The 56332-nt window shown below is 63.6% G+C and carries 61 protein-coding genes and 1 pseudogene (1 of these 62 running past the window's edge); 40 read left to right on the top strand and 22 right to left on the bottom strand.

What is annotated here, in order from left to right; translation table 11 throughout:
* Positions 1-424, bottom strand: partial view of an SDR family NAD(P)-dependent oxidoreductase gene (locus G6N68_RS06570; RefSeq protein WP_069420268.1) — the 5' portion only. Its footprint begins 365 nt before the window's first position; 424 of the gene's 789 nt are visible here — the first part of the coding sequence; the start codon lies at positions 422-424; its stop codon lies beyond the left edge, outside the window.
* A 183-nt stretch (positions 425-607) separates the two neighbouring features.
* Here G6N68_RS06570 and G6N68_RS06565 point away from each other — a divergent pair, with 183 nt between their 5' ends.
* The 17 genes from G6N68_RS06565 (at position 608) to G6N68_RS06490 (ending at position 13588) form a co-directional block, all read left to right on the top strand.
* Positions 608-1210, top strand: a complete 603-nt coding sequence (locus G6N68_RS06565) for a TetR family transcriptional regulator (RefSeq protein ID WP_163709392.1) — start codon at positions 608-610, stop codon at positions 1208-1210.
* A 97-nt stretch (positions 1211-1307) separates the two neighbouring features.
* Entirely contained in the window at positions 1308-2045 is a 738-nt protein-coding gene (locus G6N68_RS06560) for a hypothetical protein (protein WP_371871541.1), read from the top strand.
* Positions 2046-2202: 157 nt separating this feature from the next.
* Positions 2203-2808 carry a TetR family transcriptional regulator gene (locus G6N68_RS06555; RefSeq protein ID WP_163709389.1) on the top strand — a complete coding sequence of 202 codons (606 nt, stop codon included), beginning with the start codon at positions 2203-2205 and terminating at the stop codon, positions 2806-2808.
* Positions 2809-2975: 167 nt separating this feature from the next.
* Positions 2976-4487: a nitric oxide reductase activation protein NorD gene (locus G6N68_RS06550; protein WP_205351457.1), complete on the top strand. Its 1512-nt coding sequence runs from the start codon at positions 2976-2978 to the stop codon at positions 4485-4487.
* Entirely contained in the window at positions 4484-5272 is a 789-nt protein-coding gene (locus tag G6N68_RS06545) for a CbbQ/NirQ/NorQ/GpvN family protein (protein WP_163709383.1), read from the top strand. The genes G6N68_RS06550 and G6N68_RS06545 overlap by 4 nt, the downstream gene beginning before the upstream one ends.
* A 16-nt stretch (positions 5273-5288) precedes the next feature.
* A complete protein-coding gene (locus G6N68_RS31390) occupies positions 5289-5420 on the top strand; it encodes a hypothetical protein (RefSeq protein WP_263992000.1) in 132 nt (43 codons plus the stop codon).
* Between the two features lie 86 nt (positions 5421-5506).
* On the top strand, positions 5507-6112 hold the full coding sequence (locus tag G6N68_RS06540; RefSeq protein ID WP_232007331.1) for a hypothetical protein: 606 nt from the start codon (positions 5507-5509) through the stop codon (positions 6110-6112).
* 13 nt (positions 6113-6125) lie between these two features.
* On the top strand, positions 6126-6551 hold the full coding sequence (locus G6N68_RS06535; protein WP_163709381.1) for a hypothetical protein: 426 nt from the start codon (positions 6126-6128) through the stop codon (positions 6549-6551).
* Positions 6551-7606, top strand: a complete 1056-nt coding sequence (locus G6N68_RS06530) for an NAD(P)H-dependent amine dehydrogenase family protein (RefSeq protein ID WP_163709378.1) — start codon at positions 6551-6553, stop codon at positions 7604-7606. The genes G6N68_RS06535 and G6N68_RS06530 overlap by 1 nt, the downstream gene beginning before the upstream one ends.
* 15 nt (positions 7607-7621) lie before the next feature.
* Positions 7622-8857 (top strand): cytochrome P450, encoded by a 1236-nt coding sequence (locus tag G6N68_RS06525; protein WP_163709375.1) that lies wholly within the window; start codon positions 7622-7624, stop codon positions 8855-8857.
* On the top strand, positions 8854-9273 hold the full coding sequence (locus tag G6N68_RS06520) for a hypothetical protein (RefSeq protein WP_163709374.1): 420 nt from the start codon (positions 8854-8856) through the stop codon (positions 9271-9273). Before G6N68_RS06525 ends, G6N68_RS06520 begins: the two co-directional genes overlap by 4 nt.
* Positions 9274-9361: 88 nt before the next feature.
* Positions 9362-10123, top strand: a complete 762-nt coding sequence (locus tag G6N68_RS06515; protein ID WP_079220156.1) for an LLM class F420-dependent oxidoreductase — start codon at positions 9362-9364, stop codon at positions 10121-10123.
* 92 nt (positions 10124-10215) lie between these two features.
* On the top strand, positions 10216-10782 hold the full coding sequence (locus G6N68_RS06510; RefSeq protein WP_163709370.1) for a hemerythrin domain-containing protein: 567 nt from the start codon (positions 10216-10218) through the stop codon (positions 10780-10782).
* A 12-nt stretch (positions 10783-10794) separates the two neighbouring features.
* A complete protein-coding gene (locus G6N68_RS06505; RefSeq protein WP_156789314.1) occupies positions 10795-10950 on the top strand; it encodes a hypothetical protein in 156 nt (51 codons plus the stop codon).
* 8 nt (positions 10951-10958) lie between these two features.
* Positions 10959-12410 (top strand): protein adenylyltransferase SelO, encoded by a 1452-nt coding sequence (locus tag G6N68_RS06500; protein ID WP_163709367.1) that lies wholly within the window; start codon positions 10959-10961, stop codon positions 12408-12410.
* 91 nt (positions 12411-12501) lie between these two features.
* Positions 12502-13137, top strand: a complete 636-nt coding sequence (locus G6N68_RS06495) for a maleylpyruvate isomerase family mycothiol-dependent enzyme (protein ID WP_163709364.1) — start codon at positions 12502-12504, stop codon at positions 13135-13137.
* A 7-nt stretch (positions 13138-13144) separates the two neighbouring features.
* Positions 13145-13588 (top strand): GAF domain-containing protein, encoded by a 444-nt coding sequence (locus tag G6N68_RS06490; RefSeq protein WP_163709361.1) that lies wholly within the window; start codon positions 13145-13147, stop codon positions 13586-13588.
* Here G6N68_RS06490 and G6N68_RS06485 read toward each other — a convergent pair.
* The 8 genes from G6N68_RS06485 to G6N68_RS06450 form a co-directional block, all read right to left on the bottom strand.
* Positions 13585-13950, bottom strand: coding sequence for a carboxymuconolactone decarboxylase family protein (locus G6N68_RS06485; RefSeq protein WP_163709358.1), 366 nt, complete (start codon positions 13948-13950; stop codon positions 13585-13587). The two genes, G6N68_RS06490 and G6N68_RS06485, sit on opposite strands and share 4 nt — an antisense overlap.
* 33 nt (positions 13951-13983) lie before the next feature.
* Positions 13984-14781: an SDR family oxidoreductase gene (locus tag G6N68_RS06480; protein WP_163709354.1), complete on the bottom strand. Its 798-nt coding sequence runs from the start codon at positions 14779-14781 to the stop codon at positions 13984-13986.
* 176 nt (positions 14782-14957) lie between these two features.
* Positions 14958-15878 carry a DUF808 domain-containing protein gene (locus G6N68_RS06475; RefSeq protein WP_163709351.1) on the bottom strand — a complete coding sequence of 307 codons (921 nt, stop codon included), beginning with the start codon at positions 15876-15878 and terminating at the stop codon, positions 14958-14960.
* 123 nt (positions 15879-16001) lie between these two features.
* Complete coding sequence (locus tag G6N68_RS06470) at positions 16002-16967, bottom strand: coiled-coil domain-containing protein (protein WP_069422430.1); 966 nt, start codon at positions 16965-16967, stop codon at positions 16002-16004.
* A 215-nt stretch (positions 16968-17182) separates the two neighbouring features.
* On the bottom strand, positions 17183-18091 hold the full coding sequence (locus G6N68_RS06465; protein WP_232007464.1) for a tocopherol cyclase family protein: 909 nt from the start codon (positions 18089-18091) through the stop codon (positions 17183-17185).
* Positions 18092-18258: 167 nt separating this feature from the next.
* Entirely contained in the window at positions 18259-19272 is a 1014-nt protein-coding gene (locus G6N68_RS06460) for an NADP-dependent oxidoreductase (RefSeq protein WP_163718264.1), read from the bottom strand.
* Positions 19273-19277: 5 nt separating this feature from the next.
* A complete protein-coding gene (locus tag G6N68_RS06455) occupies positions 19278-20252 on the bottom strand; it encodes an LLM class F420-dependent oxidoreductase (RefSeq protein WP_069422431.1) in 975 nt (324 codons plus the stop codon).
* Positions 20249-21379, bottom strand: coding sequence for an acyl-CoA dehydrogenase family protein (locus G6N68_RS06450; RefSeq protein WP_069422439.1), 1131 nt, complete (start codon positions 21377-21379; stop codon positions 20249-20251). Before G6N68_RS06450 ends, G6N68_RS06455 begins: the two co-directional genes overlap by 4 nt.
* 96 nt (positions 21380-21475) lie before the next feature.
* On the opposite strand from G6N68_RS06450, the gene G6N68_RS06445 reads away from it, so the two are divergent.
* Both G6N68_RS06445 and G6N68_RS06440 read left to right on the top strand, forming a co-directional pair.
* Positions 21476-21937 (top strand): winged helix-turn-helix transcriptional regulator, encoded by a 462-nt coding sequence (locus G6N68_RS06445; RefSeq protein ID WP_163709348.1) that lies wholly within the window; start codon positions 21476-21478, stop codon positions 21935-21937.
* Positions 21938-22039: 102 nt separating this feature from the next.
* On the top strand, positions 22040-23170 hold the full coding sequence (locus G6N68_RS06440; protein WP_163709345.1) for a glycoside hydrolase 5 family protein: 1131 nt from the start codon (positions 22040-22042) through the stop codon (positions 23168-23170).
* A gap of 29 nt (positions 23171-23199) precedes the next feature.
* Here the strand turns inward: G6N68_RS06440 and G6N68_RS06435 are convergent, their stop codons facing one another.
* Positions 23200-23652 (bottom strand): universal stress protein, encoded by a 453-nt coding sequence (locus tag G6N68_RS06435; protein WP_163709344.1) that lies wholly within the window; start codon positions 23650-23652, stop codon positions 23200-23202.
* Between the two features lie 138 nt (positions 23653-23790).
* Here G6N68_RS06435 and G6N68_RS06430 point away from each other — a divergent pair, with 138 nt between their 5' ends.
* Genes G6N68_RS06430 through G6N68_RS06420 form a run of 3 tightly spaced genes read left to right on the top strand, consistent with a single transcriptional unit; the run spans position 23791 to position 25138 of the window.
* The gene (locus G6N68_RS06430) at positions 23791-24015 is read left to right on the top strand and encodes a hypothetical protein (protein ID WP_163709340.1); all 225 of its coding nucleotides are present in this window, start codon (positions 23791-23793) and stop codon (positions 24013-24015) included.
* A 5-nt stretch (positions 24016-24020) separates the two neighbouring features.
* Entirely contained in the window at positions 24021-24893 is an 873-nt protein-coding gene (locus tag G6N68_RS06425) for an oxygenase MpaB family protein (protein WP_163709337.1), read from the top strand.
* Positions 24890-25138 carry a hypothetical protein gene (locus G6N68_RS06420; protein ID WP_163709335.1) on the top strand — a complete coding sequence of 83 codons (249 nt, stop codon included), beginning with the start codon at positions 24890-24892 and terminating at the stop codon, positions 25136-25138. Before G6N68_RS06425 ends, G6N68_RS06420 begins: the two co-directional genes overlap by 4 nt.
* Positions 25139-25217: 79 nt before the next feature.
* Here G6N68_RS06420 and G6N68_RS06415 read toward each other — a convergent pair whose 3' ends face one another.
* From G6N68_RS06415 to G6N68_RS31385, 3 genes are read right to left on the bottom strand one after another with little or no spacing between them, the layout of a single operon-like run.
* On the bottom strand, positions 25218-26408 hold the full coding sequence (locus tag G6N68_RS06415; protein WP_163709332.1) for a cytochrome P450: 1191 nt from the start codon (positions 26406-26408) through the stop codon (positions 25218-25220).
* 9 nt (positions 26409-26417) lie between these two features.
* Positions 26418-27212, bottom strand: a complete 795-nt coding sequence (locus G6N68_RS06410) for a spirocyclase AveC family protein (protein WP_163709328.1) — start codon at positions 27210-27212, stop codon at positions 26418-26420.
* Positions 27209-27343 carry a hypothetical protein gene (locus G6N68_RS31385; protein ID WP_263992001.1) on the bottom strand — a complete coding sequence of 45 codons (135 nt, stop codon included), beginning with the start codon at positions 27341-27343 and terminating at the stop codon, positions 27209-27211. Before G6N68_RS31385 ends, G6N68_RS06410 begins: the two co-directional genes overlap by 4 nt.
* Positions 27344-27417: 74 nt before the next feature.
* Between G6N68_RS31385 and G6N68_RS06405 the strand changes: the two genes are divergently transcribed.
* The gene (locus G6N68_RS06405; RefSeq protein WP_240355407.1) at positions 27418-28047 is read left to right on the top strand and encodes a TetR/AcrR family transcriptional regulator; all 630 of its coding nucleotides are present in this window, start codon (positions 27418-27420) and stop codon (positions 28045-28047) included.
* A 5-nt stretch (positions 28048-28052) separates the two neighbouring features.
* Here G6N68_RS06405 and G6N68_RS06400 read toward each other — a convergent pair whose 3' ends face one another.
* Complete coding sequence (locus tag G6N68_RS06400) at positions 28053-30239, bottom strand: AIR synthase family protein (RefSeq protein WP_163709323.1); 2187 nt, start codon at positions 30237-30239, stop codon at positions 28053-28055.
* 39 nt (positions 30240-30278) lie between these two features.
* The gene (locus G6N68_RS06395; RefSeq protein ID WP_163709320.1) at positions 30279-30881 is read right to left on the bottom strand and encodes a TetR/AcrR family transcriptional regulator; all 603 of its coding nucleotides are present in this window, start codon (positions 30879-30881) and stop codon (positions 30279-30281) included.
* 106 nt (positions 30882-30987) lie between these two features.
* Here G6N68_RS06395 and G6N68_RS06390 point away from each other — a divergent pair, with 106 nt between their 5' ends.
* Genes G6N68_RS06390 through G6N68_RS06375 form a run of 4 tightly spaced genes read left to right on the top strand, consistent with a single transcriptional unit; the run spans position 30988 to position 35563 of the window.
* Entirely contained in the window at positions 30988-32127 is a 1140-nt protein-coding gene (locus G6N68_RS06390; RefSeq protein WP_240355681.1) for a spirocyclase AveC family protein, read from the top strand.
* A complete protein-coding gene (locus G6N68_RS06385) occupies positions 32111-32920 on the top strand; it encodes a CbbQ/NirQ/NorQ/GpvN family protein (protein ID WP_163718261.1) in 810 nt (269 codons plus the stop codon). The genes G6N68_RS06390 and G6N68_RS06385 overlap by 17 nt, the downstream gene beginning before the upstream one ends.
* The gene (locus G6N68_RS06380; protein WP_163709313.1) at positions 32917-34584 is read left to right on the top strand and encodes a nitric oxide reductase activation protein NorD; all 1668 of its coding nucleotides are present in this window, start codon (positions 32917-32919) and stop codon (positions 34582-34584) included. The genes G6N68_RS06385 and G6N68_RS06380 overlap by 4 nt, the downstream gene beginning before the upstream one ends.
* A gap of 4 nt (positions 34585-34588) precedes the next feature.
* On the top strand, positions 34589-35563 hold the full coding sequence (locus G6N68_RS06375; protein ID WP_163709309.1) for an NAD-dependent epimerase/dehydratase family protein: 975 nt from the start codon (positions 34589-34591) through the stop codon (positions 35561-35563).
* Between the two features lie 3 nt (positions 35564-35566).
* On the opposite strand, the gene G6N68_RS06370 is transcribed toward G6N68_RS06375, so the two are convergent.
* The gene (locus G6N68_RS06370; protein WP_163709308.1) at positions 35567-36772 is read right to left on the bottom strand and encodes a cytochrome P450; all 1206 of its coding nucleotides are present in this window, start codon (positions 36770-36772) and stop codon (positions 35567-35569) included.
* Between the two features lie 49 nt (positions 36773-36821).
* Complete coding sequence (locus tag G6N68_RS06365; RefSeq protein WP_240355405.1) at positions 36822-38051, bottom strand: cytochrome P450; 1230 nt, start codon at positions 38049-38051, stop codon at positions 36822-36824.
* A 210-nt stretch (positions 38052-38261) separates the two neighbouring features.
* Between G6N68_RS06365 and G6N68_RS06360 the strand changes: the two genes are divergently transcribed.
* Entirely contained in the window at positions 38262-38858 is a 597-nt protein-coding gene (locus G6N68_RS06360; RefSeq protein ID WP_163709304.1) for a TetR/AcrR family transcriptional regulator, read from the top strand.
* Between the two features lie 52 nt (positions 38859-38910).
* Here the strand turns inward: G6N68_RS06360 and G6N68_RS06355 are convergent, their stop codons facing one another.
* The 4 genes from G6N68_RS06355 to G6N68_RS06340 all read right to left on the bottom strand — a co-directional run bounded on the left by G6N68_RS06355 (position 38911) and on the right by G6N68_RS06340 (position 42738).
* Positions 38911-39531 carry an EcsC family protein gene (locus G6N68_RS06355; protein WP_163709301.1) on the bottom strand — a complete coding sequence of 207 codons (621 nt, stop codon included), beginning with the start codon at positions 39529-39531 and terminating at the stop codon, positions 38911-38913.
* Entirely contained in the window at positions 39528-40463 is a 936-nt protein-coding gene (locus G6N68_RS06350) for a lytic transglycosylase domain-containing protein (RefSeq protein ID WP_163709298.1), read from the bottom strand. The genes G6N68_RS06355 and G6N68_RS06350 overlap by 4 nt, the downstream gene beginning before the upstream one ends.
* A gap of 177 nt (positions 40464-40640) precedes the next feature.
* Entirely contained in the window at positions 40641-42098 is a 1458-nt protein-coding gene (locus G6N68_RS06345) for a phospholipase D-like domain-containing protein (RefSeq protein WP_163709295.1), read from the bottom strand.
* A gap of 61 nt (positions 42099-42159) precedes the next feature.
* Positions 42160-42738, bottom strand: coding sequence for a TetR family transcriptional regulator (locus G6N68_RS06340; RefSeq protein ID WP_163709291.1), 579 nt, complete (start codon positions 42736-42738; stop codon positions 42160-42162).
* A gap of 235 nt (positions 42739-42973) precedes the next feature.
* On the opposite strand from G6N68_RS06340, the gene G6N68_RS06335 reads away from it, so the two are divergent.
* The 10 genes and pseudogenes from G6N68_RS06335 to G6N68_RS06295 all read left to right on the top strand — a co-directional run bounded on the left by G6N68_RS06335 (position 42974) and on the right by G6N68_RS06295 (position 54168).
* Positions 42974-43840 (top strand): amidohydrolase family protein, encoded by an 867-nt coding sequence (locus tag G6N68_RS06335; RefSeq protein ID WP_163709289.1) that lies wholly within the window; start codon positions 42974-42976, stop codon positions 43838-43840.
* Between the two features lie 6 nt (positions 43841-43846).
* The gene (locus G6N68_RS06330) at positions 43847-46075 is read left to right on the top strand and encodes an acyl-CoA dehydrogenase family protein (protein ID WP_163709286.1); all 2229 of its coding nucleotides are present in this window, start codon (positions 43847-43849) and stop codon (positions 46073-46075) included.
* A gap of 121 nt (positions 46076-46196) precedes the next feature.
* Positions 46197-47390, top strand: a complete 1194-nt coding sequence (locus G6N68_RS06325) for an amidohydrolase family protein (RefSeq protein WP_163709283.1) — start codon at positions 46197-46199, stop codon at positions 47388-47390.
* Positions 47391-47399: 9 nt separating this feature from the next.
* The gene (locus G6N68_RS06320; protein ID WP_163709281.1) at positions 47400-47684 is read left to right on the top strand and encodes a hypothetical protein; all 285 of its coding nucleotides are present in this window, start codon (positions 47400-47402) and stop codon (positions 47682-47684) included.
* A 118-nt stretch (positions 47685-47802) separates the two neighbouring features.
* Positions 47803-48269, top strand: a pseudogene (locus G6N68_RS06315) (transposase); the annotation flags it as partial.
* A gap of 655 nt (positions 48270-48924) precedes the next feature.
* Complete coding sequence (locus G6N68_RS32450) at positions 48925-50142, top strand: PE family protein (protein ID WP_503826927.1); 1218 nt, start codon at positions 48925-48927, stop codon at positions 50140-50142.
* Between the two features lie 170 nt (positions 50143-50312).
* Positions 50313-51617, top strand: a complete 1305-nt coding sequence (locus G6N68_RS32445; protein WP_503826936.1) for a hypothetical protein — start codon at positions 50313-50315, stop codon at positions 51615-51617.
* 230 nt (positions 51618-51847) lie between these two features.
* Complete coding sequence (locus G6N68_RS06305) at positions 51848-52075, top strand: hypothetical protein (protein WP_163709274.1); 228 nt, start codon at positions 51848-51850, stop codon at positions 52073-52075.
* 540 nt (positions 52076-52615) lie between these two features.
* The gene (locus G6N68_RS06300; protein ID WP_163709271.1) at positions 52616-53464 is read left to right on the top strand and encodes an N-acetylmuramoyl-L-alanine amidase; all 849 of its coding nucleotides are present in this window, start codon (positions 52616-52618) and stop codon (positions 53462-53464) included.
* Between the two features lie 53 nt (positions 53465-53517).
* Complete coding sequence (locus G6N68_RS06295) at positions 53518-54168, top strand: TetR/AcrR family transcriptional regulator (protein WP_163709267.1); 651 nt, start codon at positions 53518-53520, stop codon at positions 54166-54168.
* A gap of 131 nt (positions 54169-54299) precedes the next feature.
* On the opposite strand, the gene G6N68_RS06290 is transcribed toward G6N68_RS06295, so the two are convergent.
* Positions 54300-54530 carry a hypothetical protein gene (locus tag G6N68_RS06290; RefSeq protein WP_163709264.1) on the bottom strand — a complete coding sequence of 77 codons (231 nt, stop codon included), beginning with the start codon at positions 54528-54530 and terminating at the stop codon, positions 54300-54302.
* A 277-nt stretch (positions 54531-54807) separates the two neighbouring features.
* Between G6N68_RS06290 and G6N68_RS06285 the strand changes: the two genes are divergently transcribed.
* Together G6N68_RS06285 and G6N68_RS06280 are read left to right on the top strand one after the other, a co-directional pair.
* A complete protein-coding gene (locus G6N68_RS06285) occupies positions 54808-55572 on the top strand; it encodes an alpha/beta fold hydrolase (RefSeq protein ID WP_163709261.1) in 765 nt (254 codons plus the stop codon).
* Positions 55569-56330, top strand: coding sequence for an enoyl-CoA hydratase/isomerase family protein (locus G6N68_RS06280; RefSeq protein WP_163709258.1), 762 nt, complete (start codon positions 55569-55571; stop codon positions 56328-56330). The genes G6N68_RS06285 and G6N68_RS06280 overlap by 4 nt, the downstream gene beginning before the upstream one ends.
* Positions 56331-56332 lie beyond the last annotated feature (2 nt).

Genomic DNA, 56332 nt, shown 5'->3' with positions numbered 1-56332 from the left:
CGATGTTGCCGCGGCCGGCTTCGATCATGTGCGGGGCAACGAGTTGGCTCATGATGAACGTAGATGAGACGCACCAGTCGAACGCGAGCTTGAAGTCTTCGTCGGTGATATCGAGAAACCTTGCGTACTTGGCCCCGCCGACGTTGTTGATCAAGATGTCGATGCGGCCGAATCGCTCGATGGCTGTCGAAACCACCCGCTCGCCGTCAGGGCGACTCATCGCGTCGGCAACCAACGCCAGCCCCTTGCCGCCGGCGGCTTCAATACCGGAGATCGTGGCCACGATGTCGGACTCCGTTCGGGCGGTGCCGACCACCGTCGCGCCGGCCTCGGCGAGCACCCGGGCGATGCCCTGGCCCACCCCCTTGCCGGCACCCGTGACGATGGCCACTTGGCCTTCGAGGTTGAACTGCTCCAAAGCCATGCCAGCTCCTTCTGGGTGCAGCCGCGTGAGGCGAGTGTCGTGATCATCTAACGACTGAAATTGACTTAAGTCAACGATTTGTTGCGCTCGCGGGCCGGCGCCTGGTCTGGCCCGAACGGTGCCGTCGCGATACTGTGTCCTGTCACATGGCAACTACAGGCAGCACGGACAGCAGATCGGATAATGACGGCGAGCAACAAGCTTTCGGCGCGCGAAACCAAACGATTGCAGACGCGAGAGCGACTGTTGGGCGCGGCCGTTGCGGAGTTCAAGCGGTCAGGGATGGCCGAGGCCGACGTCAGCGCGATCGTGGCGGCGGCCGGGGTCGCCCACGGCACCTTTTTCTTTCACTTCCCGACCAAAGAGCACGTATTGCTCGAGCTGGAACACCGCGAAGAAGCCCGGATCGCGAACCAGTTCGCCAAGCTTCTCGAGACCGACCGCGAGTTGGCGGACGCTCTCCAAGAAGCGGTCCGGCTGATATCCGGCCTGGAACGCCGGTTGGGCGATGTCCTATTCAAAGACTTTTTGGCACTGCATTTTTCGCAGACCCGCCCGCCCGTCGAAGATGGCAGAGACCACCCGATAATTGTCGGCGTAGCCCGCGAGATCGAGCGGGCTCAAGAACGTGGCGAGGTGGATCCCGAGGTAATCCCGATGAACAGCGCGGTGTTCTTTCTGCTCGGCTTGTACGCGCTACTGACCACCACCAACACGTGGCCGACCCGGGACGCCATGCTCGCCGACTACGTGAAGAGAACCCTTCGGAGCCTGGGGGCGCGCTAGCATCCCGCGCGCCCTGCGCTGACTCGCCCAACTGACGCACCTGTTGACCGGAGTCAGTTTCTGGACTAGAAACAGGCGAGGTCGAGGGAGGCAAAACGTGAATCTGCCCACGCTGAACTTGCGCCGCTCCACCGGGGCCGGCCCGAAGAATGACCCCGCTCGCGAAGGACTCACCTTCGACGAGCACATGGAGGAGTCCCAACTCGCGCAGCGGCAGGCCGACAGGTGGTTGATCTCGGGTTCCCTGCTGATCGGCACGGCTGCCCTGGGCATCTTCGGCCTACCCCTGTTCCTTCGCGGCGTCTGGTTGCTTCGCCGCGCGCAGCGGACAGGCCTGTCTGTGCGCCCCATGCTGGTCACACTTTTGGGTTATCTGGTCATCATCGATGCCGCCATCAACACCGTCGGCTGGGCGCTGGACATGGTCGGAAACCACACCCTGCTTGGCCGAGTGTTGTTGGTGGGCTGGGGAAATATGTTCGACGCCGGCTATTTCTGGCACTTCAACGAACTGTGGATCGGCGGCGCGGCCGGCCCCGGGGAGAAGGGCTGGGAGATCGGGTTGATCTTCACCGTCTTCACCATGCGGATCGCCGCCGGGATCGGCTTCCTGCAGATGAAGCGCTGGGGACACCAGTGGATGATCATCACCTGCTGGATGGGCGTGGTGATCTGGATCGGTTACGTGTTCAACATGACGATGTACGCCGACGTGCGCTTTGCCGGCGTCATACTCCCGGTCGTCGGCTGGTGGCTCTACGACATCTTCTACATCACCCCCTTCCTGGCCATCCCCTACCTGCACACCGTCAACCGTGAGATTTTCTCCGACTGAGCCCCTCGTTGACCCGTGTCAAGGAGATGAAGAATTGGCGCACCGGTTCTCATGCCCGGACTCCCGTCTGCAGGCTGGCTTTCAAAATCCATCCCAGTCATCGGACGCGTCGGAACACATTGACTTAGGTCAGTGACAGGACTACAAAGAGTTGACAATGACGTCTCAGGTCAGGACCTCCGTGCGCGAAGCGCAGCGGTTGCAGACGCGCCAGCGAGTGCTTGGCGCCGCCCTGGCCGAGTTCCAGCGGTCCGGTATGGCCGCCGCGGAGGTGAGCGCGATCATCAGCGCCGCCGGGGTCGCGCACGGCACGTTCTTCTTCCACTTCCCCACCAAAGAGCACGTCCTGCTCGAGCTCGAGGCTCGTGAAGAAGCTCGTCTGGCGGCCGAACTCGCGCGCTTTCTCGGCAAACCTCACGGTCTGGCCGATGCGCTGACCGAGGCGGCCCGACTGGTCGTCGACCTCGAACAGCGTCTCGGCGGCCCACTTTTCCGTGACTTTCTGGGGATTCATTTCTCGCCGACACGCCCAAAGCGCGACGAGGAATGGACCGATCACCCGGTGATCGTGCTGCTGGTCAAGGAGATTCAGCGAGCCCGTGACCTCGGCGAGGTGCACGCTGAGGTCGACCCGTTCTACAGCGCGGTGTTCTTTCTCCTGGGCATCTACGGTGCCCTGAGCACGACACCGTCCGGGGCCGCACGCGACACGATGGTGGCCGAGCTCATCGCTACGGCCATACGCAGCCTGGAGCCACGATGACTTCGGCCAAACGATAAGGAGATCGCCGCACATGGACATGGTTTGGGAACTATTGCGGTACGTCGCTGCCTGGGGTGGAACGGTTTTGATCATCTGGTTCTGGTACTGGATGTTCTCCAACATCGGAACCTTCTGAGCACGTGATTGAAACAGCCGACACGTCGGCGATGTCCATCGAGCGCAGCTGCGCGTTGACGGCGGTGGCGCTCAGTAAACACCGCCGCAGCGGTGCCCGCCTGATTACGGGCGCGCAACGCAGCTTTGGCTTGAACGCCGCCTTGGACATCGTGCATGTCCCCTATCCGGCCTTCGGCCGTGATTGGACCCGACGAACGCTGACATGCGGTGTCGCGCTGCAATGCTCGCCGTCCAAGGAGCGCCTAGCCCATTACCGACTGACCGACCTTTCTCCCCGTGAACACCGCGCCCTGGTGATCGTCGAGGCGGGCGTGGCGATGGGCTGGATCGCCTCGAGGTGGCCGGGACTGATGCCCGAGATCGAAAGAGTGCTACCCGACCTCGAGATTGGTGACCCGAATATGGACGCCCCGGCAATGTTTGACCGCGCGATCGATATGGCGCGTGCCGGACAGCCGATAGCAGAGTTTCCGCTGCTGGGCACGTTGCCCCACACATACTCGAGTGCCCGCGGACTGGCCAGTGCGATCAAGCGGTTCGGCCGAATGCCGTGGACCACCACACAGAAGCGCCATCCACGCGCCCACTCGGTGCCGGTGGGTGGCGACGGTGGCGTGCGCAATCCGAACTTGCCGCCACCGAGTCGCCCGGAGGACAACGATCTGGAAATCAGTCCCGCACGCCGGCAAGGCATTCCCTATCCCGAGTGGAACGCGTGGACCAAGAGCTTCCTCGTGGATCACGTTGCCGTCCTCGAACTCCCGCCGGCCTCCCGTGCCGGTCATCCGCCTCCGCTCTCGGCGAACCTGCGTAAGTGGTTCGAGGAACACACGCATCGCGCGATGACCAATCGGCTCGAGGACGGATCCGAGCTGGATGTCGACCAATACGTCAGCCATTACATCGACATGATGACCGCAGAGTCGAGCGAATCCCGCGAGCCCAGGATCTTCCGGGAGCTGCGGCCCCACAGCCGTGACGTCACCACCGCGCTGCTGCTCGACGGCAGCTCGTCGCTGGGAGTGCATGGCGGCCGAATCTTCCGGCTGGAACTGGAATGCGCCGACGCCCTGTCTCGCGCGATGACCCTCGCCCGCGAACGGCACGGCATCTTCGTGTTCACCGGCAATACCCGGCACCGGGTGGAAGTGCGCTGCCTGAAAGACTTCCGAGACAGCCGATACGTGGCACCGGGCAGCCTCGGACTCATGACCGGCGGCTACACCCGGCTCGGCGCGCCGATCCGCCACTTGACTTCGCGGCTGCTGGCGCAGCCGTCGGAGCGTCGCCTGCTCATCGTGATCGGCGACGGACTGATGTCCGACGAAGGCTATGAGGGCCGCTACGCGTGGGCCGATGTGGCGCACGCAGTCGAGGAAGCCAACGACGCGGGCGTCTCCGTGTACTACGTGGGCGTCGGGCCGACATGGGTCGACCCGCTGCCCGAGGTATTCGGGCCGCGTCGGTCCAGACGAATCAAACGAATCGAGGAGCTGCCGCGCGTGCTCGCCCATGTGCATCGAGAGTTGGTTGCCGCATGACCGCCGACACCTACATTGCCAGCGGCAATGAAGTGGAATTGTTCGAACAGGCTTTCCGCGAACATATTCCGGTGATGCTCACCGGGCCCACCGGCTGCGGGAAGACACGGTTCGTCGAGCACATGGGCGTCCTGCTGCGACAACCCGTCGTCACCATCAGCTGTCACGACGATCTCACCAGTTCAGACCTGGTCGGTCGGTTCATGGTCACCGGCGGCGACGTGGTGTGGACCGACGGTCCGTTGACCCGGGCGGTCAAAGCCGGTGCCATCTGCTATCTCGACGAGGTCGTTGAGGCTCGGCACGACTCACTGGCCATTCTGCACTCGCTGACCGATCACCGTCGCGCTCTCTACCTCGATCGTGCGGACGAGGTTGTCCAGGCACCGGATTCGTTCATGCTGGTCTGCTCCTACAACCCGGCATACCGCAGTTCCCTGAAAGAGTTGAAGCCTTCGTTCCGTCAGCGCTTCGCCACCATCCCGATGAAATATCTGGCCCCGGATCAGGAGGCGGAGGTGATCGTCGCCGAGTCGGGTGTCGAGCCCGCCACCGCCCAGCGGCTCGTCCACTGCGCCAACGCGATCCGCCACGCCGATGAGGTCTTCCACTTCGAGCCGCCGTCGACCAGGGTGCTGGTCACCGCGGCGAAGCTGATCGCGGCCGGAGCCTCCGAAATGAGCGCGGCCGAAGCCTGCATCCTCGCGCCGCTCAGCACCGACGGTGCGATCAACGACGGTCTGCGTGAAGTCGCGGCGGCAACCCTGCTCTCGAGAAACGGCTGAAGAACGGAGAAGTGAAATGGTGGATCAACAAGAGCGAAACCGCAAGAAGGCTCTCATCGCCTTCCAGATCTTCATTTACGGCTACCTGCTGGTGATGTTCAGCATCCAGCTGTACATGTCCTTTGCCCGGGGCTGGTGGGATCTGTGAGTCTCACTGCCACTCCCCGCGACTCCGTCGGCCTCGCCGAACACGACGAGCAATCGCGGCAAGCACAACGCCGGGCCGACAAGTGGATGATCGTCGGCGCCGGATTGATGGGATGCTGGGCGCCCGGTATCTTCGGGTTCCCTATCTTCATGCGCGGAGTCTGGTTGCAGCGCCAGGCATTACGCGCGGGCCTGTCGGTTCGGCCGATGATCATCACCTTGATCGGTTACCTGGTCATGATCGACGGAATGCTCAACACCCTTGGCTGGTCCTTGGATCTCGTCGCCAACCACACCTTGATCAATCGGGTGCTGATGGTCGGTTGGGGCAACATGTTCGATGCCGGCTACTTCTGGCACTACAACGAATTGTGGGTCGGTGGCGCGGCGGGCCCGGGCGAAAAGGCCTATGTGGTCGGGCTGATTATCACCGTGTTTTCGATGCGGGTCGCCGCGGCGATCGGATTCCTGCAGATGAAGCGCTGGGGACACCAGTGGATGATCATTACCTGCTGGATGGGCGTGGTGATCTGGACCGCATACGTGTTCAACATGACGATGTACGCCGACGTGCGCTTCGCCGGTGTCGTTTTCCCGGTGATCGGCTGGTGGCTGTTCGACATCTTCTACATCACCCCGTTCCTGGCCATCCCGTACCTGCACACCGTCAACCGCGAAATCTTCTCTGACTGAGAGGGATAACATCATGACCACTGAAGCAACGAAAGAAGCGACGGCAGAAGACCTGCCCCCGGGCACCACGCCGTACTGGGCACGCATGCACAAGTGGATCAAGCGTGCCGTGCTGGTATGCCTGATCGCGCTGGTCATCGAGGGCGCGTTCACGCTGCCGTTCATGGCCGTCTACTACGGCTACCCGACGTTGTCCCTCACCGAAATCTGCAGCGAGCTACTCAAAGTCCGCTACTCCGATGACACCCTGGAATGCAAGTACCCTTACCCCCCGTTGGGGCCGCCCGAGGGAGCCGAGGGCAAGGACACCGCGCAGGACGTCTGGGGCATTCAACCGATTCCGAAATACCACCGGTTGGGATTCCGCGAATTGGTACGAATCCACGACGAGCGCCTCGCCCGTCAGGCCGCAGAGCAGCAGGCCGGCGCGAAACCATAATGACCAAGCTGCGCGTCGTTCAGTGGACCACTGGCAATGTGGGCAGGAAGTCGGTGCACGCGATCACAGCGAATTCCCTGTTGGAACTGGTCGGCTGCTACGCATGGTCACCCGACAAGGTCGGCTGTGATGTCGGTGAGCTGTGCGGTATCGAGGACCTGGGTGTGCGGGCGACCGACGATATCGACGCGCTGTTGGCGTTGAAACCCGACTGTGTCGTCTACAACCCGATGTTCGCCAATGTCGATGAGGTGACCCGCATTCTGGAGGCGGGAATCAACGTCGTCACCACATCGGAGTTCATCACCGGGCAGCAACTGGGTCCTGATCGGGAGCGGATCAGCGATGCGTGTGCGCGGGGCGGTTCGACCATTTTCGGCAGCGGCATCAACCCCGGGTTCATCCAACTGCTCGCCATCGTCACCGCGGGTCTCTCGGACCGGGTCGATCGGATAGCCATCGTCGAGTCCTTCGACACCACCATCTACAACTCTCCGGCCACGGAGATTCCGATGGGGTTCGGCTGTCCGATCGACCAGCCAGATCTGCCCGCGATCACCGAGAAGGGATCCGGGATCTTCCGCGAAGCGGTGCAACTCCTCGCCGATGCCCTAGGCGTCGAACTCGACGACATCCGCTGCGCAGCCGAATACGCGCAAACCACAGAAGATCTGGTCCTCCCGGGTGACTGGACCATCAAGAGGGGGTGCGTCGCGGGTATCGACCTGCGCTGGAAGGGGATCTTTGCGGGCCGCGAGGTGATCGAACTGCGCGCCGTGTGGACCAAGGGCCAATCGCTGGACCCGGCCTGGTCGACGAACTTCGGTTACACCGTTACGGTCGAGGGCCGTCCAACCATCAAGAGCACGCTGAATTTCGAGCCACCGCCGGACTTTCACGGCGAAACGATCGAAGACTACATCATGCTCGGGCTCACGATCACCGCGATGCCACCGATCACGGCAATACCCGCCGTCGTCGCGGCGCCGCCCGGCATCGCCACCTACACCGACCTGCCCCTGCTACTTCCGCGGGGCGTGCTGGCACGCAGCTGAAAGGACGGTACGCAAGTGACGGCAATTGCCGGTGCGCCCAACATCTTTGAAGCGGGTCTTCCGAGCCTCGCGTACGACGTCAATGAATCGCCCCATGAGGTCTGCGACCGGATTCGGGCCGCGCAACGACTGGCACCAATCGCCATCGGGCCGCTCGGTCCCGAAGTACTCTCATACGAACTCGCCCGAAGCATCCTTCGCGATACCCGGTTCGTGATCCCACCGGGTCTTCACCTGGCCGCGCAAGGCGTGACGTCAGGCCCGTTGTGGGACAGGGTTGTCGGCAGCATCATCTGCGCCGAAGGTGCCGAACACCATCGCTTGCGCAGCCTCGTCTCACGCGCATTCACACCTCGCGCGATCGCACGTATGCACGACACGATCGACGATGTGCTCAATGAACTCATCGACGGCGTCGCCCCAGCGAGACGTTGTGACGTCGTCACCGATATCGCACGGCACTATCCCATCCCGATCATCTGCGCGTTGATTGGCGCCCCACGCGGAGATTGGACGCAGTTCGACCGGTGGGCCGAAGCGATCTTCAAGATGGTCAACTTTTCGGTGAACCTGATCGAAGAGATGCCCGCCGTTCTGCGCAGCTGGGGCGAACTCGATGCCTACGTCGACGACATGGTGGCCGAACGACGGCACCAGCTGACCGAGGACCTGCTTTCCAACCTCATCCGCGCCGAGGATGACGGCGATCGGCTCAGCGCCGACGAACTGCGCATGACGGTGGCAGGTCTGTTAGTTGCCGGCACGGATACCACCCGCAATCAGCTGGCCGCCTCGTTGCAGGTGCTGCTGGATCACCCAGAGCAGTGGACGATGCTGCGTGAGCGTCCAGAACTTGCGATGTCCGCGGTCGAGGAGAGCATGCGCCACTCCCCTGCCGTGTGCACCACGGTCCGCACCGTGCACGAGGACGTCGAAATGGGCGGATTCACCTTCCCCCGGGAAACCTTCATCCTCGTGAACTCCTTTGCCGCGAACCGTGATCCCGACGTTTACCAGGATCCCGATCGCTTCGACATAACCCGCAAGGAAGCGCCGGCGGTGTTGACCTTCGGTGGCGGCGTGCACTACTGCCTGGGCGCCAACCTGGCTCGGCTGGAATTGGCCGAAGGGCTCAAAATCTTGGCCCGAAGGATGCCCGACGCCCGCCGGGCCGGAGCGGCACCGTGGAAACCGATGCTCGGCATGAGCGGGCCCACAAGCCTGATCATCGAATTTGGCGGTGGCCGATGACTGACTCGCCCTCGCGGTTGCATCATGTGGTCTTCGCGGTGGCACGCGAGCGACATGACACCGTGGGACAGCTCTTTACCGAACTGGGCTTCAGCTTCAACGAGGCCAACCTCGACGAACTCGGGATCCGGGTGCTGCTGGACTGGGACCGGGGTATCGAGTTGATCAGTCCTGATCCGGGATCGACCACGGAAGTGGCCACCTCGGTAAGTGACTTCCTGGCCAACCATGGCGATGGCGTCTACACGGTAGTGGTGCAGGTGCCCGGCGCCTCGGCCGCGGCCGACATAGCCGACCGCTATGGCTCAATTGTCCGATTCCGCCAGGCATTTGAAGGCGACGGCAATTACCTCGAGGAGATCGATCTGTCGGTGTGCGGCCTACCCCTGACGTTCCTGTCGACCAATCTGCCGTGAGCATTACCTCGCGAGAAGACGCAAACTCGTACTGCTCGGCCAGGAATCATACGATTTTGTGTCTGCTCGCGGTGCATAGGATGACCCGGTGAAGGTCGGCGTTCAGATACACCCGCAGAACGCGACCATGGCCGCGTTGCGAGCCGGCTGGGAGGGTGTTGACCAGTTGGGCGTCGACAGCTTGTGGACGTGGGATCATTTCTTCCCGCCCCTGTATGGCAAGGCCGACGAATCACACTTTGAAGGCTGGCAAGTGCTGGCGGCAATGGCGGTGACCACATCGAACGTTAGTCAGATCGGCATGCTGGTGACGGCCTGTGGCTACCGCAACCCTGACTTGCTCGCCGATATGGCGCGCACCCTGGATCACTTGTCGGACGGCCGAGCCGTTTTGGGAATCGGGGCAGGGTGGATGGACAGGGACGAAGTCGAATACGGCTATCCCGTCCGGACTCCCGTCCAGCGGCTCGATGCCCTCGCCGAGGCACTGCCGAGAATTCGGCGGCGACTGGGTCTGCTGCGACCCGGACCGATCGGTCGACTGCCGATTCTGATCGGCGGGAACGGGGAGCGGCGCACCCTGCGGCTGGTGGCCGAGCACGCGGACATGTGGAACGGTTACGGCGACGCCGAAGTGATCCGCGCCAAGAACACCGCGCTGGACCGCTGGTGCGAGGAAATCGGCAGGGATCCGCGTGAGATCGAACGCACCGTATGGATCGAACGGGTGGATCCGGCTTCCATGCGCTCCCTCGTCGACGCCGGAGCCGAGCACCTGATCCTCGGCCTGCGCGCGCCATACGATCTGCAGGCGGTTGAGCGCCTCGTCGCAGCCCGCGAGGCGTTTTAGCAGCCCACTTGCCGGGTATCCCGCGCTCATCAGCGGAGCACAGCCCCCAGCCCGCTGCGTTCGAATCTGCCCTCACCAGGAGGTTCATCGGCATGGCCGAGATGATTGTCCAAACACCCGAAGAAGCCATCGACTTTCTCAAGGCACAACATGACCTGATCGAGGACATGTTCGATGAAGTGTTGCATGCCTCCGACCCGCAAGCGCGCGAGAAGCCGTTCATCGAGTTGCGCCAGCTGCTCGCCGTGCACGAGACGGCCGAGGAGATGGTGGTGCACCCGCGCATGCGGCGGGAGTTCGACGAGGGTGACGCGGTTGTCGACGTACTGCTGGCCGAGGAACACGAGGCCAAGGAACTGCTGTCGAAGATCGAAGGCCTCGACATCACCTCACAGGAGTTCATCGACGAGTTGACCAAGCTGCGCGACGCGGTCCTGGCGCACGCCGAGCACGAGGAGACCGAGGAATTCCCCAAGCTGCAGGGAAAGGTCGACGACGACGACCTCAGGCGCATGGGCGCCGCCGTGCGTGCGGCCGAGGCGATCGCTCCGACGCGGCCGCATCCCGGCGTGGAATCGGCGAAGATGAACTTTGCCCTCGGCCCCTTCGCCTCGATGCTCGACCGTGCGCGCGATCTGATCAAGCAAGCGGTGGGATAAGGGGAGGGACCGATGAGCTCGACCGAACCGACACCGGAATCGACACCGACGTCCGACAGCGAAGACGCCCCCAAGGACGGCAACGACGACAGCGTGGTGTCGCCACCGGCCTATCCCGCGTACTCGACCCCTCCCCCGGAAGGTCTGGCTACCGGCGAGGACGGTTGACTAGTCGTATGACCGTCTCGCTGCAGGACCGCTTTGCCCGCGAGTTGCCGGAAATGGCGGTGCGCTGGAAAGCCGAAGTGCCGCCCAACCCACAACTGTTGGTGCTCAATGAGGCGCTGGCCGGCGAGCTTGGCTTGGACGTGGAGTGGTTACGCAGCACAGAGAGCGTCCAGTTCCTGGTCGGTAATCGCGTGCCCGACGACGCGGTTCCGGTAGCCCAAGCCTACAGCGGGCACCAATTCGGCGGCTATGTACCTAGATTGGGTGACGGCCGTGCGCTGCTGCTGGGCGAGGTTGTCGGCGCCGACGGACGCGTTCGGGACTTGCACCTGAAGGGTTCGGGACGCACACCGTTTGCGCGCGGCGGGGATGGGTTGGCGGTGGTTGGACCGATGCTGCGTGAGTACATCGTCAGTGAGGCGATGCACGCCATGGGCGTTCCGACCACGCGCTCGCTGGCGGTGGTCAGCACGGGACAGGCGGTGGAGCGCGAGGCGCGACCCCTGCCGGGCGCGTTGCTTGTCCGTGTCGCGAGCAGCCACCTGCGCGTCGGTAGCTTCCAATATGCCTCTGCCAGTGGTGATATCGGCCTGCTGCTACGGCTGACGGAGCACGCCATCGCCCGCCACTACCCCAGCGCCGCCGAAGCCGAGCGGCCGCACCTGGCCCTGTTTCAAGCTGTGGTCGCGGCACAAGCGGAACTGCTGGCCAAGTGGATGCTGATCGGGTTTGTGCACGGGGTGATGAACACCGACAACATGACGATCTCCGGAGAAACCATCGACTACGGGCCTTGCGCTTTCATGGAGGCCTATGACCCCGACACAGTCTTCAGCTCTATCGACTTCTGGGGACGCTACGCCTACGGCAACCAGCCCATGGTCGCCGAATGGAACCTCGCCCGGTTCGCCGAGACCCTCCTGCCCTTGTTCGATGGCGAGGTTCAGGAATCAATCACGCTGGTGGAGAAGGCTTTTGGTGGATTTCAGCAATATCACCATGCCTGGTCCTCCGGGATGCGCGCCAAGCTTGGCTTAGGCCCGCACTCCGACGTCCGGGATGACCAGTTCACACCGTTGGTCGATGATCTGCTTTCCCAGCTGCAGCAGAGTCGAGTCGATTACACATCGTTCTTCCGTCATCTGAGCCAAGCCGTCCGCGGTGACGCCGAACCAGCGCGCGGACTGTTCGTCGATCTCGCACGTTTTGACGGATGGCTGTCTCGCTGGCGATCCATGGGTCCGGACGCCGAACTGATGGACCGGGTCAACCCGATCTACATCCCGCGCAACCATCTCGTCGAAGAGGCTTTGACGGCGGCGACGGCAGGCGATCTCGCTCCGCTGGGACAACTCATGGAAGCCGTGCGCACCCCATACGACGAGCGGCCGGGTCTGGAGCGCTACGCCAGTCCAGCGCCGGACGATTTCGGTCACTACCGGACCTTCTGCGGTACCTGAGCGTTCGACTCGGACTTAGGATTTCTGCGGCCGCTGCCAGGGCGGCGAGATGTTCGTCGACCGAAACGAATCCGGTGCCTAAACTTGGCTTGTGGAACGCGATTCGATCCATGCCGCCACAGCGGAAGAGCGTCGCAGCATCGCGGATCTGATCGACGACCTTGATGAGGCACAGCTAGCGACACCTAGTCTTTGTGCGGGTTGGGATGTGAAGACGGTGGGCGCCCATCTGGTGAGTTATCTGGCCAACGGCACCCTCAGGGTCACGTGGCTAGGCATGCGCCGGTTTAGTGAGGACCGGGCAATCGATGAGTTGGCGCGCCGTTGCGCACAGCGGCCGGCCGCCGACATTGCCTCGCGTCTGCGCGAGTTCGCCGATCGCCGGTATTGGCGGCCCCCGCCGCAGGCACCTGGTCTGCTCGCCGAAGTCTTGGCGCACAGCGGCGATATGAGAATCCCGCTTGGACTTCCCTTCGAACCAGACCCGCGGCTGACAGCGATTGCAATGGACTTCTTGACCGGCCCGGTGCCGATCGGCCTGGTGCCGCCCGGACGACTGCGAGGGATTCGCTGGCAAGCCACTGACCTGGATCGAACCTGGGGCCGGGGACAGGAAATACGCGGCCCGGCAGCGCAATTGATGATGGCTGCGGTCGGACGTTCCGCTGCGCTAAACGCGTTGGATGGTCCCGGATTAGCACTGTTGCGCCGTCGGATGTCCAGGTAGGGGCAGCATGGCAGTTTACCGGGCACCGATGCGGTCCCGCAGCGACGAGATTGACGCGCACGCCACCCGCGATCGCGCCCGTCGACTCGGTCTGTGTGGGTTCGGCCGGCTCACCAAGAGCCCTGCCGAGCAGGAAAGCCTCAACCGTCGGGTCACGCGGTTTACCGAAGTGGAGAACGGATCTTTTGTGTGGACCCGGGACGATGAAGGACTGTTCTGGCTGGGTCGTATCACTGGCCCGTACGAATATGACACCGACGATGCCGCTGCCGCCGTCGACCTGGTGCACGTCCGTCCGTGCGACTGGCTCGCCGAGCCTCTACTGGAGCCGAACGTACCTGCGGCCGTCATCGAGACATTCCGTAGGGGTGGGCGTAACTTCCAGCAGACTCATCACCCATCCGTCGACGCTGAGACGCAACGGATCTGGGATAGCCAGCGCGAAACTTAGTGCAGCACAGCGTTTGCGATGGCCCGAGCGGTTGCCGCTGCGGGATATCCGGCGTAGCCGGCGACGTGGTAGATCACCTCTTCAACCTCTGCGACCGTCAGACCATTGCGCAGCGCGATCGGGAAGTGGAACTTCAGTTCGTCGGAGGCGCGCAGGGCAATCAAGACACCCAGTGTCACCAGGCTGCGGGATCGGCGGTCCAGACCCGGACGTGTCCACAGGGCGCCGAAGACATGCTCGATGGACAGATCACCGAGTTCCCCGGCGATAGCCTCGTCGGCGAGCGAGGTCACTTCGTCAGGGATGAGACCCGGCAGCATCTCTCGGAAAGCTGCCAAACCTTGGGCGTGCAGATCGGTCATGATGGCCCTTTCTCGTTATTGTCCAAGCGTGATCTAGGTTTTCGGTTTGCGGGAAATTTGGTATTCGATGAACCCGTCCCAGTCCTCGACGCGGCGTCGTAGCAGGTCCAGGACCGCTGGGTGCGTCGGAAGAAAAAATCGATTGGCCAATATCGCTTCGGCAACCATCTCGCCGACATCGGCCGGATCAAGCAGCTCGAATTCGTCGAAGGGAAGACGCAGCGGCGCTCCCGGACCGAAGCTTGGAATGTCGTTCGCGATGTTGGTGAGCACCGGTCCCGGGCACAGCAGCGTCACACCAATGTTCTTTGGCCGCAGGTAGATTGCCAGCGCCTCAGTCAAGTGGACGATCGCCGCCTTGGTCGCCGCATATGGCGTCCGGTCGTACGAATATGTGAAGAGTCCTGCCACTGACGACGTGTTGACGATGTGGCCCTCCCCTTGGCTGAGCAGCAGGGGCACGAAGACCTCGTTGCTGCGCACCACGGACATCAGATTGATGTCGAGTATGCGTTGCCACTCGGCGGCGGGGATGTCTTCGGGAAGGCCGTTGGTGAGCACACCGACGTTGTTCATCACGATGTCGACGCGACCGAACTCATCTAAGGCTCGATCACGCACCGCCTCGAACACATCAGGTCGCGACACGTCGGCGACGTGTGCGACCGCTCGCGCGCCGTGACTGCTGAGATCTGCGGCGAGCTCGGGAGTGGCAGCATGATCGACGGCCACCACGTGCGCGCCGCGTCGGGATAACGCACGCGCGCTGGCCATCCCGATGCCGCCGGCAGCTCCGGTGATAACGGCAACGCGGTCTCGCAGCTCTTTCATTGCGCTCAGTCAACACCACCGCGGTGCGCGGCAACAGTGCAAGCGGTGTGCAAACTGTCCGGAATCGCCCGCGCGCCACCTTACTTCGCGTACATGACCTCGCCTTCCAGGCCATCGGGGTCGCGGAAGGACAGGCCATACGCAGCACGACGGATCGCCTCGAAACTGTCCCGTCGTCACTCGGAACTGCGGTGCCGCACCGACCGAACCGCACTCACAAACGCCATAACAATGGCTCCGACCACCAACCCGATCACCGCCGATATCCCGGTGTTGACCAGCCAAGCCAGTACGCCGCCGCCGGGATCGATCTGCACGAGTTGCTCAAGGTGGTGCACCAGCTGGTAGGGCGTGTGCCAACCGAGCTTGTCGCTGCCGACGAGCAGTATGTGCCCGCCTACCCAGAGCATGGCGGCGGTCCCGACGACTGTGAGCGTCGACAGCAGTCTGGGCATCCCACGGACCAACGCCCGCCCAATCTTCTGCGCGGCGGGAGAATCGGTCCGGGTGAGGCGTAGGCCTAAGTCATCCATCTTGACGATGCCGGCCACGACCCCATATACCCCGGCGGTGATCACCAGAGCGACGACGATCAGGATGACAAGCCGGTGCACAAACCCGAGGTCGGCCACCTCATTGAGGGCGATCACCATGATCTCGGCGGACAGTATGAAGTCGGTCCGGATCGCCGATGACACCATCTGATCTTCGGAATCCGACTGCCCCGAGTCCTCGTCGTGACCGCGGACAGCATGCCAAACCTTCTCTGCGCCTTCGTAACACAGGTAGGTAGCACCAAGCATGAGGACCGGGAACACCAGCCACGGCGCGATTTGGCTGAGCAGCAAGGCCCCAGGCAGGATGAGCAACAGCTTGTTACGCAACGAGCCCAGGGCGATGCGCTTGATCATGGGCACTTCGCGCTCGGCAGCGATGCCCTCGACGTACTGCGGCGTCACCGCGGTGTCATCGACTACCACCCCAGCGGCCTTGGCCGTCGCGCGTCCGGCGGCACCGCTGATGTCGTCGACCGAGGCTGCCGTCAACTTTACGAGCGCGGCGACATCGTCGAGTAGTCCAAACAAGCCTGCACTCATTGCATCTCCCGCGTCGCGTCGAAGGATACCCCTCTTGCCAGGATCTATGCTCGTCAACGTGCCCCCGCGCCGTATCGACGCGGGGGCACTATGCCGTGTGGGCGGCCGTGTGGGCGCTGACAGTTAGTTGTTGATCCCAACGACCTCTTGCGCGATCGCGGCAAGACGCGTTTGCGACGCTGAGACGACACGCTGGCGGTTCTTATGCGCCTCTTCGTAGTTGATGATGGCTCGAATGTCAGCGGGCTCGCTCAGCTCCTTCACCGCGTTGGCCGCATCGTTGACGTTGAGCTCGTCGTAGCCGGTAATGGGCAGTTCAGAGGCGTCCAGTACGCCGGCGGAACTGCGCGCGGAACGCAACGTGTCGGCGGCTTGGTCGGCACCTTCGTTGCGGGTAACTCGCTCCGCTGCACCCAACGCCGCGTCGCGGGACGCGGCCAGCGCCTTGGCTGCAACCTCACCGGCATGCTCGCCGCGGCTACGCAACCGCTCAAGCGCGGGCCGGGTGGAACGCAACGCCTCCACGGCCCGGTCCACGCCGCGCGCTGACCAGTACGCGGGGAGGTTCACGAATTTCACCGCCGCGCCCGTGGCTGCCTGCAAGGGTGTGCGCCGAAGCGCGACAGGACCGCCCAGCGCCTCTTCGGCCAAAACGGTGGTCAGCCAGTCCACCGTCGCGGAGTGCGCGGTGATCAGGCGCGTCGCCAGCGCCTCGACGTCCGAGTTCTTCGCGGCCACTGCCAGGGCCTTGAGGTAGCGCGCACGGTCCAACAGCTGGTCTTCCAGCGCCAGGTCGCCCAGCAGCGCCTCGTCGAACGGCTCGGCCTGCTCGGTCAGGGCCTTCACCGCCGCGGCGGCACGGCCCAGGAAGGGCCCGAGAATGTCGGGCAAGCCGCCAAGGTCGCGAATCGCTCGCTCGATGGCCTCGGCCCGCTCACGGCCATTGGCCGCATTCTGGGTCAGCTCGCGGCGCACCGCTTCGGTACGCGCCTGAGCGATACGAGTTTCCGCGATCTGGATTTCCGTGTTGGTCAAGTCGAGCAACACGCGTAGTTGGGCAAGTAATTTGGTCGTGTCTGATGCCGCCATGAAGCGATCCCCCTTTGGATGTGATGGCTTGTTTCGGTGATATGCACCTAACCTTTGGCTACCCGATAGGTGCCGCGAGCTAACCTTCGCAACGCGCAGATGTGAAAAATCCCATTGCCGGGCAATCACTAACCGGGCCGACTACCGATCTCCAAAGCCGCCAAGTCCGTCGTGCCGTTGAAGATGGTGCGACCCCATTCGCGCACGGTGAGGCTCTATTTGCCGGCCAAGTACTCGTAGTCGGTGTCGATGTTGCGGCGCTCACCGGGCAGCGGCACCGGAAGCACGTGTGGTCCTTCCGGGGTGCCCTCGCCGTTCAGCTCCACACGGTAGCGCGCAGTCCGGGCATCGATCCGCCAGCGGTCCAGGTCGCAGGAAGACGACACCAATGCGGGTGGCGTGATGCGCAAAACGCGATCCCCCAAACGAACGACTACCCCGGTCACGTCTCGCTTCAACGGGCCCAGTTCAAGCAACCCACCGGAGAAAGCGACGGACACGTCTTCCCCTTTGAAAGCCTCGTCGAAGTCGTGCGCCTGACCCCACCACCAGCGCAGTGGAAAGCCCGCGCCCCAATTGCGTTCGCAGTACAGTGCGGCACCGCTGAAAGTCCAGCGTTCGTCACCGCAGCTGACCGTTCCCGACGCTTTCCCACCCAATCGATAGGGGTGCCAGTACTGATTGAGGAAGGGAACGCACGAGAACACGCCCCCACCGCCGAAGGCCTTCGGCCAATGGAATTCGTCGTCGAATTTCAAATCCAGTTCGGTGTCCCCGATGACCATCCTGAGTTTCTCGCGGCTCGCGTCGACGAGATCATCACCGCTCTCGGCCTTGACCGCGAACCGGGTGCGGTCGGCTCGCACGCCGTCGATGGCGGCCGAGCGCACCACTTTGCCGGGGTGCAACGCGATCGCGGCCGTGGACCAGTTGCCGTCGGGATGCCGGTTTTCACTGCATAGCGCGACGACGACCCGTCCTTCGCGTGCATCGGACAGCCGCCAGAACCAACCTTCCATCTCAGTGCCGTGCGAAGGCAACGGATCACCGAACGGCAAATCCGCTCCCGTTCGCCGGTACAGCGAGACGAGGTGCTGACGAGCCTGGGTCACTTCTCGGGTCACTGAGGAAAGGACATCCACGCCGATGCTGGTACCCCCTTTACCCCACCGACAATCTGCGCCAAATTCTTAGGGCAGATGCCTCATGCGCCGCTGTGGGCGTGCGGCCGACGCTGTCCGCATTACCCAAAAAATTGGGAGGCCATCCGCAGGCACAACGGTTTCAGGGGCTAGCGTTTGTCGAGCGCGAGAACCAGCTTGCCGGTGTTGTCACCGCGAAACAGAGCCAGGAGCACGTCGGGAAAGTCAGCGACGTCGCCGTGGACAACCTGCTCACGCGAACGCAATTCACCGCTTCGCAGCCAACTAGCCAGCAGGGCAACGCCTTCGGCATATCGGTGGGCATAGTCGAAGACTACGAAGCCGGTCATGGAAGCCCGTGCGACCAGTAGCTGCATGTAGTTGGCCGGCCCGCGCAGCTCGCCGCTTGAGTTGTATTGCGCGACGGCGCCGCAGATGACCACCCGCGCGCCTCGGGCCAACCGCCCTAGCGCGGCCTCCAGGGTCTCTCCCCCGACGTTGTCGAAGTAGACGTCAATTCCCTTGGGCGCGTGCGTCTTCAGCTGCTGTCGCAGATCGCCTGCCTGGTAGTCGATGGCGGCCTCGAACCCAAGTTCCTCGACCAGCCAACGGCACTTGTCCTCGCCACCGGCGATGCCGACCACGCGGCAGCCCTTGATCCGGGCTATTTGGCCGGCAATGCTGCCCACCGAGCCGGCGGCCCCGGAAATTACGACGGTCTGGCCGGGTTGCGGGCGACCTATATCCAGCAGCCCGAAGTAGGCAGTCAACCCGCTGATACCGAGAGCGCCCAGATGAACCGGGGCGGGAGCGAGCGAGGTATCCACGGGCGTCACATCGCCACCGTCGGAAATCGCGTAACGTTGTACGCCGAACGTGCCGTAGACTTCGTCACCCACCGCGAAACCACCGTGACGCGAGTCGATTACACGTCCTATGCCGCCCGCACGCATTACCTCGCCGATTTCGACCGGCGGCACGTACGACCGGCCCGCGTTCATCCACGTCCGCATGGCGGGATCAACAGACAGGTACTCGACTTGCACCAGAATCTCGCCGTCGGTCAGCCTGCGGACCGGCTCGTCGACGATCTGCCAATCGGAATCCTTGGGCAGGCCTACCGGGCGAGCGGCGAGACGGCACTGGGTGTTGACGGCGTTGATGGTAGTCACGATGCAAAGCTCCCGGTCATTGCTCGAAGGGTGGTCCGGGCTCCCGGATCTTCGATGGTGGACGGCACGACGGCAACGCAGTCGGCGCCGGCCTCGTGATAGTCGCGCAGTCGCGCCGCGACAAGGTCGGCGGTGCCCAAAGCGCACACTTGATTGAGCAGTTCGATGGGTACGGCGGCAGCCAATTCGCGGCGAGCGGCGCCGCTGCGGGCGCGGCGAACCAAATCCTCAAAGCCTAACGCGCTGACCATCTCTCCGTATCCGGGCGGCGCGAGATACACCGCCAGCTGGGCCGCCAGCTGAGCATGCGCCGCGTCACCGGGTTCGACGGCGACCGGCACCCAGACCGTCAAGCGCGGCGCCGCACGGCCGGCTCGTGCGGCTGCGGCGTCGAGCGCGGCGCGCACCTGCGCGACACGTGCCGGCGTGGACAGGTTGAGGGCGACCTCGTCGGCATGCTGAGCGGCCAGCCGGATCATGCCTGAACCGAAGGCTCCCAACGCAATTCGCGTGTCGGGGCAAGGGGTACGCAGCCGGAAACCGTGGCTGAGGACGTGTTGGCCGCTGTAGTCGGTGCGTGCGCCGGTCAAGATCGACCGCAGGCATTCGATGGTTTCCCGCATCACGGGCACGTGGTGCGCCCAAGGTCGGTCGTGCCAGCCGGCCACGATCGCCGGACTGGAAGCCCCCAGCGCGATGTCAACTCGGCTACCCGTGAGCGCGGCGACGGAACTGGCACCCAATGCCAACGACACGGGGCTGCGAACACCGACGGGCAGCGGCCCGATTTTCAGCGTCAGTTCGCTCGTGCGCTGTCCGATGGCGGTCGCCAGGGCGAACGCATCAAAGGTCGCCATTTCGCCGATCCACAGCGCGTTAAAGCCGGCGTCCAACGCAGCCATCGCGATGTGGACAGCCTCGAGGTCTGGTCGGTCGAGCCAGAACGGCAGCACGACTTCGATCGCGCTCACAGCATCGACACCTCGGCAGGCAGGTCCAGCAGGACGCGGCCGGGCAGTTCGCGAGATGCTTCGTTGACCTGGAAGTGAGCGGTGGCTGTGAACGCGTCGCGGAACCGGCGCTGCAGCGGCGCACCGTCGTATATCGCCGTACCGCCGGCCAAGTCGTACATGCTGCGCACCACGTCGGCCGACGTCCGGACCGCGTGGGTGGCTGCAAGGCGAAGCCGGTTACGCAACGCGAGCGGCACCGGGCCGGGCTCCTGGCTGGCTTGCCACGCGTCGTCTATCGCCTCGTAATACAGGGCCCGGGCCGCGCGGAGCCCGGAATCCGCTGTTGCCACCGCCGCTTGGGTCGGCGTGCGTTCGGCCAACGTCCTCGTTGCACCGAGCCCTTTCTTGCCGACAGCCAACTCGACAAGGTCGTCGATGGCGGCGCGAGCATTGCCCAACGCGGCGGCACCGATCGACAGCGCGAAGAAGCCGAACACCGGGAAGCGATACAGCGGCCGGTCGATGACCGGCCCGTCGAACAGCGAAAACACGCGGTCGGCCGGTACGAAGACGTCCTCGGCGACGGAGTCGTGGCTGCCCGTGCCGCGCAGACCGAGCGTGTGCCAGGTGTCGAGTACCTGCAGGTCGTCTTTGCGCAGGGCTACCACGGAGGGCACGCGCCCTTCGTCGATGAAGCAGCCGGCAAACATCATGTCGGCGTGGTTGATCCCGCTGCAGAACGGCCAGCGCCCGGACACCACCACACCGCCATCGACCGATCTCGCCGTCCCACGCGGTGCCCACACTCCGGCCGCGACACCCTTTCCGCCGCCGAACATTTCGACGCGACTCGACTCTGGCAGGTACGCGACCAACAGTGCGCTGGTGATTGCTATCGACACGCACCACCCGGCCGCGGCGTCACCGCGCGCCACCGCTTCGGCGCAACGCAAGGCCGGTCCGGGCGCCAGCTCCAATGCATCGACCTCGATGGGCATGGTGGCCCGAAAGAGCCCGGCCTCACGCAGCAGGTCGACCAGCCCGTCGGGAAGTCGACGCTCGCGGTCGGTCTCTGCCGACATCTCGCCGGCCGAGAGCGCGATCTTCGCGGCGACGGACTCGATGTCCGTATCGCTGTGGTTCATCGGTGGCTCCTGGGTTCGCAGCCGCATTCCGCTGCTTGGTTCAATAAACTTACCACCTAGTGGTTCAGTAAGTGAACCGGGTACAGTGATTGAACTATGAACGCACCCGACCTGTCGCACCGCTTCGAAGGCGAGTCGGTCGGGCGGGCACTCGAGTTGGTCGGCGAGCGCTGGACACTGCTGATCCTGCGCGAGACATTCTTCGGGGTGCAGCGCTTCGGCCAGTTCGCGCGCAATCTCAACATCCCGCGACCCACGCTGTCGTCGCGGCTGCGAATGCTCGTCGAGGTGGGCTTGCTTGATCGGGTGCCGTATTCGCAGGATCCCGAGCGCCACGAGTATCGGCTCACCGACGCGGGACGGGAACTCTTTGGAGCGATCGTGGTGCTCATGCAGTGGGGCGACGAACACTTGCCTAATCCAAACGGACCACCAATTGTGTTGCGCCACAATGTATGTAGTAATTTGATCGACCCTAGACTGATCTGCGCCCACTGCGGCGAGGAGATCACCGCACGCAATGTGACACCCGAGCCGGGTCCCGGTTTTCGCGGCTAGCTTCGGCACCAGCCGTCCCAACTTGGTTGCAGTTCGGTAACGCAAACGCAACACGTCGCTGATTGCCGAAGGACGCTGTCGTGCTGACCCTATCTTCGTTGCATGCGGCGTAGATCGGTCTTGACGCTGCCACTCCTGGCGGCGGCTGGCATGGCGTTGGCCCATGCGCCGCGCGCATCTGCCGAGGCCGGTCGGTGGCCCGCCGAACGAGCCCAGAGCTGGTATCAAGCCCAAGGTTGGCTGGTCGGCGCGAACTACATCACCTCGAACGCGATCAATCAACTCGAGATGTTCCAAGCGAGCACCTACGACCCCCGGCGCATCGATGCCGAGCTGAACGTGGCCCGGTTCTACGGGTTCAACACCGTGCGGGTATTCCTGCACGATCTGTTGTGGGCCCAGGATCGCCAGGGCTTTCAGAAGCGCCTCTCGCAGTTCGTCTCCATCGCGGCACGGCGGAACATCAAGCCCCTTTTCGTTCTGTTCGATTCGTGCTGGGATCCGTTGCCCCGCATAGGTCCTCAACGTGCGCCGCGGCCCGGGATTCACAACTCCGGCTGGGTGCAGAGTCCGGGTGCCGAACACCTCGCCGACCGCCGCTACGACGGCGTTTTATACGAATACGTGACCGGCGTGTTGAGCCAGTTCCGCAATGACGACCGCGTTCTGGGTTGGGACCTATGGAATGAGCCCGACAACCCCGCGAAGGTGTATCGCAAGGTAGAGCGCAAGGACAAGCTCGACTTGGTGACTCACCTGCTCCCCCAGGTGTTCCGCTGGGCGCGACAGGTTAATCCAAGTCAGCCGCTGACCAGTGGCGTCTGGGACGGTTACTGGGATCCCGAGCGGCGCAGCACCATTGCCGGAATCCAACTCGACAATTCCGACATCATTACCTTCCACAGTTATGCGCCACCGGGTGAATTCGAAGGAAGGATCGCCGAACTCGCCCCGCTTGGTCGTCCGATCATGTGCACCGAGTACATGGCCCGATCACAAGGCAGCACCATCGAGGGCATCTTGCCAATCGCTAAGCGACACAACGTCGGTGCTTACAACTGGGGCTTCGTAGCCGGAAAGACCCAGACGTACCTGCCGTGGGACTCTTGGGACCACCCGTACACCTCCCCACCCAGCGTGTGGTTCCACGACCTCTTTCAGCCCGACGGACGGCCGTACCGGGACACTGAGGTCCAGACGATTCGCAAGCTCACCGGCACGCAAGACCAATAGCGCCAACAGCGGCCGATCACAGACCCGCGTCAGCCTTCGGTGTCGACGACTTTCACCTCAGCCTTGGCGCGACGAGACACCGCCCGCGGAACGGAACCGAGGACTTTGCCAACGAAGGAGTTGGTGCCGACGCTGCCCACGACGATCAAGTCGGCGTTCACATCGTCGGCGAGCTGGAGCAGCGCATCGACCGGAGCGCCCTCCACCGCGCGCTCCTCGACGTCGCTGACGCCGGCATCGCGCGCCGTGTCGGCGGCTTTGCGGAGCATTTCGTAGATGGGGGCATTGCCCTGGGTCCGGTACTCCACCGTGCGCGCCTGGTCGGGAGCGGGGCCGGCGCCGTCGTCATGGGAATCCAGAAAGGCCGAGGCCACGACCAGTTTCGCGTCCGATTCCGCGGCAATCGACGCGGCCTTCTCCACCGCACGGAACGACGTTTCCGAGCCGTCCGTCCCAACGACCACGACGTTGTAATTGCCCATTGGCCTCTCCCGTACCGTCCCGAGGGTATTGCAGATTAACTAGCCGCCAGCAGCGCAAACGAAACAAACTCATAGCTTTCGGCCATCCGGCGGAACAGTTACCAACATGTCGCGGAATGAGCATTAACATATGTAGGTATGCCGATCGATCTCCGCAAGATCCTGAGCTTTGACATGACCATTGCCGAATGGCTCGGAACAGCGGCGATGCTTCTTGTTCCGTACTTGGTGATCGGCGTGGTGTGGCTGGCTTTCCACACCCACCACCTCGCCGGGGCCGCTGCCGGCCATCGCATTGTCCTGATCCTGGGGACGATCGCGTCGTGGCCTGCATTGCTCGTGGCCAACGTGTGCTTGAGCTGAGAGTTATGACTTCCAACCTTGACAGTCGCAATCGCATCCAGATCCGGCGTCGCACCGCGCGCTGGGACACCGAACCCGTCACCGCGGCAGACGCTATGGATTTCTGGGCTTTCGCCGGCGGCCCCGCCAACGTCATCATGCAACTCTCGTGGCCCGGCGTGGGCTATGGCGTCGTCGAAAGCAAGGTGGACTCGGGAAATATCCTCAAGCACCCGTGGAAACGCGCCCGCACCACCCTTCAGTACTTAGCGGTCGCGATCCTCGGAACACCCGAAGATCGTGCCGCGTTTCGCGAGGCGGTCAATGACTCGCACAAGCACGTCAAGTCGACCGCCGACAGTCCCGTGAAGTACAACGCGTTCAACCGTGAGCTTCAGATGTGGGTGGCCGCATGCCTTTTCGTCGGCCTCGAAGATACCTACCAACTGCTGCGCGGGGAGATGACGCCCGAACAGTCCGAACAGTTCTACCACTCGGCATGGACGCTGGGCACCACATTGCAGGTCACCGAGGATCAATGGCCGCCCACCCGTCAGGAATTCGACACGTACTGGACCGAGGCCTGCGAGCGGGTCTCCATGGACGAGACGGTCCGTCGCTACCTGCAGGATCTGATCAACCTGCGGATGATCAACCCCTTGATCGGCATACCGTTTCGTCCGTTGGTGAAGTTCTTGACCACGGGCTTCCTCGCGCCGGTCTTCCGTGAGGCGATGGAGTTGCGGTGGAGCAACTTTCGTCAATACCTGTTCGAATTGCTGTTCCGGGTGGTGGCACTCGTCAACAGATTCATACCGATATTCATCCGTCAGGGGGGTAGCTATCTGTTACTCGCCGACGTGCGCCGGCGCGTCCGCGCGAAGCGAGCATTGGTATGAGCGCCCGCTTGCTGCGCCGGGTGCTCAGTCACCGCGTCAGCGTCGAGGCGATGGTCGAGTTCTCGCTATGGGTGGTGTGTATCTACGCCACGATTGGCCTGGTGTGGGCCTTCTTCCAAGGCGAACCGGTGCAGACGCTCGATGCCTCGTTGCGAACCAGACTCCCCGCAGGTTCGGAGGTCGCGGCGTTCCTCTTGGTGGGCGCAGTGTGGCCATGGCAAGTGTTAGGTGCGCATTTCTGCTAGGCGGGACAATCCGACTTGATTGAATGGCTGAGTGAGGCACTCAGTTCCACGCAATTGCAGTTTCTCAACAGGAAACTGGCTACCCAGTCTTGACCGGCAGCTGTGCCCAACCCCGCACGCTGGATGTCCGTGCCCGGCGCGCGTTGTCGTAGTCGACCTCCCAGTCGGTCCATCGTTTGAGGACTTCTTCAAACGCGACGCGCCCTTCGAGGCGTGCCAAGGCGGAGCCGAGGCAGAAGTGCAGGCCCTGGCCGAAACTCAGATGTCCGCCCTTGCGGTGGATGTCGTAGCGATCGGGTTCGGTGAATTTGGTTTCGTCACGATTGGCAGATCCGTTGAGCAGCAACATGTAGGAACCCTCAGTCACCATCTGCCCGTACAATTCGACGGCCGCGGCGACGTAACGCCCCTGCACCGGCGATGGAGGCTCGTAGCGCAGCGTTTCCTCCACAGCGGAGGGGATCAACGACGGATCGGCGACGAGTTCGCGTCGTTGGTCGGGATGTTCGCCGAGTAGCTGGCCCATGAAACCGATGAGGCGAGCGGTGGTTTCGTTGCCGGCACCGGCGATCATCGCCGTGTAGGCGAGGACTTCGGTGCGGTCGAGCCGGCGCCGGGTTCCGTCTTGTTCCTCGACCTCGGCGTTGAGCAGTTCCGTCATCAAGTCATCGGACGGGTGCTTGGAACGCCACTCGATGTAGTCGGCGAACAGCGCGATCGAATCCTGGAAGATCGTGGCGCTGATGTCGCCGTGTTCCGCACCGACGGTAATGGCCTTGTCATTACGGTCGCGAATCGACTGTTGCTCCTCTTCGGGGATCCCCAGCAGATAGCCGATGGTGCGCATCGGCATGATCGCACCCAAATCGACGACGAAATCGAACCCGTCCTGATCACGCAGCGGATCCAATGCGCGAGAGCAGAATTCGCGCACCAGATCTTCGACCGCCAACATCCGGCGCGGCGTGAACACTCGCGACAAAAGTCTTCGATGCAGGTCATGCAGCGGCGGGTCTTCGAACAGCAGAATTCCCGGCGGCACTTCGATGCCGCTGAACAAGATGTCGGCCGTAGTACCTCGTCCCGACCGATACGTCTGCCAATCATGAAGTGCCGGAGCCACATCGTCGTAACGGCTCAGCGCGTAGAAGCGGTATTTCTCGTTGAAGTACAGCGGCGCCTCGGCCCGCATTCGCTTCCACACCGGGTATGGATCGTCGTCGATCGCATAGTCGAACGGGTCGTAGTAGAGCTCTGTGGTCTGTATCAATGGTCTGCCCTAATGCGGTTGATTCGGTACGCCAGGGAATAACTGCTCGTTGGATCCCGAAGTCACGTAACCGCCCAGCATGGTTATCAGGTGCGGCGCAAAGACGGCGCCGTAGAGGAGGTTCCCGATCAATATGACTGCACCGATGGACAGCGCGGTCGACTTGACCCGGCTCTTCGTCTTCGATTCCGCCCACATCTCAATGACGTTGCGGCCGAAGGAATCCGTTCGCCCGAGCAGATAGGCGAACACCATCATCTGCACGCCCAACGCGATGGAGTCGTAGATCGGGTACTGGTGCTTGGTGCCCTCGAAGACGGCTAGTCCGGGAATCACGTAGGCGTAGTAGAAGACCCCTAGCCGCGCGCCGAGGAAGGCGTTGAACACGAAGGCCCAGCAGAATCCGACGATGAATCCGACGGTGAGGAGCGTGAAGGGCCTATTCCTCCCAGGCCAACCGAACCGTGCGGCCACCTTGTTGCCGAGCGCTGCGCCGATGACGGCGGGCAGCACGAAATAGCCGATGTACCCGATTGGGACGGCCGACGGCAGCCCACCCCAGGTCATGTTCAACGGCCACCACGAGGGCATCCGGGGCAGCGCGGGCGGGAACTGCGCGTACATCGCCCAGTCGTAAGGCGCCTCGATCCAGGAGAACGAGATCGCCGAGATGCACAGCAGCAGTAGCGGATGCACACGACGTTGGCGGATGCTCAGATACACACCCGCCGCGGTGAAAGCAATGCCGCTCCCCCAGCCGAAGATGACCGAGGCGGTCAGCAGCGGCGTCAACTCTGTGCTCATTTGCTCCGCCCCTCGCGCGGCGTATCACGGTCGCCGCCACGGGCTTCCGGATCGAGGTAGTAGACCAAGGCGTATATCAAAGCCATCAATCCGAACAGGGTGCCCAGCATGATGACCGCTCCCATGTTCACGCCACACCCCTTCCCACGAATTAATAGTGGACACTATTCAAAGTCGGAGGTCAAGAGCGCTATCGTGAATGACCATGCCGCCGTCCGCTCAACCGCTGCGCCGGCCGCGTGGCGAACCGCGCCGACTGCTGCTCGACGCTGCTCGCGAACTGTTCGCCCGCCGCGACTACCGCAGCACGACGACACGCGAAATAGCCGAGGCCGCCGACGTCAGCGAATACCTGCTCTTCCGCAACTTCGGCTCCAAGGCTGGGCTGTTTCGCGAGGCGCTGGTGCTTCCGTTCACGAGCTTCGTCGAAGAGTTCGCGCAGACGTGGCAATCGGTCATCCCCGAGGAGACCGAGGAACAAGAATTGGCCCGACTTTTCGTCGGACGGCTGTATGACGTGCTGGTGGAGCACCGCGGCTTGCTACTGACGCTATTGGCGTCGGAAGGCTTGAGCCCCGAGGAGCTCGCCGCCACGGGGATCGCCGACATCAAGCAGGCGCTCGCACTGCTGGGCCGGATCAGCGCGGAAGGCATGCAGCTGCGTGGATTTCGGTCTAGCCAGCCAGATCTGCCCGCGCGCTCCACGGTGGCGATGATCGTCGGCATGGTCGCGTTGCGGTCGACGTACTTCGGCGAACAGCAGCCCTCGCGCGAGGCGATCGTCGACGAACTCGTCCAGGCGACTCTGCACGGCTTTCTACACCGCAACGATTAATCGCACTATGCGGACTCCTCAGCCGAGTTGTCGCACGGCGGAAGTCGATGCAGCGCGTCGGATCCTTCGCCTTCGATATGCAGATGGCCTTGTCCATCCGTGTCGGTGACGACTCCGATGTTGAGCTCACTGCCGACGGCGTTGTCCGGTGTCACCAGAAGCTGCAGTTCGCCGGAATCGACGTACAGCACTGCGTCGTCGTTGGAAAGCTTCCAGGGCTGGCCATCGCTTGGCCAACGCCCACCGACGAAGCGGATCCTGTTGTGGTCCGCCACTGGGCCAGTGTCGTCGCCGTTTTCCTCGTCACCTGTTGCCTCAGCCGTGATGCAACTGACCCACAGTTTGGCCGGCAGTTCGCGGAAGTACACCGCGAGACGCTGGCGGTTGAGATCGACGGCAACCGGAATGCCGATGGGAGGCAACAAAGTTCCCTCTGGGCGGTCGTTCAGCGACTTCTTGACTTGGCGCGACCCAATCCCGGCGCCGAACCAGTCGATCGTCAACAACGTGCTGAAGTACTGCACGATCGCCAGCGTGAGGACACTTCCCGCACTGGCTCCCACCCCTGCGCCCACCGCCCAGGTGACCGGCAACGCCAGCAAGCTCATCACGGCCGTGGCACCGGCCGCGGTTGCGGCCTTGCCGGCCAAAGTCAGGTTGAAATCCGCATTCACGTCGGCCTCCGGGGGGTTCTGCGTTGGTCGCACCCCCACGGTTCTGGGCAACTCGCCGAATCGGTCGTTCACCCGTTTGACTTCCGCCTCGTAGCCCTCGTCGCTCAGCTCACCGGCGCGCCTCTTTTCGCCGGCGACGGCGAGGGCCCGCTCTAGGGTTTCTATGGTTTCTAAGGTGCCGGCCCGCGACTTCTCCTTGCCCTGCGGGTCGCGGGGTATGTCGTCAAGGACCATCTCGTAGATCACCTTGAAATTGGCCTTGAAGTCGTAGAACGTGGTGTCGGCGCTCACGGTGCCGTCGATGACCAGCTTGCCGTCGCCGGTTCGGGGCACGATATCGGCGTCCAGAGCGTCGAGGCTGCGCTCTTCCCCGCCGATGCTGATGGTCTTCGGGCCATTCAGCAGACACGGCGCATCGGCGTCGAAGTCGTCTTCGTTCAGTCCGAAGTTGTTCATCACCGTGTCTCGAACCTGCCGCAGGATGCTGAAGCCAGTGACGGCCAAACCGGCCTTCTCACGTGGGTTTTCGGCCAGGATCGATGCGGGCAGTCCTTCGCCGGCCGGGAGTTCGCGCAGGGTTTGAAGCTGCACCACCAGAGACTCGTGCGTGACGGTCTCCTGCGGGGATTCGACCTCGAAGCGATGCACGACGGCATCGAGATCCTTGAACGAGCTGTCGTCGTCCGCTTCGGGATCGACGGGCAACGTCTCCGGAAGGATGTCGACGATGCCGCCGTCACCCATGTCGGCCATTTTCGGACGGACCGCATCGGCAATTTGGGCGGCCAGCGAGTCGAGCATCCTGGTTCTCGCCTCTTCGTCTGAGATGGTGGGATGCTGCAGCCGTTCCAGGCCCACCATCAGCTGGCCGGCGATGCTGTGGGTAATCCAGTGCGCCTCGGCGTGGTCGAGTTCCCAGGTGATCATCGGGGTTTGTCCGGTGAACACGGTGCTCCCATCGGAGCGGCGCTCGATGTTCGGACCGAACAATCGCGGGGTGTACTTGTCCCCCTCTTCCCCCAGCCTGGTGGCCACCAACACGGGAGCATCCTGCTTGTGAAAGTTCAGCGCGATGGTCTGCCTGCCCGGTTCTATTTCGTGTGGCTCGAGTTGATCGTGCAGCGTCAACCGTCCGAACAGCGGTATCTCGTTGTAGGGGATCTCGCGTGATTCGCCGGCACGGGGACCGTCCGGGATCGTTATGGTCACCGGCGGCAGCTTGACCAGCGGAATACAGGTAACCGAGTCGATCACGATTTTCGAGTTGAAGACGACCAGGTCGATCGCGAAATGGCGTAGCGGATCGCGTAATTCACCGTCGTCGGCTTCTTCTTGCCATAGCCGCTGATGCGAATCGAAGATGAACCAGACGCGATCCAGCGTGAGGTCCAGAGTGGCCGTCGCGGAGTAACCCGGGCCGTCGACGGACTCGGTGTACTTGTCGCCGCTGAAGATGCCGGCCGTTTGATCCTGGACGCGTTCACGATGGATCTCGATGATCGTGTCGGGGCGGTGCATGTGGGACTAGTACCCAAAAACGCCCGTTTTGAGTCGGCGTTAGGGCAGCTTGATGGCCGAAACGTACATTTCCAGGATCGGCCGGTACAGGTCGACGTCGTCGAGTTCACTGCCCAGCACGACGGAATCACTGGTGGCGATCAGCAGTTGCGCGAAGGTCACGGGAGGAATAAGAAGGGTTCCGCCGAGCCGGTTCATGCCCTCGTTGATGAACTTCGCCAGAGCATCGACAACCTCTGATCTCTTGGCGGCCACCCGGTTTCGAGCCTCGGGATTACGAAGTAGATACAGGGTGAACTCGTGGCCCAACGCGGCGTGCTCGGCACCGCGGTCCCGGCTCAGTTGACGCCACCGCTTGGCGATCTCGTCGAGTTCGCGCGCTCCGATGTGCCGCGCGGTCGACATGACCTCGGCGAAGTTGTCGAAGTAGCGCCGCCAGTACCGATCACTGACCGCCAGGAATAGATCCTCCTTGGTGGTGAAGTGCTTGTAGATGGCGCCCTTCGTATACCCGGCGGCGTAGGCGATGTCGTCGAGAGTTGCTGAGGTGAAGCCCTTTTCGGCGAAGACATCCTCCGCGGCATCCAGCAGCAGCGAACGCGTGTGCTCCAGGCGCCGCTCCCTGGTCCAGCGCTCCACCATGCGGCTGATTGTGCCATAGAATCTGAGAGTCTCATTGTTCAGCCAGATACCCGTTGGTATATTCCCGGCAGTCGGGGTGCCAAAGGAGTCGTTTGTCGTGAGCGAACTGTTGAGCAAGGATGCGCCCGTCGATCTCGGTGCTCAGCCACCGGTGAAGCCGGTTCGGATTTGGGCCGCCGTTGGCGCCGCGGTGCTGGTTCTGCAGGTCTATGTATGGGTTCGGTGGATTACCGGGCCATATTTCGAGCGGGTGCCCGGCGGGCCGAACGATCCGCCGCTGTACATGAAGATCCCCTTGATGGCCAACGCGATCGTGCTGTGGGCGGGCCTGCCGTTCGCCGTGTGGTGGTTCTTCGTGCGGCCCTGGCTCCGGGAGCGGCGGATCACCCTCGATGGCATTCTCGTCGTCTCCATCGGGCTGATGTTCTTCCAGGATCCGCTGCTGAACTACTTCAACACCTGGTGCACATACAACACCTGGTTGTTCAACCGGGGCTCGTGGTCGTCGCACATTCCCGGCTGGGTATCGCCGGAGGAGCCGGGTCACCAGGTTGCCGAGCCACTGCTGACGAACGTGCCAGGCTACGCGTACGGCGTTCTGCTGATCACCATGGCCGGCTGCTGGGTGATGCGCCGCATCAAGGCTAAATGGCCCAACATCAGCAACCTGCGACTGATCGCCGTGACCTACGCCATCGCGTTCGTCTTCGATTTCGTCATGGAGGGTCTGGTCCTGCTGCCGATCGGGTTCTACACCTACCCCGGCGCCATCAGGGCGGTCTCGGTGAACGCCGGCACCTATTACCAATGGCCGGTCTACGAAGGTCTGATGTGGGGCGGTGTCCAGGCGGCGTTGTGCTGTCTGCGCTACTTCACCGACGATCGCGGCCGCACGGTCGTCGAGCGCGGGCTGGACCAAGTCCGAGGCGGCTTCGCCCGGCAGCAGTTGACCCGCTTCCTGGCCGTCTTCGCCGCCGTGAGCGCCTGCTTCTTCGTCTTCTACAACGTCCCCGCTCAATGGCTCGGGATGCATGCCGATCCCTGGCCCGAAGACCAAATGAAGCGGTCGTACTTCAACGGAGGCATCTGCGGCGACGGGACGAATAAGCCATGTCCCCACCCCGTCATCCCGATACCGACCAAACGGTCCGGCTTCGTTGATTCCGACGGAAAGTTCGTCCTTCCGGAGGGTGCCGAGCTGCCCAAGACCGTCCCATTCGAACCCCCCTCTGAACGGGGCAAATAGGTTGACGGATTGCGAGGCACCGTTCTACCGGGCTGTCGGCGATGAGGTGGACGTGTTCCGGGCCGCGGCGCGTCGCGGACTGCCAGTACTTTTGAAGGGCCCGACGGGATGCGGGAAAACCCGCTTTGTCGAGGCCATGGCCCACGAGCTCGGACGCGATCTGATTACCGTCGCCGGCCACGAGGACATGACCTCGGCGGATTTGGTCGGACGCTTCTTGCTGAAGGGCGGCGAGACGGTTTGGGTGGATGGGCCGCTGACACGAGCCGTGCGCGAGGGCGCCATCTGCTATCTGGACGAGGTGGTGGAGGCGCGCCAAGACACCACGGTGGTCATCCATCCGCTCGCCGATCATCGTCGTGAGTTGTCGATAGACCGGCTCGGCGCGACATTAACCGCAGCACAAGGCTTTCAGCTGGTGATCTCCTACAACCCCGGCTACCAGAGCGTGCTGAAGAACATCAAGGAGTCGACCCGGCAGCGATTCGTCGCCATCGAACTGGACTTCCCGCCCGTCGAGATCGAAACGGAGATCGTTGCCCATGAAGCGGGCATCGCAGTCGAGACTGCGCGTGCTCTGGTCAAGCTCGGCAACGCCATCCGAAGTCTGGACGGCTCACCGTTGCGCGAAGTGGCCTCGACCCGGCTGTTGATTCTCGCCGGCGGACTTGTCGCGGAAGGCCTTACCCTGCGTACTGCTGTGCAGGCGGCAATAGTGCGGGCGCTCTCCGATGACCGCGAAATCGTCCGTGCCCTGGGTGAACTCGCCGACGCCGTGCTACCCCCGACGTGACCGCATCGGAGTTGCGGCTGCTCGCCACCTTTGTTGCGGGTCAGTCTGTGGACGTTGCCGAGGCACCGCCTGGCGTTGCCGCGCACACCAACGGCCGAGTGATCTACGTATCGGCGGGCCGCTCCGTCGTCGAGTGGCGCCGCGAAATGTTGGTGCAGAGCGCGCTGCTCGGCGCGGGAAGTCTAAACCCGCGACTGGTAAAGGCGTTGCGGATTCGTCCTTCGGTGGCGCGGCGCTACCTCGCGCTTGAGGGTTCTCGCGTGCTTGCCGCGCTCACGGATACCCTTCCGTTGGCCGCTGGCCTGTCGTCCGGGCTGACCGTGTCTACTACAAGTGCGGAAGAATCGCTCAAAATGGCCAGGAGCCGAGGCAAAGTCGCGGATCCTCCCGATTGGTTCGGTGTCATCAGACCGTCGCAGTTGTTGTCATCCGCTGCGCCGTCCGCCGGAACGCGGCCACGGGACACCGAATTGTCGGTGAAGTTTGCGTCTGGCGATACGCCGGACGACGACGAAGACGAGACGCCTCGGGAAAGTAAAATACTCAAGCTGTTTCAGACCCCGTTGGGACCACAGGGAATTTCTGACTTCCTCCGCAAGTTGCTTGGCGGTTCGGGCTCCACCGGTCCCAGCGCGGCCGGCGCCGAGTTGCCGGTTCGATCCGTCCGGCGCGCACGCGCGGCTGGAGCGCATGCCCGGCCGCTGCCCACCCGCATCCATTTCGCCGGCACCACCAACCCCGCTGCTGCCGTCGGCGTAGGCGGCGCCCTGTATCCGGAGTGGGACGTCCACGGCAACCGGTACCGACCCCAGTGGTGCCGAGTCGTCGACTTTCCGCTGACGATGTCGGCTGACATTTCCGCCGCCGACGTCCCGCACGATGATGTGCTGCGACAACGGCTGTCACGTATCGGGCTCGGGCCCAAGGTGTTACGCGCACGCCCCGACGGCGACGAGCTTGATGTCGAAGCGCTCATCGACTTGGTCGTCGATCTGCGGTCGGGCTACTCACCACCCGAACACGTCTACTCTGAACGCCGCAAACTCGCACGTAACCTAGGCGTCCTCATACTGGTCGACGCCTCTGGGTCGGCTACTGACACCGACCCGAACGGCCTCGCTGTCCATGACCATCAACGCCGGGCGGCTGCGACGTTGGCCGCTACGCTAGAAGACCTCGGCGATCGCGTCGCTGTCTATGCGTTTCGGTCCGACGGCCGGCACGCGGTCCAACTACCTGCGATCAAACCATTCGAACGACGCCTCGGCGCTCTCGAGCGAGCCCGACTCAACCAGCTGCAACCGTCGAGCTACACGCGGCTTGGCGCGGCGATCCGCGGCGCCGGAGAGATTCTCAAAACCCAGGCGGGAACGCCGAACCGACTGCTGCTTGTGCTGTCCGATGGCTTTCCGTATGACCATGGCTATGAGGGGCGGTATGCCGAGGCTGACGCCCGCAAATCCCTCGAAGAACTCCGCTCCGACGGTGTTGCCTGCCTCTGTCTTTCGATCGGCGCTGCCACAGCAACCGACGAACTCGAACGCGTTTTCGGCTCCGCGGGGTATGCCTGCGGAGCGACACTGGCGGAGCTGAGCCCACGGATGGACGAGCTGTTTCTGTCGTCGCTGCGCGAACTTGCCGCCCCGATACCACTGCGAGGATGAAACATTGAAGGTATTGCTGACCGGCGCGATGGGCAACATCGGCTATTCGACCTTGACGGCGTTGCTCGATGAAGGACATGACGTCGTCGCGTTCGACATCTCGTCTCGTAGGGCGCGCAAGCTCGCAGCCAAACTCGATGGGCATGTCCGCGTGGTGTGGGGCGATATCACCCAGCCTCATTCGGTTCGCGCTGCGCTGTCGGACGTGGATGCGGTAATCCACCTGGCGGCAATCATTCCTCCCTACTCCGAGCGGGTACCCGAACTCGCGCGGAAGGTCAATCTTGACGGGACACTCAATCTGATTGCGCAGATGGAAGGTTCGCCCACGGCCAAACGGCTGATCTTCGCGTCATCAGTGGGTGTTTGCGGTGATGTGCAGGATCGGGAGCCGCCGCTGCGTGTCGACATGCCAACGAATCCCACGGACGAGTACGGCCGGCACAAGGTGGCCTGCGAGCAAGCCATCCGGCAATCGCAGCTCCATTGGAGCATCCTGCGGCTCGCGGCGGTGTCGCCGATCCACCTGCAGGCGGTGGATCCCAGCATCATGTTTGAATTCAGCCCCGATGCGCGGTGTGAGTTTCTCCATCCTGCCGATGCGGGTGTGGCATTTGCACGCGCGGTGGATTGCGCGGAGACAGTTGGGAAGACGTTGTACATTGCCGGCGGCCCCGAGTGCCAAATGACCTACTACGAATTCACCAATACACTGATGGATGCGATTGGCATTGGCCCCATTCCGGTCGACGCCTACGTGCGGGCGACGCCTCCTCGCTTCTTCGGCGACTGGGTGGACACCGAGGAGAGCCAGCGCCTATTGCAGTATCAGAAGCGTCGACTCAGTGATCAATTGGCAGACATGCAGGAGGATTTCGGCATGCTGTTGCCGCTGCTTCGTCTGGTGCGTCCGCTGGCCACCTGGTACGTGACCCGCAGTTCCGCACACCTCAAAGAAAACCGTCGGCGGTCGGGCTGACGACTACGTGGGGATGATGGCCGGCATTGTCTCCCAACCGCGCACGGTTGACGAGGGTGACATTACCGCCTTCGACAGGTCGATGTCCCACTCCGGGAAACGAATCAACAACTCCTCCAAGGCAATCCTGCCTTCCAAACGCGCCAAGGCGGCACCCAGGCAGAAATGTGCGCCTGCGGCGAAGCTGATGTGGGTCCTGCCGCGACGGTGGATGTCGAAACTGTCGCCGTCGGGTGGGAATTGCCGGTGATCGTGGTTGGCGGCACCGATCAGGAACATCATGATGCTGCCCTGAGGCACGATCTGGTCGTAGTACTCGACGTCGCGCGTGACATACCGAGCCACACGGGGTGCGGGTGTTTCCAGGCGGAGGATTTCCTCGACCGCGTCGGGGATCAGCGAGGGATTGGCGACGAGTTGTGCCCGCTGATCGGGGTTTTCGGCCAGTATCTTGCCAGCCCATCCGATGAGCTTGGTGGTTGTTTCGTTGCCTGCCACTTGGAGGAGCGCAACATAAGCGAGTATTTCCGCTCGATCTAGCCGTCGTCGAGTTCCGGTTTCGTCCTCGAATTCCACGTTGAGAAGTTCCGTGACGATGTCGTCGGACGGGTTTTCTGCCCGCCAGTCAACGTATTCCTCGATGAACTCGTCGTCGAGGAAACCCGCCGTCGGGAGCGACATCCCGCTGCCGCTCTGAGCGTTGACCGTCGCGTACACACGGTCTCTCCCGGCTTCCTGCCGTTCCTCGGGAATGCCCAGCAGCATTCCGATCACGCGCATCGGCATTTGCGCGCCCAGGTCAGCGACGAAGTCGAAGCCACCCGCACCGACCAGAGCGTCCAAGCTGCGCACGCAGTATCCACGGATCATGGGTTCTAGTTGCGCGATCTTGCGCGGTGTGAACATGCGCGACAACAATTTCCGGTGGATGGTTTGACGGGGTGGGTCATCCATGACGATGAGACCTGACGGAATGTCGATCCCTGCGTTGATCACTTCGAGCACGTTCCCTCGGGATGAGCTGAACGTCTCGTGCTCGCGGAAACCCTTTTCCACGTCGGCGAAGCGGCTGAGCGCGAAGAAGTCATATTGGTCGTTTCGGTATAGCGGCGCTTCATCGCGCAACCGTCTGTACGTCGGATAGGGATCGACAATCAGCGCGGCGTCATACGGGTCGAAATGGACATTCGTTGAGGTGTTCGTTGTCATGTGTGGTGAAGCTCCCTTCGTGACAAGACGCAACAGCTGAGGTCGAATGTCATGGCGCGTGTACCGGCACGTTTGACCAACCCCACACGTTGGTCATGTGCACCCGACGCAGGCCCGCTCGGTCGACTTCATACCGAGGAATGAAATCGAGCAACATTTCCAGGGCGATTCGACTTTCTAGCCTTGCCAGCGCCGCACCGAGACAACTGTGGACTCCGTACCCAAACCCGATGTTGTATCCGAACTTTCGACGACGGTTGATGTCGAACCGATCAGGGTCCGGAAAGGCCCGCTCATCACGGTTAGCCGATCCATTGATCAGGAGCACGGCGCTTCCTGCCGGAATCGTGGTGTCATGAAGGGTCGATTCGCGCAGGGTATACCGCACGTTGTATTGGGAAGGGCCTTCGTAGCGTAAGAGTTCTTCCACTGCCGCACCGATTTTGGTGCGGTCGCGTCGCAGCAGTTGCCACTGCTCGGTGTGTTCGGCGAAGATGACTACCGCGTTGCCGACCAGTTTTGTCACCGTCTCTGCGCCGGCCCCGCCGAGAAGGCTTGCAAAGCCGGCTATCTCGACGTCGTCTAAACTTCGCGTTTTACCACCGTCATCGATTTCGGCTTCGATCAATCGACTGATCATGTCTTCTCGAGGACGCGCGCGACGTTCCTGGACCAGGTGGTAGTAGTACGCACCGGTCTGCAGGATGGCGTCCATGCTCTCTTGCGTGAGCCCCATGTTGCCTGGCTCCCGTTCCAGGCCGAGGTCGATCCATTGTCGAACCTGCTGCCTGTCCTCCGGAGGGACACCGAGCATGGCGGTGATGATCTCGACCGGAAAAAGTGCTGAAAAATCCGCTACAGCGTCAAACGATTTCGGATTGAGCACCGCCAGCGTTTGGCTGATCTGCTGGCGCACCGTCGACTCGAGGGCCGCGATCACGCGCGGGGTAAACGCCCTGCTGATCAGTTTGCGCATGCGCTCGTGTTCGGGCGGGTCCATCATGATGATGAGTTTGAGGTCGCGGACGTGCATTTCGTCGGACTTGACCTGATCGAGGCTGGCGCCATGGGCTGACGAATACGTGGCGGTGTCCTTATAAGCCGAAGCGACATCGTCGTACCGCGTCAGCGCGTAGAAGTCATATTTTGGGTTGTAGTACACAGGCGCCTCATCGCGCATCCGTCGATATGTCTCGAACGGTGAATCGAAGAAGACGTCGGAGTAAGGATCAAATTCGACAGGTGCCGGCACAGTGGGAGTGCTCAACGACGAGCTCAATGGCGTAACTCCTTGTCCATCGCTGCCGATGTGGTGCTGACCGCGTGTCCAGGCGAGCGCTTGGGTCGCAACCGAAGCCCAGTCGACTCAAAGGCCCCTCATACTGGTCAGTTAAGCACCTGCTTAACACTAGCCAAGGCGAGGTCCTTGTTCAAGATGGCTTAGGATGACAAGCCGAGATCAGGCCAGTCGCACGAATCGAGCAAGTGGGTGGCATCGCCGCGAAGAATTGGGTCGCCGGACGCGAAGACCCGTCAGTTGCTCCTCGACGCCGCCGAGCGATTGCTGCTGGAGGACGGCTACTCTGCTGTCACGGGTCGCAATGTCGCGAAGAAGGCTGGCCTGAGGTCGCAGTTGGTCCCGTACCACTTCGGCACGATGGACGGCCTGTTCCTCGCGGTCCTACGGCGGCGCGCCGATCAAGGGCTCGAACTTCAACGTCAGGCGCTCAAGACGGACAAACCGCTGTGGGCCCTGTGGCGTATGGGCACCGACACACGGGTGATCGTTTTTGGCATTGAGTTCATCGCTCTCGCCAACCGCCGCAAAGCCTTGAAAGACGAGCTTGCGCGGTACGTTGAGCTGTTGCGCGACGAGCAAATCAAAGCCCTGTCGGGCATTCTCGAAGGCTACGGAATCCCGCCAGAGGAAGTGCCGCCCGAAGTGGTGATGACGTTGATGCGCAGCGTGACCGGTGTACTGGCTATCGAAGAGACACTCGGTGTGACGTTAGGCCACGCCAAGACCGTTGAGTTCGCCGAACGCTATATCCGCGAACTTGAGGGTGACCCGCCCGACGCAACTTAACCTATTCTTGCTGGCATCCGACGACGATGGCCCGCATCAATGCTGGGTCTCGCTAGTTGACCGGCGCGAAGATTTCCTTGGCTGCCTTGGCAATTCGGTTGAGAGCGACCGCATTCATCCCGGCGCCGACGCCACCGCCGACGACGGGGATACCCCTGATCAACCTCACCGGGCCTTTGGTCGCGAACTTCCGGATTAGCCTGCGCCCTACCTTCATGTCGAGTTTCAGCAGGTTTTTCTTCGACAACTCGCGCAGTGAAGGTACAGCGGTGCCGATCTCCACCCCGACATCGCTGAGTACCTTGGCCGCCCCGCGGCCCAACAGCGAGACCAGGATCGCGGTCCGGACTTCCTCCGCGTCGAGGTCGTAACCGCGCAGCACAGCAATTGCCGCCGACATCCGCGCACACAGCATGTGAAAGGCGGTGGCGTCTGCCGGGAGCGCGACGGTGAGAGTCGCGAATCCGGCTACGCCGGACGCAAATCCGGATGACGCCACCCATTTTCGATGCTTCTCGATCAAGCGAGCGATCGCGGCTTCTGGGTCGTCATGCTCGGCGAGCAACTCGTCGGCCACTTCGGTCGCTGATTTGTAAGGCCCGAACCCGCTAACCCCCGCGGCGAGGATTTTGTTGACGAATTCGACGACGCGGCTGGAGTCCGAATTGCTCACTGCGGGTGGGTCGCCAGATAGTCGGCAACGGGAATCCGTTGCGCCGCATAGTATCCGACAGGCAACAGGACATCACCAGAGCTCGTGACGTAGTAAACGTCCCAGCGGTGATAGTCACCGAACGCGATCGGATCGCTGGCCATGGCTGCGGCATAGTCTTTGACGGCGGCCACGTAGTGGTTCGAGTGGTTGTAGGCGTAGATGGCTTGGTCGGGGTTGCCGGCGAAGCCGTTCGCCGCCAACATGCGGCCCGCGGCCATGATGCTGTCGTGCGGCGAGTTGATGTCACCGCCGTTGCCGTAGCTGGCGAACGTGGACGGCAGGAACTGCATCGGGCCTTGCGCACCCGCCGTGCTCACCCCGTTGATGCGGCCGAACGCGGTTTCGACGAAGTTGATCGCGGCCAGGTAGTTCCAGCCCACTCCCGTCGCCGCCTCCGCGGCGCGGTAGTGACCCAGCAGCTCATCGGCGGGCGTTGGCGGCACGATATGCCACGCGGGCAATGTGTCCTTTGCACCTCCCCCGCCCAGCGCGGTGAGGTGACGCCGCGCGTCGATATTGAGGTCATAAAAGCCCTGGAGCTGCGCCGGAATCTTCGATCGCACCGTCGCGTCCCACTCGGGGTGACGTCCAATGGTGCGGTACGCCACTTGCTGGCGGTGGGCCGCAGCCGCCCGTGCGGCCTCCGATGCCCCGGGATCACGCAGCGTCTGCTCATCGGCGGCCAGGTCGGCGCCCAGCAGGCCGGGCTCGGCCGCAAGCGCCGGGTCCGCGGGGTGCGTCGTAGCAATCGGAGCTGGCGCGGCAATCGTCGTCCTAGCCGGCCCGGCGGTCCACGATGTCGTCGACGGAGGCCCCACGATGCCCCCTACCCCGATCCCTACCGCGCTTGTCGCAGCGAGCAACGCTGCGGCTATTCGTGCAGTTCGCATGGGTACATCCTCTCCGCCGCGTCAACGAATGGCCAGGCCGGGGTGAATGGCGAACTTCGACGCAAGTGTGCTGTCAGTTTTCCTCCGCCCTGGCCTTCGAAGCAATACGACTTCCCCCGTGGCGATGCCATTCTGGCAAACTCCGCTGTCGAGCGGAATGGCGATCTCGCCGGCCGGCTAATCCCGGAGGCGCGCGACAAACCGCTGAAGGCTGCGGGTCAGCGAGCGCGGCACATGATCGGGGTCCATCAGGTCGTTCTCCGCCAGCCGACTCGCCTCGTCGGAGATCGTCTGATCGGTAAATGGCCGCAACGTCCGGCCTTCACCTTGCAATGCCACGACAGCTTGGAAAAAGGAACCAGATCGATCCATCGCGCCAACAAACTCGTGGACCGAGACACCCAGGTGTTCGGCCACCAGTTTGTTTCGCACATACAGGATCTCGTGCCGGATGCTGTCGTGCTCGGCGTTGCTCTGGTCGGCCTCGATGGCCAGATCGCACTCGCTGTCGAACCCCATCGACCGGTTGTTGAAATTCGACGATCCGATGCGCAGCAGCCGATCGTCAACCACCAACACCTTCGAGTGCACATATACCGGCGAACCGCCATCGGTGACCGGCCAATAGACGCCTAACCGCCCATGCTCGTCCGCATCCCACAGGACTTGAATGAGGCGGTGCCGCGCGCCGTCCATCGTTTCTCTCTCGATCCGGTTGCTGCCCTTGCGGGGAAGCACGATGACGACTTCCGGCCCGTTCTCGTCGCGGAGTCGAGCGGCCATCTCCTCGACGATGCCGCGCGCGGCCAGATATTGATTCTCCAGATAGATGGTGTGGCGTGCTGATGCAATCGCTGCGCGATTAAGTGCCTCGACCTCCCGAACCTCGGGGCGATCGTCCAACTCGGGTAGGGTGCGCGCGATTCCGACCTCGATGTTGCGCAACGTCGGTTCCAGCTTGCTCGGCCAAGCCACATGCTTGGCCTCGACCGGCGTCATGGATTGGCCCGTCGCGGTTTCCCATCGCTGCCGTGCCAACTCGGCAAGGGCGCGTGCAGCCGCGCCGTCCACCGCCGCACCAACCTCGTGTCGCGCCCCGTAGCTGCGTCCCAGGGTCCGGCGACTGCGATTGTCGTGCTCGTGGGCCGGGGTGTCCCATCGCTGGACAGTCAGGTCGATGCCGCCACAGAAGGCGACGGCATCGTCGACGACGGCGATCTTCTGATGATGGACGGCGCCGGCGGGATGGGCACCGTCTACCGCGAAGTGGATTCGCTTACTGCTGACCCGATTCAGCAGCGATGTCGGAGTAAGCCCGTACCAGAGGTCGTCGAACGCCGGGAGCAGCCGCAGATTGGACCTCAGCAGGTAGACCTCGAGACCGCGCCGTTTCCACAGCAACCATGAAAGGAACGGACCTAGCTGATTGGGGCCGGGAAGGGTAATGGTGCCTCGTTCAAAGTTCATCCTGGCGTCCAAATCCCAGGCAATCACCATGATCCGGTGCTGGGCGCGCAACATCGCCGCCTTGACGTGCTTGAAGTAGTCAGCCGCATCGATGATGTCGGCGAACTGATCCGCATGAGCCACGCGCCAGCACGTCTGGTCCGGAATCAGGAGGCGGTTGTCAGGCACGCCGCATGTCTACCCACTCGGTGCCCGTATCAGTCGTTGCGCAGGGTGGCTATTTGTCCCGTCAGCGCTGTTGCGCAGTGCCGGTGTCAATGAGCGCCCGCGCCACCCACTCGACCCGACTCAACGCCTCATCCAAGGTCAGACTCCGCACCAGCATCCCGGTGATGGCGCTGGCCAAAGCGGCGTTGATGCCGAAACTGACATTCGGAATCTCTTCCGGCGCAACGCCATCGAGGAGTCGATTGAACATGTCGATGTTCGTTCGATTCATCTCGTCGATCGTCGCCCGGACCTCGGGAACGGTGGAAATCATCATTTGGTGCATCAGCGCCGTCATCTCGGGGTTGCGATGAAAAGCGCGCACGGCACGACGAAGGTATTCCAACATGCCGGACAACGGATCCTGCTCGGGAGGACGGGCAGCGGACATGATCCGGCGCGTCAAGCGCTTCTGCCAGTCTTCCAATGCCGCGGCCAGCAGGTGCTCCTTCGAGCTGAAATACCGGTAGACGGTCGCCAGCGCCACTCCGGAACGCTGGGCGACGTCGCGCATCTGCACCGCCTCAGCACCAACGTCGCCAATGAGGTCGATCACCTCTTCGATGACCTTGGCGCGACGGATCAATTGGCTGCTGGTCATGGTCGCCAGCGGCAAGACGGCGGACTCGGCCCGCTCGGCACGAGACTCAGGAGCGTTGACGATGATTCCCTTCCCGAGAACGTACTTCTTCTCTGTTCCACGTATGATACGTCATACTCGCGAAAAATGTACTGTTGCCGCAGCTAGCAGCATTTAGCGAACTTGACACTAGTAGAACCGCGTTTCACTATTGATGAGTAACGGCGGCCACGCCACTCGCCAGATCGGAGGACACATGGCCGGGCCCGTAGGTCTGCCGGTGATCGACACCATGATCGGATTTCCCCACGAGGGCTCCGCTCAGTACGACTTCATCCGCAAGCAAACCAAGGACCGTCAGTCCAAAGAGGACTTCGAATTCCCCGTGGAGTACATGTTCAAGGATGTGCCGAAGGGGTTGCCGACCGACGACCCGGTGTCGCTGGTTCTGCAGCAGATGGACAGGTTTGGCATCGAGAAGGCGATGATCGGCGTCGGTGAGGACTCCGCACAACTCGCCCTCAAGCTGTTCCCCGACCGCTTCATTCCGTCCGGCGCGCTCGTCGACCCGAACGACGTGATGGGTTCGGTCAAAGCGATCCGCCGAGAGTACGAGGAATACGGCATCCGAGCAACGTCGGTGTTCCCGGCCGGGACCTTCCCGCAAGTCCCTATCGACGACCCGAAGATGTACCCGATCTATGCCACGTGCGTCGAACTCGGCATACCTATCTTTGTCTGCGCGGGCGTGCCCGGCCCCCGTGTTCCTTTTGCCCCACAAGAAGTCTCACGCATTGACGTGGTGATGTTCGACTTCCCCGACCTGGTGTTCGTCACCCGCCACGGGTGCGAACCCTGGGAAGATCTTGCGGTAAAGCTGATGCTCAAGTGGCCCAATCTGTACTACTCGACGTCAGCCTTCGCCCCGAAGTACTACCCGAAGGCCATCATCGACTACGCGAATTCCCGTGGCGCCGACAAGGTTCTCTATGCCGGATACTTTCCCATGGGATTGTCCCTGGAACGGATCTTCAGCGAACTGCCGCAAGTTCCGTTGAAGGACGAAGTATGGCCGAAGTTCTTGTACGGCAACGCCGCCCGCATCCTCGGATTGGACGGCTGAGGACTTATGGGACTGGCGATCGCGACCGAACAGGAGCAACTGGCCGATGCCGTGGGCAGATTCGCGGCTCGCCACGCGCCGATAGACAAGACACGCGCGGGATTCGACTCGATTGCGGCGGGCGAAATACCGTCCTGGTGGGAGCAATTCACCGCGCAGGGCTTTCACGCCGTGCATCTGCCGGAGGATGTCGGCGGCCAGGGCGGAACTCTGGCCGAGATGGCCTGTGTCATCGAAGCGGCGGCCGCGGCTTTGTTGCCCGGCCCGCTGCTGAGCACCGCGACGGCAAGCGCGGTAGCGAGTTTGGCCGGCCCAGCCGGGGCGTCGTTGCTGGCCGAGCTGGCCGCGGGCACGACCGCTGTGGTCCTGCTGTCCGAAGACGCCGATATCCGCGCCACCTCCGACGGCGATGGTTGGCGACTCAACGGCTCTTCTGCCTCGGTACTGGGAATCTGTGCAGCGCAACGGATCCTGCTGGTAGCGCGGTCGGAGTCGGACGACGACATTTGGTTCGTTCTTGATGCGCCCGAATCGCGCGACCCGTCTTTTAGCGTCGAGCAACAACGCGGAACTGATTTGTGCACCGACGTGGGCGTGCTGCGCCTGGTCGAGCACCGGGTCCCAGCAGCGTCGGTGCTGTCAGACATCTCCCCTTTACGGGCCCGCTGCATCGTGGTCAGCCTCGCCGCTTGTGCGGCCGCCGGGACGGTTCGTCGGTGCGCGGAGGCGGCGACGGACTACATCCGGACCCGTGAACAGTTCGGCAAACCCGTCGGCAGCTTCCAGGCCCTGCAACACAAGGCCGCCGTGCTCCTCGTCAACTCCGAACTCGCTGCGGCCGCAGCCTGGGACGCGGTTCGCGCCGTTGACGAATCTATCGAGCAGCACCGACTGGCCGCCGCAACGGCCGCATTGATGGCGGCTTTCGTCAGCGCCGACATCGTATTGGACGCACTGCTGATGTTCGGCGCGATCGGCTACACCTGGGAACACGACACCCACCTGTACTGGCGTCGCGCCACCAGCCTGGCGGCATCGTTGGGACCGACAACGCGGTGGAGACGTGAACTAGGCGAGTTGGCCCTAACCATGAAGCGGTCCACCGCGGTTCAGCTTGGCGACGTCGAATCGGAGTTTCGCGCGCGGGTGGCTGAAATCCTGGACCGGGCAATGGCATTGGACAACGCCTGGCCCTCGGAAGACCAACGCGAGCCCGGTCGTGCCCACGGCGATCAGCGCGACCTGTTGGCACGGGAAGGGTTAGTTGTTCCACACCTGAAGCCGCCGTGGGGCCTTGCCGCCTCGCCGGTCCAGCAGGTGATCATCGCCGACGAGTTCGACAAGCGACCAGCGTTGGTAAGACCCTCGCTCGGCATCGGTGAGTGGATCATCCCGACAATCCTCGACAACGGCTCGGACCTGCAACGGGAGCGGTTCGCCTGGCCGACCCTGCGCGGCAAACTGCGGTGGTGCCAGCTTTTCAGCGAGCCAGGCGCGGGCTCCGATTTGGCATCACTGAGCACCCGAGCCACCAAGGTCGACGGCGGTTGGCTGGTCAACGGCCACAAGATTTGGACGTCACTGGCCGATCAGGCGAACTTCGGGGCGCTGCTGGCACGCACCGATCCCGAGGCGCCAAGACACCGCGGCATCAGTTACTTCGTTATCGACATGTCCTCGCCGGGTATCAATGTGTCGCCGATCAAGCAGGCCAGTGGGCGGTCGGAGTTCAACGAGGTTTTCTTCACCGACGTCTTCGTTCCCGACGACATGCTGGTCGGTGCGCCCGGCGATGGCTGGGCCCTGGCGGTGTCAACCATGGCGGTGGAACGCACCGCGATCGGCAACTACGTCAAGATCGATCGCGCAGAGGCGCTTCGGCACATCGCGGAGATCGATGGCCCCGACCAGGATGCGGCATTGATCGCGCTCGGCGACGTGGAGGCCTACGCCACCGCCATCAAGGCGATGACCTTGCGCGAAACACTGCGTCTGGTGGAAGGGCACGGCGCGGGCGCGACATCCAGCATCGCGAAATACGCGATGGTGATGCTGCTGCGCCGCGCCTCGACCGCGACGCTGAGCCTGACCGGGCGCATGGCGATGCTGGAGGAATCCGATCCGGCCGTTTTCCAGCCGTACTTCGACCTGCCGGCCGAGCTCATCGGCGGCGGTACGCCGGAGATCCAGCTGACGGTCATCGCGTCGATGGTGTTGGGACTGCCGCGCAAGTAATAAGAACCATGTTCTTTTCATTAGATGGAAGAGATCAGTGGAATCATCTTTATGCTTAGAATAAACTGAAACACGGTTCTAGTTTTGTGCGATCGGCCCCTACGGAAAGGACGGTGCCGCCATGACGACAGAGCTTCCGTTCAAGTTCTTCGACTGCGACAACCACTACTACGAGGCGGTCGACGCCTTCACTCGCTACATCGAGCCGGAGTACAAGAAGCGGGCCATCCAATGGGCTCAGCTCGATGGGAGGCAGCGTCTGATCGTCGGGGGCAGGGTCAACAGGTTCATCCCGAATCCGACTTTTGATCCCGTGGGCAAGCCCGGCGCGTTGGACGACTACTTCCGTGGTCGCAATCCTCGTGGCGCCGAGTTGAACTCCCTGTTCGGCGAATTGGAACCGATCAGCCCCGCGTACCGCGACCGCGACGCCCGGTTGGAACTGATGGATCAACAAGGCATGCAGGGTTGCATTCTGCTGCCCACCCTCGGGGTAGGGATGGAGCAGGCCCTGCTGCCTGATCTGGACGCCACCGCTGCGACGTTCCGGGCCTTCAACCGGTGGATGGACGAGGACTGGGGCTTCGCGTACAAAGAGCGGATCTTCGCCGCGCCGTACATCACGTTGTGCCAGCCGGACAACGCCGCACGCGAACTCGAATGGGCACTCGAGCGCGACGCCCGCTTCATCGTGATGGTGCCGGGACCGATCACGACCGCCGTCGGCATGCGCGCTCCCGCCGACCCGATGTTCGACAACTTCTGGCGACTGGCGAACGACTCGGGCATCACCGTCTGTTATCACTCCGGCGAGACGTACTACTCAAAGTTCATGCCCGCGTGGGGCGAATCGGACTACATGATGTCGTTCCAGGCGCTGCTCGGATTCCGCTCGTTGTTCTCCGGGGACCCACTTCAGGACACGTTCGCCAACCATCTACACAAGGGCCTGTTCCTCCGGTTCCCCAACCTGCGCATGGCGTGCATCGAAAGCGGCTCGGCCTGGGTGTTTCACCTGTTCGAGAAGTTGACCAAGTCCTACGGCCAGATCCCACAGCTCTACCAGGAAGATCCCCGAGAGACCTTCAAACGCCACGTCTGGGTCTCGCCCTTCTACGAGGACGAACTGGCCAGCCTGCTGAGGCTGCTGGGCGAAAAGCGCATCATCATGGGGTCGGACTACCCCCACGTCGAAGGCCTGGCCGAGCCGGCGTCCTACATCAAAGACCTGCAGAACTTCGACTACACGCCAGAACAGTGCCGAACCGTCATGCGCGACAACGGCATTGAGCTGTCGCTCCGCCGGCCGGCGTAACCCGCCGCGGTGAAGATCGACAAGTCGAACCTGGTCGCACTGCTGCTGGAGGCCGGCGAGGAGAACGCCGCAGTGCTTTTGGCGCGTTCGCTGCTACCGGATGAGATCGACACCGAGCGCGACCTCGACACCCTCGTCTCGTTTGGACTGGAACCTGACCAAGTCGGCGAATGCGCGGAACTGGCGATCGGAACGATCGAACCTGATGACGTCAGTGTTCGGAGTCGGCGCGACGAGTTGCAGGAGACGATTTCACGTCGCTGGGCCGATCTTGTCGAGGACTGGGTGTCTTAGCCCGGATTTTGGTGAAATGCCCTGAGAAACGGGGTGTAGATAAGCGAAAGCGCCTGTCCTGCAAGGATAATTGGACTTGTCTAGAGTTCAACTATTCCCACGGGAAGGCACTTCGCTTGTGAAGAATATCGCGCTGGCATCGCGGGTGAAAGTGTTTGCTGACGGCCATGGTGTCGTGTCGCATGCCGGGATGGGCATGCTGCGCGAGCTCGCGGACCACACTGGGTTGTCGGCGCAGGTCACCGCCGCGTTGGCTGACACGTACCGGGGTCGGTGGGTGTATGCGCCTGGGGAGGTCTTCGCCGATCTGGCGGCCGCGGTCGCCGACGGCGCGGACTGCATCGACGCAGTTGGTCAACTGTGCGGCGATCGTGAGCATGTGTTCGGCGCGAAGGCCTCGACGACCACCATGTGGCGGTTGATCGATCAGCGCATCGATGCCGCACACCTGCCGGGGTGCGCACAGCGCGGGCTCGCGCGCGGGCGGCGGCCTGGGCGGCCGGAGCCGCCCCCACCCAGAGTTGGCTACACATCCACATCGACGCCACTGTGGTTATCGATCACTTCGACAACAAGACCGGCGCTGCGGCGATTGTGAATGAGCCCGTTCTGTATCGTCGGGCCACCGACGGCGGGCCGACCTTGATGGCACCGACGCGGCCGGTGTGGCCCGACGTGGGCCCACTCCTGCGGGGTTCAGTGAGGCCCCGCGTCCGGTAGGTCCAGCGTCCCGGCGCAAAGGTTCGCTTTCGATCGAGCAACGTGGCTCGGCCCACGACGAAGTGGTGTGGGTGGCCCTCAAGGGCCGCTGCAGCGAACCGGTTGGCCGGCGAACAGACCGAGCGGGATCTGGGAATCTGCAGCAACTTGGAGCCAGGCGCGTCTGGTCGCGATTCGGTGCTGGGGCCGATCATGCACACCGAGCCGATTGCCGACGGCTCAAGGAACGCGGGTGGACGCGGTTCACAGGTTGCGCCTGGGGTCGGGAAATTTTTCGTCAGATATAGGGAAAACCCTGTATCGGTGCTGGAGTGGATTTTCCTATGCTCGCCACAGTCATCTGCATCGGGCGTGTGCTCAGCGCCCGCACCGGGTGGCGTACGGCACCAGATACAGGCTTGACCCGCAAGTAAATCTAACGCAACGGCGGCCACGGTTTATGCGGTGCTTGTGTTGCAAGCACGACGGCGGTTGTCGTGACAACCAGCGAATATCGCTTCGCTTTGAGGAGGTTCGACCAGTGTCGTACGTGTTTGCCACGCCGCAGCTGATGGCCGCGGCCGCCACGGATCTGACCGGTATCGGTTCGGCGGTGGCCACCGCCAGCCAGGCCGCGGCGACGGCGACCACGCAGCTCACGGCCGCGGCCGGCGATGAGGTGTCGGCGGCCATTGCGGCACTGTTTTCCGCCCATGGGCAGGGTTATCAGGTGCTCGGCGCGCAGGCGGCGGCGTTTCATGACGAGTTTGTGCAGGCCCTGACCGGTGGTGCGGCAGCTTATGCGAGCGCCGAGGCCGCGGCTGTCTCGCCGTTGCAGAGTTTGCTTGATGTGATCAACGCGCCGGTGCAGACGCTGACTGGGCGTCCGTTGATCGGCAACGGTGCCAACGGGGCGCCGGGGACGGGGGCCGATGGTCGCCCTGGTGGCTGGTTGATCGGCAACGGTGGGGCCGGCGGATCGGGTGTGGAAGGGACCGGCGGGGCCGGTGGGGCCGGCGGCGCCGGCGGGTTGTTCGGGTCCGGGGGCGCCGGCGGAGCTGGCGGCTCCTCCACGACCGGAAACGGCGGTGCCGGCGGGGCTGGCGGGGCCGCCGGGCTGTTCGGAGCTGGAGGCGCCGGCGGAGCGGGCGGGCGCTCCTCGTTTGCCGGTGGGACCGTGGGCGCCGGGGGTGCCGGTGGGGCTGCCGGGTTGTTCGCCGGACCCGCCGGGGCCGGCGGGGCCGGCAGCCCCGGCGGGGCTGGGGGGATGGGCGGATTGTTCGGGGCCGGCGGGACCGGGGGGACCGGCGCGACCGGCGGGGCCGGCGGGACCGGTGGGATGGGCGGATTGTTCGGGGCCGGCGGGACCGGCGGGGCCGGCGGCATCGGCGGAGGGGCCGGCGGGGCTGGCGGGGCCGGCGGGCTGTTCGGCGCCGGCGGCGACGGCGGTACCGGCGGGACATCGGTCGGCAAAGGGACAGTGGGCAGGCGGGAACGGCATGCGGTAATGGTGGCGGGCGGGCCGGGGACCGGACCAGCGGACCGCGACGGCCGGGGCGGAACGCCGGACTGCTCTTCGGTGACGGCGGTGCCGGTGGGGCTGGCGGGTTCGGCATGCTCGGCGGCGGGCAAGGAGGGGCCGGTGGCAACGCCGGACTGCTCGCCGGCTCCGGCGGTGCCGGCGGCGCCGGCGGCGCTGCCGCCCCCGGGAGCCTCTACTCCGGCGGTGCCGGCGGGGCCGGCGGCAAGTCCGGGCTGATCGGCAACGGCGGTAACGGCGGCACCGGTGGAGCCGGAGGTACGGGCGGGGCCGGAGGTACAGGCGGGGCCGGCGGCCACGCCGTACTGATCGGCAACGGGGGCAACGGCGCTCACGGCGGCACCGGTGCCACCGCAGGCACCACCGGCGCAGGCGGCATCAGCGGACTGGTGCTGGGACTCGACGGCTTCAACGCTCCCGCCAGCACCTCGCCCCTGCATACTGCGCAGCAACAGGTGCTCAACGCAGTCAACACACCTGTCCAGTCACTGACCGGACGCCCACTGATAGGCAACGGCGCCAACGGGGCTCCCGGCACCGGGGCCCCCGGCGGAGCCGGCGGATGGTTGTTCGGCAACGGCGGCAACGGCGGGTCCGGAGCGCCCGGCGCCGACGGCGGGGCCGGCGGGGCTGGCGGGATCTTGTTCGGCAGCGGCGGGGCCGGCGGAGGCGGCGGAGGCATCAGCAGCGGGGCCGGCGGGGCCGGCGGGAGCGGCGGGGCCGGCGGGCTATTCGGCGCCGGCGGGGTCGGCGGAAGCGGCGGAACCTCAGTTGGCAAATTCCTTAGCCCCGACTTCCCCGGTGCCGTCGGCGGCGCCGGCGGCGCCGGCGGGCTGTTCAACAACGGTGGGGCCGGTGGCGGCGGCGGGTACGCCGTTAACCCCGACTTTACTGGGGTCCGCGGTGGGGTCGGCGGCACGGGCGGGGCCGGCGGGTTGTTCGCCAACGGCGGAGGTGGCGGGGCCGGCGGGGGGGCATTCGGCTTTGTCGGCGGGGCCGGCGGAGTCGGCGGGGCCGGCGGACTGTTCGGCTCCGGCGGCAACGGCGGGATCGGCGGGGCCACCATCAACGACTTAGGCGGGGCCGGCGGGGCCGGCGGGGCCGGCGGACTGTTCGGCTCCGGCGGCAACGGCGGCAGCGGCGGGTATGGCGGCGTCGGGGGAGCGGGTGGCGCCGGGGGTGACGCCGGCATGCTCGCCTTCGCTGCCGCCGGCGGCGCCGGCGGCAGCGGCGGGTTCGGCGTTAGCCAATTCTCGACCGGCGGGGGCGGCGGGGCTGGCGGTAATGCCGGCATACTTTCTGGCTTCGGCGGCGCCGGCGGCGCCGGCGGGTTCGGATACTGGATAGGCGGAGGGCAAGGAGGGGACGGCGGCAGCGCCGGCATGCTTTTCGGCTCCGGTGGCGCCGGAGGCTCCGGCGGTGCCAGTGGCGGCGGTTCGGCCTTTGGCAGCACCGGCGGGGCAGGCGGGTCCGGTGGCAAGTCCGGGCTGATCGGCCTCGGCGGTAACGGCGGGGCCGGGGGGGTCGGCATCGGCAAGTCCGGCGGTGGCGGCGGGGCCGGCGGCAACGCCATGCTGATCGGCAACGGCGGCAACGGCGGCAACGGCGGCGACGGCACGCCTTCGGGCGAGGCCGGCGACGGCGGGGCCGGCGGACTGCTGCTCGGCCAGAACGGTTTAACCGGGTTGCCGTAAACCAGTCCTGCCCGTCACTGCGTCAGAGAACCGACGAAGGTAACCCCATCTACGGCCGTTTACGTGCCCGCAGGGATGACACGGAGCGCGGTATGTGCCAAAGTCCGTGCGGCAGGAGGCAATGCCTACGGTATGTGGTTGAACTACACGACTGATCGGTGCGAAGGTAGAAAGCACCCGGGTGCGCGTCGAGCAGACGCTGCACGCCGACCGCATATAAGCCCGGGGTGGTGACCGACCCCAACACGACGATCCCCTGGCCATTGCACGCCGGGTTGCTGATGGGGGTAGCCAGCCCGAGATCTCCGCCTCGACTCACCGGTGCAGTCGTTGTGCGAGCAGGGGTGCTGACGCTCGGCGGCGCCGCGGATTGGGTGATCGTCACCGGTGGCCGCGTGTGGGTCACGGTCTCGGGCGGCGCCATTGTTGCCGTTGCAGTCGGTATTGCGCTGGGGTAAGGCGCGACCGTAGTTGGCGGCGCCCAGGAAGGCTGGGGCCAATCGGGCGCCGATATACGCGACGACTCCCACAGCGATCAGCGCAGCGATGCCGCCGGCAATCATTGCAAGCCGGAGGTCGGGTGTGTCGCGCTGAGGAGTCGGGATGGGCGTTGCGACTTGCGTAGGTTCCGCCGAACTCGTCGAACCGGCAACGGCGTCAGCTAGAGCAGCCGCGAAATCACGGCACGTATCGAACCTGCGCAGCGGCTTTTTTGCCATTGCCCTGGCCAGCACGCCGTCAATCGGTGCGAGGTCAGGACGCAAGCGTGCGAGTTTTGGCGGCGACGCCGACAGGTGTTTACCGATCACAACCGCTGGATTTGAGTGTGCGAATGGCGGCTTTCCCGCGAGTAGGTGGAATGCGGTAACAGCAAGGGCGTACTGATCTGCCCGACCATCGAGGTCCTTGCCTGTCAACTGCTCGGGCGCAGCATAGAGAACCGTACCTACGGTCGCCATTCGTGGCCCAACTGACGGCCGTATCCGTAAGGTGAGGCCATGAACGCCCCAGCGAATGGTGGCCCGGGCAAGCACTCGGACGTGGTCAGCCGCCGTCGGCTTCTCTGGCTGGCCGGTGGCGTCGGACTTGCCGCAACGGTTGGCAGCTGCTCGAACAAGACCGCGGCAGACCCTGCCTCTGGACCAACGGAGAATCCCAGTCCTGCTTCACCGTCAAACCACATGGCCGGCCCGACCGAGACCGGCCAGCCCACGATGGCACCACCCGGGCCGACGATTTCGGCTTCACCCGCCGCCGCCGCGTCGGCGCAATTGCTATGTCGAGATGCCTGGCAGGCCCGGCCCGCCCGTCCGGGCGGAAAGCCACACACTCCCAATCGGCTGACGATCCACCACTCCGCCGTGGTGCTCGGCGCCAACAGCAACGCGCCTAACCGATTCCGCCAGGACCAGCGTTACCACCAGGACCAGCTGGGTTGGGTCGACATCGCGTATCACATCGGCATTGACCGCGACGGCCACATCTACGAACTGCGCGATCCCAACATTGCCGGTGACACCGCGACGGAGTACGACACGACGGGCCACTTCCTGGTCTTCTGCGAAGGTGATTTCGACAAAGAACCCGTTTCGGACGCACTGCTATACGGAGCCGCGGTCGCGTGTGCCTGGGCCGCGCAGACCTTTCACATTCCAACCAGCACCCTGGCGGGCCATCGGGACTTCGCACAAACATCGTGTCCAGGCGCGAACCTGTACGCCCATATCTCCTCGGGCGACCTGAGAAGCCGAATCGACATGCTGCTAGATGCTGGCGGGGTGAACCTCCAGCGTTTTTGCGGACCAGAGGCGGTTGCGGCGGTCGCGGCCATCGAGGCGGGCAGCTAATGTCCAGACACTATGTCTAACCATTTTGTCCAGGTTCGCGGTATCGTCATGCCGTGGCCGCCACAACCCGCAAGCCCCAGTCGTCACGCCAGCAACGCCGTGCCGAGATCGAGCAACAGCTCCTGGAAGCCACCGAGCGGCTGATGGGCGAAGGCTCCGCCTTCACCGAACTGTCGGTCGACAAGCTCGCGACCGCGGCCGGCATATCGCGCGCGACGTTCTACATCTACTTTGAGGACAAGCGCCAGCTGCTCCTGCAGCTCACGCGACACGTCTTCACCGAGTTCGCCGAGGCCGCCGCACTCTGGTGGGACGTCTCCGAGCGCCGCGACCCCGACGATGCACGTCGCGCGATCCGTCAGCTCATCGCTGGGTATCGCAAGCATCAAACCGTCATCACCGCTGTCGTCGAAGTGGCAAGCTACGACGCCGTCGTCGCCGAGAATTACAAGGCGATAGTCGACAGCATCAGTGAAGGTGGCACAGCTGCGTTGGAGCGGGGCATCGCCGACGGGGCAGTGACCGGATTGCGTCCCCAGGAGACGGCTCGCGCGCTGACGTGGATGGTGGAGCGCGCATGTCACCAAATGGTGCGGTACTCGCCGCCCGAGGAAGACGACGTCATTGCTGAGGTTCTAACCGAGATCGCCTGGCGAGCCTGGTATTTGGAGCCCGCTGACCCAGCGGGCGGTTATGACAGCTAGGGTCGGCTCGGGCCGATGACGGCGCTGACTGACCCTGCTTCACGATTTGTATTGGTATACAACGTGACTCACTCGAGTCACTTCTTTCAGACGACGAGCACGAACAGTAGTTCGACATCTCATGCTGACTTCTAAGCGGCAAGCAGTGCGTGCGCCTCGACATCCTTGATGCCGCGACGCAGGTGGTCGGCTAGGAACCATTCGGCGTTGCTGTGCGATTCACGCATAGCCTTCTCTACTGCAAGCTTGGCGCTTCTCAGGTTTCCGTGGCGTTCTTCGCCAACGGTCGCCATCGCATCTAGCACCGCTGCCACGGCTTCCTGAAAGGCGCCGGCAAAGGCCATCGTGCATTTGATCGTCATCGTGGCCCCTCCCTCTCTCGTCTGGACCTCAGAACCAACCTGATCAGCGCATGCACGGTTTGAATTCCCTAACTGATGTTTCGTAAACCCACAATTCGAGGTGCGGCCGGCTTTGGCCGAGTGTCCCATAGCGAGACTCTGCCCTTCCTGAAATGCCAACGGCCTTCATCAGGCTGCCCGCTACACTGCTCGAACTACGCTTGGCAGTTGCCCAAAGCCCTGTGCACAATGCCTGCGGCACACGCCGATACCGGTCTGATCAAGGAGTGGTGGTGCAGTGAACCGACTTGAGCGCGAAGATGGAGTCACGCTGGCGTTCCGGGTGCACAACCCGGACGGGCGGGGCGTTCCGGTGTTGCTCACCCACGGTTTCGGCGCCACATCGCGCATGTGGGAGCCAAATATCGAGGCCCTGAGCGTCGACCGGCCGGTCATCACCTGGGACCTACGCGGCCACGGCAGCAGCGATGCACCCGAGGACATGGACCACTACAGCGAGCAGGCCAGCGTCGCCGACATGGCGGCCATCCTCGACGCCGCGGGTGCCGAACGGGCCGTGATCGGCGGAATGTCGTTGGGCGGCTACCTTTCTCTGGCCTTCCACCTCGTGCACCCGGAGCGGGTTGCCGCACTGGTGCTGGTGGATACTGGGCCCGGTTACCGCAAGGACGAAGCCCGCGACAAGTGGAACGCGTGGGTGGAGCGCCGCGCGCAACGACTTGAGCGCGGCGAGTCGAAGGTCGACACCTCGGCGGAAGTGGCGCACGCCGTGCACGAGCATCCCGAAGGCCTCCCCCGCGCCGCCCGCGGAATTATGGCCCAGAAGGACGCTCGCGTGATCAATTCGCTGGACAGTATCGCGGTCCCCTCGTTGGTGGTCGTCGGTGCCCAAGACACCGACTTCCTGGCTGGGGCCGAATACATGCACCGCCACATCCCGAATTCCCGCAAGGTCGTTATCGACAACGCGGGGCACGCCGCCAACATGGACCAGCCCGCGGTGTTCAATGCCGCAGTGCGCGAGCTACTGGACTCGCTGTGACCGCGCCAGACGTCACCGTCGAGGCCGTCGGGCACGTCGCCGTCGTCGAGATCCACCGACCGCCAAACAACTTTTTCGACACCGCATTGATCAAGGGCATCGCCGACGCTTACGAGCGACTGGACGACGACGTCCAATGCCGGGCGATCGTATTGTGTTCGGAGGGAAAGCATTTCTGCGCCGGAGCCGACTTCTCCCGCCCCGTCGATGATCGCGTGTCGCCCGGGGAGCTTTACGCTCAGGCCATCCGATTATTCCGCGCTCGCACAACGGTTGTCGCCGCGGTGCACGGCAGCGCGATAGGCGGCGGGCTCGGGCTTGCACTCAGCGCGGACTTTCGCATCGCAGCACCCTCCACCAGGTTCGCCGCCAACTTCAGCCGATTCGGCCTGCATCCGGGCTTTGGGATCACCGCCACGTTGCCACGTGTCGTCGGTCAGCAGAAGGCACTGGAGTGGGTACTGACAGGCGAACGCCTCAGCGGTGAAATCGGTTACAAAGCAGGACTATTCGACGAACTGGTGGCGGACGGCGAGGTACGTGCGGCGGCGATTCGGTTCGCCGAACGCATAGCCGCCGCGGCGCCCTTGGCGCTGACCAGTATTCGCGCCACCATGCGCGCCGGGCTCGCCGACGCCGTCGCCGCGGCCACCGCCCACGAACTCGAAGAACAAACCCGACTACACGCGACCGCCGACTTCGCCGAAGGCGTGGCCGCAGCGGCGCAACGTCGCCCTCCGCAATTCACCGGCCACTGAGG

This window comes from Mycobacterium bourgelatii (genome assembly GCF_010723575.1).
GTDB lineage: Bacteria > Actinomycetota > Actinomycetes > Mycobacteriales > Mycobacteriaceae > Mycobacterium > Mycobacterium bourgelatii.
The sequence above is the reverse complement of the archived record's forward strand: the minus strand, read 5'-3'. Positions and strand labels throughout refer to the sequence as shown.

What these genes read in the sequence shown, in the direction of transcription:
- G6N68_RS06395 (WP_163709320.1), bottom strand. Translation starts at nt 30,881, where the DNA reads ATGGTGGAGCGCTGGACCAGGGAGCGGCGCCTGGAGCACACGCGTTCG.
- G6N68_RS06530 (WP_163709378.1), top strand. Translation starts at nt 6,551, where the DNA reads ATGACCAAGCTGCGCGTCGTTCAGTGGACCACTGGCAATGTGGGCAGG.
- G6N68_RS06330 (WP_163709286.1), top strand. Translation starts at nt 43,847, where the DNA reads ATGGGACTGGCGATCGCGACCGAACAGGAGCAACTGGCCGATGCCGTG.
- G6N68_RS06500 (WP_163709367.1), top strand. Translation starts at nt 10,959, where the DNA reads ATGACCGTCTCGCTGCAGGACCGCTTTGCCCGCGAGTTGCCGGAAATG.
- G6N68_RS06545 (WP_163709383.1), top strand. Translation starts at nt 4,484, where the DNA reads ATGACCGCCGACACCTACATTGCCAGCGGCAATGAAGTGGAATTGTTC.
- G6N68_RS06405 (WP_240355407.1), top strand. Translation starts at nt 27,418, where the DNA reads ATGCCGCCGTCCGCTCAACCGCTGCGCCGGCCGCGTGGCGAACCGCGC.
- G6N68_RS06505 (WP_156789314.1), top strand. Translation starts at nt 10,795, where the DNA reads ATGAGCTCGACCGAACCGACACCGGAATCGACACCGACGTCCGACAGC.
- G6N68_RS31390 (WP_263992000.1), top strand. Translation starts at nt 5,289, where the DNA reads ATGGTGGATCAACAAGAGCGAAACCGCAAGAAGGCTCTCATCGCCTTC.
- G6N68_RS06445 (WP_163709348.1), top strand. Translation starts at nt 21,476, where the DNA reads ATGAACGCACCCGACCTGTCGCACCGCTTCGAAGGCGAGTCGGTCGGG.
- G6N68_RS06370 (WP_163709308.1), bottom strand. Translation starts at nt 36,772, where the DNA reads ATGACAACGAACACCTCAACGAATGTCCATTTCGACCCGTATGACGCC.
- G6N68_RS06425 (WP_163709337.1), top strand. Translation starts at nt 24,021, where the DNA reads ATGACTTCCAACCTTGACAGTCGCAATCGCATCCAGATCCGGCGTCGC.
- G6N68_RS06350 (WP_163709298.1), bottom strand. Translation starts at nt 40,463, where the DNA reads ATGCGAACTGCACGAATAGCCGCAGCGTTGCTCGCTGCGACAAGCGCG.
- G6N68_RS06555 (WP_163709389.1), top strand. Translation starts at nt 2,203, where the DNA reads ATGACGTCTCAGGTCAGGACCTCCGTGCGCGAAGCGCAGCGGTTGCAG.
- G6N68_RS06485 (WP_163709358.1), bottom strand. Translation starts at nt 13,950, where the DNA reads ATGACCGATCTGCACGCCCAAGGTTTGGCAGCTTTCCGAGAGATGCTG.
- G6N68_RS06400 (WP_163709323.1), bottom strand. Translation starts at nt 30,239, where the DNA reads ATGCACCGCCCCGACACGATCATCGAGATCCATCGTGAACGCGTCCAG.
- G6N68_RS06300 (WP_163709271.1), top strand. Translation starts at nt 52,616, where the DNA reads ATGAACGCCCCAGCGAATGGTGGCCCGGGCAAGCACTCGGACGTGGTC.
- G6N68_RS06510 (WP_163709370.1), top strand. Translation starts at nt 10,216, where the DNA reads ATGGCCGAGATGATTGTCCAAACACCCGAAGAAGCCATCGACTTTCTC.
- G6N68_RS06440 (WP_163709345.1), top strand. Translation starts at nt 22,040, where the DNA reads ATGCGGCGTAGATCGGTCTTGACGCTGCCACTCCTGGCGGCGGCTGGC.
- G6N68_RS06535 (WP_163709381.1), top strand. Translation starts at nt 6,126, where the DNA reads ATGACCACTGAAGCAACGAAAGAAGCGACGGCAGAAGACCTGCCCCCG.
- G6N68_RS06565 (WP_163709392.1), top strand. Translation starts at nt 608, where the DNA reads ATGACGGCGAGCAACAAGCTTTCGGCGCGCGAAACCAAACGATTGCAG.
- G6N68_RS06480 (WP_163709354.1), bottom strand. Translation starts at nt 14,781, where the DNA reads ATGAAAGAGCTGCGAGACCGCGTTGCCGTTATCACCGGAGCTGCCGGC.
- G6N68_RS06435 (WP_163709344.1), bottom strand. Translation starts at nt 23,652, where the DNA reads ATGGGCAATTACAACGTCGTGGTCGTTGGGACGGACGGCTCGGAAACG.
- G6N68_RS06450 (WP_069422439.1), bottom strand. Translation starts at nt 21,379, where the DNA reads ATGAACCACAGCGATACGGACATCGAGTCCGTCGCCGCGAAGATCGCG.
- G6N68_RS06325 (WP_163709283.1), top strand. Translation starts at nt 46,197, where the DNA reads ATGACGACAGAGCTTCCGTTCAAGTTCTTCGACTGCGACAACCACTAC.
- G6N68_RS06290 (WP_163709264.1), bottom strand. Translation starts at nt 54,530, where the DNA reads ATGACGATCAAATGCACGATGGCCTTTGCCGGCGCCTTTCAGGAAGCC.
- G6N68_RS06550 (WP_205351457.1), top strand. Translation starts at nt 2,976, where the DNA reads ATGTCCATCGAGCGCAGCTGCGCGTTGACGGCGGTGGCGCTCAGTAAA.
- G6N68_RS06520 (WP_163709374.1), top strand. Translation starts at nt 8,854, where the DNA reads ATGACTGACTCGCCCTCGCGGTTGCATCATGTGGTCTTCGCGGTGGCA.
- G6N68_RS06475 (WP_163709351.1), bottom strand. Translation starts at nt 15,878, where the DNA reads ATGAGTGCAGGCTTGTTTGGACTACTCGACGATGTCGCCGCGCTCGTA.
- G6N68_RS06430 (WP_163709340.1), top strand. Translation starts at nt 23,791, where the DNA reads ATGCCGATCGATCTCCGCAAGATCCTGAGCTTTGACATGACCATTGCC.
- G6N68_RS06340 (WP_163709291.1), bottom strand. Translation starts at nt 42,738, where the DNA reads ATGACCAGCAGCCAATTGATCCGTCGCGCCAAGGTCATCGAAGAGGTG.
- G6N68_RS06540 (WP_232007331.1), top strand. Translation starts at nt 5,507, where the DNA reads ATGATCGTCGGCGCCGGATTGATGGGATGCTGGGCGCCCGGTATCTTC.
- G6N68_RS06420 (WP_163709335.1), top strand. Translation starts at nt 24,890, where the DNA reads ATGAGCGCCCGCTTGCTGCGCCGGGTGCTCAGTCACCGCGTCAGCGTC.
- G6N68_RS06470 (WP_069422430.1), bottom strand. Translation starts at nt 16,967, where the DNA reads ATGGCGGCATCAGACACGACCAAATTACTTGCCCAACTACGCGTGTTG.
- G6N68_RS06335 (WP_163709289.1), top strand. Translation starts at nt 42,974, where the DNA reads ATGGCCGGGCCCGTAGGTCTGCCGGTGATCGACACCATGATCGGATTT.
- G6N68_RS06490 (WP_163709361.1), top strand. Translation starts at nt 13,145, where the DNA reads ATGGCAGTTTACCGGGCACCGATGCGGTCCCGCAGCGACGAGATTGAC.
- G6N68_RS06410 (WP_163709328.1), bottom strand. Translation starts at nt 27,212, where the DNA reads ATGAGCACAGAGTTGACGCCGCTGCTGACCGCCTCGGTCATCTTCGGC.